Source organism: Agrobacterium albertimagni AOL15, assembly GCF_000300855.1.
Taxonomy (GTDB): Bacteria; Pseudomonadota; Alphaproteobacteria; order Rhizobiales; family Rhizobiaceae; genus Allorhizobium; species Allorhizobium albertimagni.
Genome location: NZ_ALJF01000003.1, coordinates 1 through 54768 on the forward strand (window position 1 = coordinate 1; position 54768 = coordinate 54768).

General features: G+C 61.2%; 64 protein-coding genes (1 of these 64 only partly in view). 33 read left to right on the plus strand and 31 right to left on the minus strand.

What is annotated here, in order from left to right; genetic code table 11:
* The 7 genes from QWE_RS03185 to QWE_RS03215 form a co-directional block, all read left to right on the plus strand.
* On the plus strand, positions 1-631 hold a 631-nt coding region (locus QWE_RS03185; RefSeq protein WP_006724631.1), incomplete at its 5' end, for an ABC transporter permease.
* The gene (locus QWE_RS03190; protein WP_006724632.1) at positions 624-1433 is read left to right on the plus strand and encodes an ABC transporter permease; all 810 of its coding nucleotides are present in this window, start codon (positions 624-626) and stop codon (positions 1431-1433) included. The genes QWE_RS03185 and QWE_RS03190, both read left to right, overlap by 8 nt.
* Before the next feature lie 31 nt (positions 1434-1464).
* Positions 1465-2499: an extracellular solute-binding protein gene (locus tag QWE_RS03195; protein WP_040299463.1), complete on the plus strand. Its 1035-nt coding sequence runs from the start codon at positions 1465-1467 to the stop codon at positions 2497-2499.
* Positions 2500-2568: 69 nt separating this feature from the next.
* Positions 2569-3750 (plus strand): serine hydrolase domain-containing protein, encoded by a 1182-nt coding sequence (locus QWE_RS03200; RefSeq protein ID WP_006724634.1) that lies wholly within the window; start codon positions 2569-2571, stop codon positions 3748-3750.
* A gap of 17 nt (positions 3751-3767) precedes the next feature.
* Entirely contained in the window at positions 3768-5438 is a 1671-nt protein-coding gene (locus tag QWE_RS03205; protein ID WP_006724635.1) for an amidohydrolase, read from the plus strand.
* A gap of 13 nt (positions 5439-5451) precedes the next feature.
* Complete coding sequence (locus tag QWE_RS03210; protein ID WP_006724636.1) at positions 5452-7128, plus strand: amidohydrolase; 1677 nt, start codon at positions 5452-5454, stop codon at positions 7126-7128.
* Positions 7125-7805, plus strand: a complete 681-nt coding sequence (locus QWE_RS03215; protein WP_006724637.1) for a TetR/AcrR family transcriptional regulator — start codon at positions 7125-7127, stop codon at positions 7803-7805. Before QWE_RS03210 ends, QWE_RS03215 begins: the two co-directional genes overlap by 4 nt.
* Here QWE_RS03215 and QWE_RS03220 read toward each other — a convergent pair.
* Positions 7802-8641, minus strand: coding sequence for an amidohydrolase family protein (locus tag QWE_RS03220; RefSeq protein ID WP_006724638.1), 840 nt, complete (start codon positions 8639-8641; stop codon positions 7802-7804). The genes QWE_RS03215 and QWE_RS03220 overlap by 4 nt on opposite strands.
* A gap of 27 nt (positions 8642-8668) precedes the next feature.
* Entirely contained in the window at positions 8669-9469 is an 801-nt protein-coding gene (locus tag QWE_RS03225) for an IclR family transcriptional regulator (RefSeq protein ID WP_006724639.1), read from the minus strand.
* Between the two features lie 135 nt (positions 9470-9604).
* Between QWE_RS03225 and QWE_RS03230 the strand changes: the two genes are divergently transcribed.
* Both QWE_RS03230 and QWE_RS03235 read left to right on the plus strand, forming a co-directional pair.
* Positions 9605-10339: an SDR family oxidoreductase gene (locus QWE_RS03230; protein ID WP_006724640.1), complete on the plus strand. Its 735-nt coding sequence runs from the start codon at positions 9605-9607 to the stop codon at positions 10337-10339.
* Positions 10340-10360: 21 nt separating this feature from the next.
* Positions 10361-11203 carry a fumarylacetoacetate hydrolase family protein gene (locus tag QWE_RS03235; RefSeq protein ID WP_006724641.1) on the plus strand — a complete coding sequence of 281 codons (843 nt, stop codon included), beginning with the start codon at positions 10361-10363 and terminating at the stop codon, positions 11201-11203.
* A gap of 100 nt (positions 11204-11303) precedes the next feature.
* Here the strand turns inward: QWE_RS03235 and QWE_RS03240 are convergent, their stop codons facing one another.
* The 4 genes from QWE_RS03240 to QWE_RS03255 all read right to left on the minus strand — a co-directional run bounded on the left by QWE_RS03240 (position 11304) and on the right by QWE_RS03255 (position 15090).
* Complete coding sequence (locus tag QWE_RS03240; RefSeq protein ID WP_006724642.1) at positions 11304-11585, minus strand: helix-turn-helix domain-containing protein; 282 nt, start codon at positions 11583-11585, stop codon at positions 11304-11306.
* Positions 11582-11905, minus strand: a complete 324-nt coding sequence (locus QWE_RS03245; protein ID WP_006724643.1) for a type II toxin-antitoxin system RelE/ParE family toxin — start codon at positions 11903-11905, stop codon at positions 11582-11584. Before QWE_RS03245 ends, QWE_RS03240 begins: the two co-directional genes overlap by 4 nt.
* 89 nt (positions 11906-11994) lie before the next feature.
* Entirely contained in the window at positions 11995-13497 is a 1503-nt protein-coding gene (locus tag QWE_RS03250) for an NAD(P)(+) transhydrogenase (Re/Si-specific) subunit beta (protein ID WP_006724644.1), read from the minus strand.
* Between the two features lie 21 nt (positions 13498-13518).
* Positions 13519-15090 carry a Re/Si-specific NAD(P)(+) transhydrogenase subunit alpha gene (locus QWE_RS03255; RefSeq protein ID WP_006724645.1) on the minus strand — a complete coding sequence of 524 codons (1572 nt, stop codon included), beginning with the start codon at positions 15088-15090 and terminating at the stop codon, positions 13519-13521.
* Positions 15091-15352: 262 nt separating this feature from the next.
* Here QWE_RS03255 and QWE_RS24615 point away from each other — a divergent pair, with 262 nt between their 5' ends.
* Entirely contained in the window at positions 15353-15517 is a 165-nt protein-coding gene (locus tag QWE_RS24615) for a DUF1328 domain-containing protein (RefSeq protein ID WP_006724646.1), read from the plus strand.
* Positions 15518-15584: 67 nt separating this feature from the next.
* Here the strand turns inward: QWE_RS24615 and QWE_RS03265 are convergent, their stop codons facing one another.
* Complete coding sequence (locus QWE_RS03265; RefSeq protein WP_006724648.1) at positions 15585-16340, minus strand: Crp/Fnr family transcriptional regulator; 756 nt, start codon at positions 16338-16340, stop codon at positions 15585-15587.
* 122 nt (positions 16341-16462) lie between these two features.
* Between QWE_RS03265 and QWE_RS03270 the strand changes: the two genes are divergently transcribed.
* Positions 16463-16861: a response regulator gene (locus tag QWE_RS03270; protein ID WP_006724649.1), complete on the plus strand. Its 399-nt coding sequence runs from the start codon at positions 16463-16465 to the stop codon at positions 16859-16861.
* Here QWE_RS03270 and QWE_RS03275 read toward each other — a convergent pair.
* Together QWE_RS03275 and QWE_RS03280 are read right to left on the minus strand one after the other, a co-directional pair.
* The gene (locus tag QWE_RS03275; RefSeq protein WP_006724650.1) at positions 16829-17395 is read right to left on the minus strand and encodes an RNA polymerase sigma factor; all 567 of its coding nucleotides are present in this window, start codon (positions 17393-17395) and stop codon (positions 16829-16831) included. The two genes, QWE_RS03270 and QWE_RS03275, sit on opposite strands and share 33 nt — an antisense overlap.
* Positions 17392-17667 (minus strand): NepR family anti-sigma factor, encoded by a 276-nt coding sequence (locus tag QWE_RS03280; protein WP_006724651.1) that lies wholly within the window; start codon positions 17665-17667, stop codon positions 17392-17394. The genes QWE_RS03275 and QWE_RS03280 overlap by 4 nt, the downstream gene beginning before the upstream one ends.
* A gap of 105 nt (positions 17668-17772) precedes the next feature.
* Here QWE_RS03280 and QWE_RS24620 point away from each other — a divergent pair, with 105 nt between their 5' ends.
* A complete protein-coding gene (locus tag QWE_RS24620) occupies positions 17773-17937 on the plus strand; it encodes a DUF1328 domain-containing protein (protein WP_006724652.1) in 165 nt (54 codons plus the stop codon).
* A gap of 75 nt (positions 17938-18012) precedes the next feature.
* Here QWE_RS24620 and QWE_RS03290 read toward each other — a convergent pair whose 3' ends face one another.
* The 5 genes from QWE_RS03290 to QWE_RS03310 form a co-directional block, all read right to left on the minus strand.
* Positions 18013-18204 (minus strand): hypothetical protein, encoded by a 192-nt coding sequence (locus tag QWE_RS03290; RefSeq protein WP_040299425.1) that lies wholly within the window; start codon positions 18202-18204, stop codon positions 18013-18015.
* A gap of 2 nt (positions 18205-18206) precedes the next feature.
* Positions 18207-18536 carry a hypothetical protein gene (locus tag QWE_RS03295; RefSeq protein ID WP_100220836.1) on the minus strand — a complete coding sequence of 110 codons (330 nt, stop codon included), beginning with the start codon at positions 18534-18536 and terminating at the stop codon, positions 18207-18209.
* A gap of 88 nt (positions 18537-18624) precedes the next feature.
* Positions 18625-19686: a zinc-binding metallopeptidase family protein gene (locus QWE_RS03300; RefSeq protein ID WP_006724655.1), complete on the minus strand. Its 1062-nt coding sequence runs from the start codon at positions 19684-19686 to the stop codon at positions 18625-18627.
* Between the two features lie 45 nt (positions 19687-19731).
* Positions 19732-20709, minus strand: coding sequence for a sensor histidine kinase (locus QWE_RS03305; RefSeq protein WP_006724656.1), 978 nt, complete (start codon positions 20707-20709; stop codon positions 19732-19734).
* Between the two features lie 99 nt (positions 20710-20808).
* The gene (locus QWE_RS03310; protein WP_006724657.1) at positions 20809-21603 is read right to left on the minus strand and encodes a response regulator; all 795 of its coding nucleotides are present in this window, start codon (positions 21601-21603) and stop codon (positions 20809-20811) included.
* Positions 21604-21755: 152 nt separating this feature from the next.
* Between QWE_RS03310 and QWE_RS03315 the strand changes: the two genes are divergently transcribed.
* Positions 21756-21953, plus strand: a complete 198-nt coding sequence (locus QWE_RS03315; RefSeq protein WP_006724658.1) for a NepR family anti-sigma factor — start codon at positions 21756-21758, stop codon at positions 21951-21953.
* Positions 21954-22004: 51 nt separating this feature from the next.
* Here QWE_RS03315 and QWE_RS03320 read toward each other — a convergent pair whose 3' ends face one another.
* Both QWE_RS03320 and QWE_RS03325 read right to left on the minus strand, forming a co-directional pair.
* Complete coding sequence (locus QWE_RS03320; protein WP_006724659.1) at positions 22005-22448, minus strand: hypothetical protein; 444 nt, start codon at positions 22446-22448, stop codon at positions 22005-22007.
* 2 nt (positions 22449-22450) lie between these two features.
* Positions 22451-22804, minus strand: coding sequence for an ElaB/YgaM/YqjD family protein (locus QWE_RS03325; protein WP_006724660.1), 354 nt, complete (start codon positions 22802-22804; stop codon positions 22451-22453).
* A 215-nt stretch (positions 22805-23019) separates the two neighbouring features.
* Between QWE_RS03325 and QWE_RS03330 the strand changes: the two genes are divergently transcribed.
* Positions 23020-23217, plus strand: coding sequence for a CsbD family protein (locus QWE_RS03330; protein WP_006724661.1), 198 nt, complete (start codon positions 23020-23022; stop codon positions 23215-23217).
* 63 nt (positions 23218-23280) lie between these two features.
* Here the strand turns inward: QWE_RS03330 and QWE_RS03335 are convergent, their stop codons facing one another.
* Positions 23281-24138, minus strand: a complete 858-nt coding sequence (locus QWE_RS03335; protein ID WP_006724662.1) for an aromatic ring-hydroxylating dioxygenase subunit alpha — start codon at positions 24136-24138, stop codon at positions 23281-23283.
* A gap of 138 nt (positions 24139-24276) precedes the next feature.
* Between QWE_RS03335 and QWE_RS03340 the strand changes: the two genes are divergently transcribed.
* The 6 genes from QWE_RS03340 to QWE_RS03365 all read left to right on the plus strand — a co-directional run bounded on the left by QWE_RS03340 (position 24277) and on the right by QWE_RS03365 (position 30672).
* Complete coding sequence (locus tag QWE_RS03340) at positions 24277-24537, plus strand: hypothetical protein (protein ID WP_052018063.1); 261 nt, start codon at positions 24277-24279, stop codon at positions 24535-24537.
* Positions 24534-25205, plus strand: coding sequence for a Rieske (2Fe-2S) protein (locus QWE_RS03345; RefSeq protein WP_006724664.1), 672 nt, complete (start codon positions 24534-24536; stop codon positions 25203-25205). The genes QWE_RS03340 and QWE_RS03345 overlap by 4 nt, the downstream gene beginning before the upstream one ends.
* Positions 25205-25831, plus strand: coding sequence for a glutathione S-transferase family protein (locus QWE_RS03350; RefSeq protein WP_006724665.1), 627 nt, complete (start codon positions 25205-25207; stop codon positions 25829-25831). The genes QWE_RS03345 and QWE_RS03350 overlap by 1 nt, the downstream gene beginning before the upstream one ends.
* Before the next feature lie 59 nt (positions 25832-25890).
* Positions 25891-26847, plus strand: coding sequence for a D-2-hydroxyacid dehydrogenase (locus QWE_RS03355; protein ID WP_006724666.1), 957 nt, complete (start codon positions 25891-25893; stop codon positions 26845-26847).
* A 277-nt stretch (positions 26848-27124) separates the two neighbouring features.
* A complete protein-coding gene (locus QWE_RS03360) occupies positions 27125-28198 on the plus strand; it encodes an enoyl-CoA hydratase/isomerase family protein (protein WP_006724667.1) in 1074 nt (357 codons plus the stop codon).
* A 188-nt stretch (positions 28199-28386) separates the two neighbouring features.
* On the plus strand, positions 28387-30672 hold the full coding sequence (locus QWE_RS03365; protein ID WP_006724668.1) for a KAP family P-loop NTPase fold protein: 2286 nt from the start codon (positions 28387-28389) through the stop codon (positions 30670-30672).
* Between the two features lie 75 nt (positions 30673-30747).
* On the opposite strand, the gene QWE_RS03370 is transcribed toward QWE_RS03365, so the two are convergent.
* Positions 30748-32157: a helix-turn-helix domain-containing protein gene (locus QWE_RS03370; RefSeq protein ID WP_006724669.1), complete on the minus strand. Its 1410-nt coding sequence runs from the start codon at positions 32155-32157 to the stop codon at positions 30748-30750.
* Positions 32158-32291: 134 nt separating this feature from the next.
* Between QWE_RS03370 and QWE_RS03375 the strand changes: the two genes are divergently transcribed.
* From QWE_RS03375 to QWE_RS03410, 8 genes are all read left to right on the plus strand, one after another.
* The gene (locus QWE_RS03375) at positions 32292-33824 is read left to right on the plus strand and encodes an acyl-CoA carboxylase subunit beta (RefSeq protein ID WP_006724670.1); all 1533 of its coding nucleotides are present in this window, start codon (positions 32292-32294) and stop codon (positions 33822-33824) included.
* A 10-nt stretch (positions 33825-33834) separates the two neighbouring features.
* Positions 33835-34068, plus strand: a complete 234-nt coding sequence (locus QWE_RS03380) for a DUF4160 domain-containing protein (protein ID WP_006724671.1) — start codon at positions 33835-33837, stop codon at positions 34066-34068.
* Positions 34043-34330 carry a DUF2442 domain-containing protein gene (locus QWE_RS03385; protein ID WP_006724672.1) on the plus strand — a complete coding sequence of 96 codons (288 nt, stop codon included), beginning with the start codon at positions 34043-34045 and terminating at the stop codon, positions 34328-34330. The genes QWE_RS03380 and QWE_RS03385 overlap by 26 nt, the downstream gene beginning before the upstream one ends.
* Before the next feature lie 109 nt (positions 34331-34439).
* Positions 34440-35354, plus strand: a complete 915-nt coding sequence (yghU, locus tag QWE_RS03390; RefSeq protein ID WP_006724673.1) for a glutathione-dependent disulfide-bond oxidoreductase — start codon at positions 34440-34442, stop codon at positions 35352-35354.
* A gap of 11 nt (positions 35355-35365) precedes the next feature.
* Positions 35366-35743 carry a hypothetical protein gene (locus QWE_RS03395; RefSeq protein WP_006724674.1) on the plus strand — a complete coding sequence of 126 codons (378 nt, stop codon included), beginning with the start codon at positions 35366-35368 and terminating at the stop codon, positions 35741-35743.
* Positions 35744-35747: 4 nt separating this feature from the next.
* Positions 35748-36161, plus strand: a complete 414-nt coding sequence (locus QWE_RS03400) for a hypothetical protein (protein ID WP_006724675.1) — start codon at positions 35748-35750, stop codon at positions 36159-36161.
* 36 nt (positions 36162-36197) lie between these two features.
* A complete protein-coding gene (locus QWE_RS03405) occupies positions 36198-36482 on the plus strand; it encodes a DUF2442 domain-containing protein (RefSeq protein WP_006724676.1) in 285 nt (94 codons plus the stop codon).
* A 5-nt stretch (positions 36483-36487) separates the two neighbouring features.
* Positions 36488-38497 (plus strand): acetyl-CoA carboxylase biotin carboxylase subunit, encoded by a 2010-nt coding sequence (locus tag QWE_RS03410; RefSeq protein WP_006724677.1) that lies wholly within the window; start codon positions 36488-36490, stop codon positions 38495-38497.
* 269 nt (positions 38498-38766) lie between these two features.
* On the opposite strand, the gene QWE_RS03415 is transcribed toward QWE_RS03410, so the two are convergent.
* Both QWE_RS03415 and QWE_RS03420 read right to left on the minus strand, forming a co-directional pair.
* On the minus strand, positions 38767-39108 hold the full coding sequence (locus tag QWE_RS03415) for a type II toxin-antitoxin system RelE/ParE family toxin (RefSeq protein WP_006724678.1): 342 nt from the start codon (positions 39106-39108) through the stop codon (positions 38767-38769).
* Positions 39098-39367 (minus strand): ribbon-helix-helix domain-containing protein, encoded by a 270-nt coding sequence (locus QWE_RS03420; protein WP_006724679.1) that lies wholly within the window; start codon positions 39365-39367, stop codon positions 39098-39100. The genes QWE_RS03415 and QWE_RS03420 overlap by 11 nt, the downstream gene beginning before the upstream one ends.
* Before the next feature lie 112 nt (positions 39368-39479).
* On the opposite strand from QWE_RS03420, the gene scpA reads away from it, so the two are divergent.
* Positions 39480-41615 carry a methylmalonyl-CoA mutase gene (gene scpA / locus QWE_RS03425; RefSeq protein ID WP_006724680.1) on the plus strand — a complete coding sequence of 712 codons (2136 nt, stop codon included), beginning with the start codon at positions 39480-39482 and terminating at the stop codon, positions 41613-41615.
* 23 nt (positions 41616-41638) lie between these two features.
* Positions 41639-43234, plus strand: a complete 1596-nt coding sequence (locus tag QWE_RS03430; RefSeq protein WP_006724681.1) for a GMC family oxidoreductase — start codon at positions 41639-41641, stop codon at positions 43232-43234.
* Between the two features lie 9 nt (positions 43235-43243).
* Here QWE_RS03430 and QWE_RS03435 read toward each other — a convergent pair whose 3' ends face one another.
* The 7 genes from QWE_RS03435 to speB all read right to left on the minus strand — a co-directional run bounded on the left by QWE_RS03435 (position 43244) and on the right by speB (position 49068).
* A complete protein-coding gene (locus QWE_RS03435; protein ID WP_006724682.1) occupies positions 43244-44044 on the minus strand; it encodes an ABC transporter permease in 801 nt (266 codons plus the stop codon).
* Positions 44041-44895 carry an ABC transporter permease gene (locus QWE_RS03440; protein ID WP_006724683.1) on the minus strand — a complete coding sequence of 285 codons (855 nt, stop codon included), beginning with the start codon at positions 44893-44895 and terminating at the stop codon, positions 44041-44043. Before QWE_RS03440 ends, QWE_RS03435 begins: the two co-directional genes overlap by 4 nt.
* Positions 44892-45926, minus strand: coding sequence for an ABC transporter ATP-binding protein (locus QWE_RS03445; RefSeq protein ID WP_006724684.1), 1035 nt, complete (start codon positions 45924-45926; stop codon positions 44892-44894). Before QWE_RS03445 ends, QWE_RS03440 begins: the two co-directional genes overlap by 4 nt.
* Before the next feature lie 25 nt (positions 45927-45951).
* Entirely contained in the window at positions 45952-46089 is a 138-nt protein-coding gene (locus QWE_RS25190; RefSeq protein ID WP_006724685.1) for a PIN domain-containing protein, read from the minus strand.
* 292 nt (positions 46090-46381) lie between these two features.
* Positions 46382-46627 (minus strand): type II toxin-antitoxin system Phd/YefM family antitoxin, encoded by a 246-nt coding sequence (locus QWE_RS03455; RefSeq protein ID WP_006724686.1) that lies wholly within the window; start codon positions 46625-46627, stop codon positions 46382-46384.
* A 206-nt stretch (positions 46628-46833) separates the two neighbouring features.
* Positions 46834-47844, minus strand: a complete 1011-nt coding sequence (locus tag QWE_RS03460) for an ABC transporter substrate-binding protein (RefSeq protein WP_240532504.1) — start codon at positions 47842-47844, stop codon at positions 46834-46836.
* Between the two features lie 168 nt (positions 47845-48012).
* Positions 48013-49068 carry an agmatinase gene (gene speB / locus QWE_RS03465; protein ID WP_006724688.1) on the minus strand — a complete coding sequence of 352 codons (1056 nt, stop codon included), beginning with the start codon at positions 49066-49068 and terminating at the stop codon, positions 48013-48015.
* A gap of 163 nt (positions 49069-49231) precedes the next feature.
* On the opposite strand from speB, the gene QWE_RS03470 reads away from it, so the two are divergent.
* From QWE_RS03470 to QWE_RS03480, 3 genes are read left to right on the plus strand one after another with little or no spacing between them, the layout of a single operon-like run.
* Positions 49232-50218, plus strand: a complete 987-nt coding sequence (locus QWE_RS03470; protein ID WP_006724689.1) for a LysR substrate-binding domain-containing protein — start codon at positions 49232-49234, stop codon at positions 50216-50218.
* A gap of 19 nt (positions 50219-50237) precedes the next feature.
* A complete protein-coding gene (locus QWE_RS03475; protein ID WP_006724690.1) occupies positions 50238-51413 on the plus strand; it encodes an aminotransferase in 1176 nt (391 codons plus the stop codon).
* Between the two features lie 6 nt (positions 51414-51419).
* Positions 51420-52634 (plus strand): TIGR03862 family flavoprotein, encoded by a 1215-nt coding sequence (locus QWE_RS03480; RefSeq protein ID WP_006724691.1) that lies wholly within the window; start codon positions 51420-51422, stop codon positions 52632-52634.
* A gap of 2 nt (positions 52635-52636) precedes the next feature.
* On the opposite strand, the gene QWE_RS03485 is transcribed toward QWE_RS03480, so the two are convergent.
* From QWE_RS03485 to iolE, 4 genes are all read right to left on the minus strand, one after another.
* Positions 52637-53167, minus strand: coding sequence for a DUF3833 family protein (locus QWE_RS03485; protein ID WP_006724692.1), 531 nt, complete (start codon positions 53165-53167; stop codon positions 52637-52639).
* 104 nt (positions 53168-53271) lie between these two features.
* Complete coding sequence (gene iolB / locus QWE_RS03490; protein WP_006724693.1) at positions 53272-54081, minus strand: 5-deoxy-glucuronate isomerase; 810 nt, start codon at positions 54079-54081, stop codon at positions 53272-53274.
* 24 nt (positions 54082-54105) lie between these two features.
* Entirely contained in the window at positions 54106-54372 is a 267-nt protein-coding gene (locus QWE_RS03495; protein WP_006724694.1) for a hypothetical protein, read from the minus strand.
* Between the two features lie 105 nt (positions 54373-54477).
* A protein-coding gene (iolE, locus tag QWE_RS03500; RefSeq protein WP_006724695.1) for a myo-inosose-2 dehydratase crosses the window boundary here: on the minus strand, positions 54478-54768 show its final stretch. It continues 603 nt past the right edge of the window; only the last 291 of its 894 coding nucleotides appear in the window; its start codon lies off the right edge, out of view — the gene reads right to left on this strand; the stop codon is at positions 54478-54480.

The window sequence follows — 54768 nt, forward strand, 5'->3', positions numbered from 1 at the left end:
CACGACGCTCTTCACCCTGATCTTGGGCTTCCCGACCGCCTATTTCATCGCGACACGGCCGGCCCGCACCCGAGAAATCTGGGTTTTCCTGATCACCATTCCCTTCTGGACCAACCTTCTGATCCGCACCTTCGCCATGCAGCAGGTCATCCGTAATGAAGGCATCCTCAACAATGTTCTGATCTGGCTCGGCATCATCGATACCCCCCTACAGATCATCTACACGGATACGGCCACCCTGCTCGGCATGACCTATGTCTATCTGCCGCTGATGGTGCTGCCGCTTTATGCCTCTATCGAGAAGCTCGACTTCCGGCTGGTCGAGGCCGGATACGACCTCTACGCCAACCGACTTCAGGTGCTCTGGCGCATCGTCATTCCGCTGGTGAAGCCCGGCCTGATCGCCGGCTCCATCCTCGTCTTCATCCCCTCGCTTGGCGCCTATGTCATTCCGCGCGTGCTCGGCGGCGGCAAGAACCTGATGCTCGGCAATCTGATCGAACTGCAATTCGGCGCCGGTCGCAACTGGCCGCTGGGCGCCGCAATGTCCATCACGCTGATGGCTCTCGTGATGATTGCCCTGCTCTTCTATGTCCGCAACGCCGCGAAATCGGGGGTGCGTCATGGCTGAACGTCGCTTCGACATCCGCTCGCAACCGGGCTTCGGCCTGATCGCACTCTTCACCTTCTTTGCCCTCTATCTGCCGATTGCGACACTGGTTGCCTATTCCTTCAACGCCAGCGACTCGCTTTCGGCATGGGGTGGTTTTTCCCTGCGCTGGTTCGCCTCGGCGCTGGAGAACAATGCCGTCCAGGCGGCCGCCATGCGTTCGATCATCATCGCGCTCTGGGCCGCCGGGCTGGCGACGATTGCCGCCACCATGGCGGCGCTGGCCACCACGCGCACCGAGCCCTATCGCGGATTGACCGCCAAATACGCCGTCATCAACCAGCCGCTGATGATCCCGGAAATCGTCACCGCCGTGGCGTTGCTGATTGTCTTCTCGCGCATCAAGGTCTGGACCGGCTATTCCGGCCTCGGCTACCTGATCCTGGCCCATACGGCCTTCTGCATTCCCTTCGCCTACCTGCCGATCCGCGCGCGACTGGAGAGCATGGACCTCACTTTGGAGCGGGCGGCTGCCGACCTCTACGCCACGCCCTGGCAGGCCTTCCGCTTCGTGACGCTGCCTTTGCTGCGACCCGCCATCATCGCCGGCTTCATGCTCGCCTTCGTCATCTCGCTCGATGACGTCGTCATCACAGAATTCGTCAAATCCGGCGGGCAGGACACGCTGCCCACCTACATGCTCGGCCAGATCCGCCGCGAAACGACACCGGAGATCAACGCAATCGCGACGATCTTCCTGGGCGCCTCGACGGTCCTGATCGTGATCTTCTTCTTCATCAACCGGCGCAAGCCGCAAGCATAAAAGCAACCAACAGAGAGGAACGGACATGACAATGAAATGGATGACGACCACGGCGATCGCCGCGATCTCGGTGCTGGGTCTCGCAGGCGCGGCCTCCGCCGCAGGCGAGCTCAACATCTACAACTGGGGCGACTATACGAGCCCGGAGCTGATCAAGAAGTTCAAGACGGAATTCGGCGTCAAGGTCACCGTAACCGACTATGATTCCAACGACACTGCACTCGCCAAGGTCCGCGCCGGCGGCCATGGCTTCGACATCGTCGTGCCCTCGGCCAACTACATGCCGATCTGGATCAACGAGGGCCTGCTGCTCGAGGCCCGCCCGGACCAGATGGAGAACTTCAAGAATGTCGACCCGCGCTGGGCCGATGTCGAATGGGATCCGGGCCGCCGCTATTCGGTTCCGTGGCAGTGGGGCGTGACCGGCATCGGCGTCAACACCAAGTTCTACAACGGCGACATCAACACCTCGGCGATCTTCCTCGACCCGCCGGAAGAGCTCGTGGGCAAGCTCAACGTCACGCCCGAGATGAACGACGTGCTCTTCGCGACGATCAAGTATTTCGGCGGCGACTGGTGCACGACCGACAGAGACGTGCTGATGAAGGTGCGCGACAAGCTGGTCGAGGCCAAGACCAAGTGGCTCGCGATGGACTACAGCGTCACCGACAAGCTGCCAACTGGCGATTATGCAGGCGTCTACTACTGGAACGGCGCGATCATGCGCTCGCGCCTGCAGAACCCGGACGTCAAGTTCGGCTATCCGAAGGAAGGCTATCCGGTCTTCATGGACAGCGTCGTCATCCTGAAAGATGCGAAGAACGTCGACAATGCCAAGGCCTTCATGAACTTCATCATGGCGCCTGAAAACGCCGCGATGCTCTCGAACTTCGCGAAATATGCCAATGGCATCACGGGTTCGGAGCAGTTCATGGACGAGGAGATGCAGGGCGCGCCCGAACTGGTGATCCCGGCTGAACTGGAAAGTGCGGGTGAGTTCCTGCTGAGCTGCGAACCCGACGTCCAGCAGCTCTACACCCGCATCTGGACCGAAGTGCAGAAGTAACGCCGAATTACAACGAAAAGACCGACACGGGAGGGCTTGATTGCCCTCCCGCAGGAGGAGCATACCCTGATGACGACGCAGTTTGCCAAGGCCTATGGTTTCGAGAGACGTGACGTGACGCTCGCCAACTGGCGCGCGGCCCCGTTCAGCCGCTTCAGCTTTGGCCACGCCGAAGAGCTTGTCCCGAGCGCCATTATCGCCGCTACCGCCGAAGTGAGCGAAGGCGAACCCGTCGCGTCCGATCTCCTGCCGCAGGCGCTGCCACTGGGACTGGCCGGGCAGCCCGACGTCCGCGCCTATCTCGACTATGCCCATACCGATGCCTTCGTTCTGATGAAGGCGGGCACCATCGTCGCCGAACACTATGCGCCGCATGCCGGCATCAACCAGCGCCATATCGTCTTTTCGATCAGCAAGTCGCTGACGGCCCTGGTGATTGCGACCCTGGAAGCCGACGGACTTATGAACCCGGATGCTCCCGTCACCAGCCTGCTGCCCGAAGCCGCCGGCTCCGCCTATGGCGACTGCACCATCCGCGACGTGCTCGACATGCGCGTCAGCCTCGCCTTCGACGAGGCCTATCTGAACACCGATGGCGCCTATGCCCGCTATCGCCGCGCCACACTCTGGAACCCGGCCGATCCGTCCCAGCCGGATGAGACCCTGCTGGCCTTCCTTCTGACCCTGAAGAAAGATGCCCATCCGCATGGCGGCGCGCACTTCTATGCGTCGCCCGATTCCGACCTGCTCGGCATCCTGATCGAGCGCGCGACCGGCGAAAGTTACGCCGATGTCTTGTCGACGCGCCTGTGGAGGCCGCTCGGCGCGAAGAACCACGCCAGCGTTACCGTCGATGCAGAAGGAACCGCGCGTGCCGCCGGCGGCATTTCGGTCACCGCCCGCGACCTCGCCCGTGTCGGCGAGATGTTGCGCAATGGCGGCATGGTCGACGGAAAACGCATCATCCCCGAAGCCTGGCTGACCGATATGCTGACGGCAGGTGACCACCAGGCCTGGGTGGACGGCAAATCCAACTTCTTCCCCAACGGGCGCTATCGCAGCCAGTGGTACCAGTCGGGTGAGCCTGACGGCGCCTTCTGCGCCATCGGCATCCATGGCCAATGGCTTTATGTCGACCCCTCCACCGAGACCGTGATCGTCAAGCTCTCCTCGCAGCCCAACCCGCTGGACGACGAGCTGAAACACGACAATTTCGCCTTCTTCCGCGCGCTCAGCGCCTGGACCGCATGAGATCAGAGGAGCCTGAAATGGCAACCACCGCAAACATCATCATCACCAATGGCCGGGTCCTCACCATGGACAACGCCGTCCCGCGCGCGGATGCCGTCGCCCTTGCCGGCAACCGCATTCTTGCTGTCGGCACGCGAGCCGAGATTGAGGCCCTGGCCGGACCGGAAACGAAGGTGATCGACGCCAACGGCGCGACCGTCATGCCGGGCTTCAACGAAGCCCATATGCACATCTTCCCCGGCTCGGTGTCGCTGCGCCAGCTGAACCTGCATGGCATCCAGGGCTTCGAAGCGCTGAAATCCGCAATCCTCGACTATGCGGAAAAGAACCCCGACGAGCCGCTGCTGATGGGCTTTTCCGCCGACTACTCGATCATCTCGCTGACCGAACCCTGCACCCGCCATCACCTGGATGCGATCCTGCCGGACCGCCCCTTCATGATGTTCGCACCCGACCATCACACCGCCTGGGCGAATACGGCAGCACTGACAAAGGCATGCATTCTGCAGGGCAAGGATGTCGGCATCGGCAACGAGATCGTCATGGGGCCGGATGGCCTCGCCAATGGCGAATTGCGCGAAGGCAATGCCTTTGGCCCGGTCTCGGCGCTCGCCTCCACCGGCGGTCGCGAGGAACTCGGCATGGGGACTGGCATGGACCCGGAAAACGTCACGCCGGAGCAGTTTGCCCTCGACCGCGCGATCCTGAAAGCCGGCCTCGACTACTGCGCCTCCTGGGGCGTCACATCGATCCAGAACTTCGACGGCAACCACTACCAGCTTCGCCTGATGCGCGACCTGGAGCTTTCAGGCGAACTCTCCTGCCGCATCCGTATTCCCTACCACATGAAGAATTTCATGGCGCTTGAGGATCTCGACAAGGCAGCCGCGTGGAAGAAGGAATTCGCCACCGACATGCTGCGCGGCGATTTCGTCAAGGTCTTCATGGATGGCGTGCTCGACAGCCAGACGGCCTATATGCTGGACGGTTATGGCGACCGGCCGGGCTATACCTATGAGCCGCTCTTCAGGCCCGAAGCGTTCAATGCGATTGCGACAAAAGCCGATGCGCTGGGCCTGCAGGTCGCAGTCCACGCCATCGGCAGTGCCGCGATCCGCCAGACGCTCGACGGTTACGAGGCTGCCGTGAAAGCCAATGGCAAGCGCGACAATCGCCACCGCATCGAGCATATCGAGATCATCCATCCCGATGACATCCCGCGCTTTGCGGAACTCGGCATCGTCGCCTCCATGCAGCCCGTGCATTACCCCGGCGGCACATGCTTCCCGGCAGAACCGACGACGGCCAAGATCGGCGAGGACCGCTGGGATTATGCCTATGCCTGGCGAACCATGAAGGAAGCCGGCGCGCCCGTTGTCTTCGCCTCCGACTGGCCCGTCTCGCCGGTTTCGCCCTTCCAGTGCATCCAAGATGCGCTCACCCGCAAGCCCTGGAAGGACGGGCTGAAGGACCAGCGCTTCTCGCTGATGGAAGCGCTCGAAGCCTATACGGCGATCGGCGCCTGGGTGGAGTTCATGGAAGATCGAAAGGGCATGCTGAAGCCCGGCTACCTCGCCGATGTCGTGATCCTGACCAAAGACATCGAAGCCGTCGCTCCAGAAGAGATCATGGACACCGTCCGCCCCGCCGTCACGATTTGCGACGGCCGCATCACCTTCCAGGCCTGAAGAAAGAACCGCCATGAGCGCCGAGATCGTCATCCATAACGCCCGCATCCTGACCATGGACCACGAGCATCCGCGTGCGGAAGCCATTGCACTCACCGGCAATCGTATCATGGCGGTGGGCGGTAATGCCGAGATCCTGACGCTTGCGGGACCGATGACACGCGTCGTCGATGCAGGCGGCGCCACGGTCCTTCCGGGTTTCAACGAAGCCCATATGCATATCTTCGGCGGTTCGGTCGCGCTGGGCGAACTCTCGCTTTTCGGCGTGAAGGGTTTTGACGCCCTGTCCAACGCGGTAAAGGACTATGCGGCTGCCAACCCGGATCTACCGCTGCTCGTCGCCCAGACGGCAGACTACACCATCCTCTCGGACACCGAGCGCGTCACGCGCAACCATCTCGACAGGATCATCGCCGACCGTCCTTTCATGATGGTCGCCCCGGACCGACACACGGCCTGGGCCAACACCATCGCGCTTGAGAAGGCCGGTATCCTGCAAGGGCGCGATGTCGGTGTCGGCAATGAGATCGTCATGGGTGAGGACGGTCTGGCGAATGGCGAATTGCGCGAGAGCAATGCCATCCGCCCCGCCGCGACCATGAGCGTGACTGGCGGCCGCGAAGGCCTCGGCGTCGGCACCGGCGGCGATCCCGAACACGTCACATCGGAAGAACGGGCGGCAGACATCGAAGTGCTGAAGAAGGGCCTCGCCTATTGCGCCTCGCTCGGCATCACCTCGTTCCAGAACATGGACGGAAATCTCTATCAGCTGGAAATGCTGGATGAGATCGAAAAGACCGGTGGTCTGCCAGTTCGGGTGCGCATGCCCTACCACATGAAGAATTTCATGCCCCTCTCCGACCTCGAAGAAAAGGCCGCTGCCTGGAAAGCCCGCTTCGACACGGACAAGCTGCGCTGCAACTTCGTCAAGCTGTTCATGGACGGCGTGACCGAGGGCGAAACCGCCGTCTTCGTCGATGACTACGCCCACAAGCCCGGCTGGAAGGGCGAGCCGCTGTTTTCTGGCAAAGCTTTTAACGCCGTGGCGACCGAGGCAAACCGCCTAGGGCTGCCGGTTGCAGTCCACGCAATCGGCGACGGCGCGGTGCGCATGGTGCTCGATGGCTACGAGGCCTCAATCAACGCCAATGGCCGAAAGGACATGCGGAACCGCATCGAACACATTGAGGTGGTCCATCCCGACGACATCCCCCGCTTTGCAGAAACGGGCACCATCGCGTCCATGCAACCGACGCATCCACCGGGTTCGGCGGGGCTGCCGCTTGAACCCTATCTCACCTATATCGGCCGCGAACGCTGGCCTTACGCCTTCGCCTGGAAGACCCTTGTCGATGCCGGAGCAAAGATCGTCTTCGCCACCGACTGGCCGGTTTCCCCGCTACCGCCACTCAGCTGCATCTGCGATGCTCTGACCCGAAAGCCGTGGGCCGACGACATGCCGGACCACCGCCTCAGCCTGCACGAAACGCTTGCGGCCTATACCCGCACCAGCGCCTGGGTCGAATACATGGAAGACCGAAAGGGCGTGTTGAAACCGGGATATCTGGCCGATGTTGTCGTCCTCTCCGGCGACATCGAAGCGACGTCACCGGACAACATCGCCTCGCTATCGCCTGTTCTCACCATCTGCGACGGGCGCGTCACCTTCGAAGGCGGAGGGGGCCGATGAGCGAAACGACGGAAGCGTCGAGCGAGACATCGAGCAGCACAGCGACACGCGGGCGACCGCCGGGCGCGACCCGCAAGGGTCTCGAAACCCGCGTCCGCATCATCAAGGGCGCCCGCGAGGCGCTCGAAGACGGCGGCATGGAGGCCTTGACCACACGCCGCATCGCAGCCTCCGCCGGCGTCAAGCTCGCGACGCTGCACTACTACTTCGACAGCAAGGAAAGCCTGCTGCTCGCCGTGCTCGAAGACCTGATCGCGGATATGGATGCGGCCTATCGCGCGGATGTCGACCTGCCACCGGCGCCCGAGGACCGGGTCGAAGCCCTGATCCGCGCCAGCTGGCGTTACATCCAGCGAACCCGAAACAAGCAGATCGCCCAAACCGAGCTGACCCTCTACGCGCTGCGGACCAAAGGCTCCGAATGGCTCGCGGCCAGACAGTACAACGCCTATATCGATTTCTACGGCCATCTCGTTTTCGAGGATGACAGCGACGAGGAACTGCGCCGCATCGGCCGAGCCGTCGGTCGCCAGATGCTGATCGGTATCGACGGTATCATCTTGCAGAGCTACGCCCTGCAGGATCTCACCGCCTCGAACGACGACATCGAAGCCCTCATCCTCGCCATGCGCGGCTATCTTCGCCGCCTCATGGTCGAGCGCGGCAAGGCGCGCTAGGCAAGATTCCAGATGCCTCTGGCATTGCCGGAGAAAAGCCTGTCCTTCTCTTCTCGCGTACAGCCATGCAGCAGCGCCTGCGTCGTCGCCACCCAGGTCGACAGCCCCCCGCCGAGTGTACAGACCGGCCAGTCCGAGCCCCAGATCGCGCGATCAAAACCGAACGCGCCGATCGTGTGGTCGAAATAGGGTTTGAGATCTTCCAGCGTCCAGGTCTCCAGATCGCCATAGGCGGGGATGCCGGAGATCTTGACGCGGACATTGTCGCGTTTGGCAATGTCAGTGATCCCCGCTTTCCAGGTCTCGTAGCCATGCCCCTTGATGTCGGGCACACCGCAATGGTCGAGGATGAAAGTGACATCGGGCGCGAGATCGACCAGCGCCTTTGCCTTGTCGATCTGACGCGGCAGCATGCAGAGATCGAAAGTGAGGCCCGTGCCTGAGAGCAGCTTCACGTTCTCCCGGAACAGCGCGCCCTCAGAGACATCGTCGGGCACGACATGCAGTACGCGGCGGAAGCCTTTGACGAAGGGGTTCGCTAACTGTCCATCGAGATAGTCGGCAAAGCCTGGATCTTCCGGGCGGCAGGAGGCGATCACACCCTGGATGAGGCTATCCGGCGCCTGCGACAACTCCTGGACCATGGCGGTTTCACCGAGGATGTCTTCGGGCGCAACATCCACTTCCATATGCAGCACCGAAGAGATACCGAGCCTCTTCGCCTCCCGCGCATACGTCTCCCAGCTGAAATCGGCATCGAGCGCCGAAACGTCCTTCAGCCAGGGGTAGCTGAGCCTGTCGCGATAGATGAGATGCAGATGGGTATCGATGATCATGAAAGGCCCTCCCAAGGCCGTTGAAGCTCAGTTCGTGTCGGTCAGGTCAGCACCGAGACCGGCACCCGCCAGCTCGGATATCCGTCGTGCCGTCTCCGTCAGCGCGTCGATCGTTCGAGTGATGTCGGGGGCCTCGGGCGCATTGATGATGGTGATGTAGGGAATGGTGAGAGCCCCGAGCGCCTCGCCATCGGCGCTGACGATCGGCGCCGACAGGTTGGTGACGCCGGCGGTCTGGGCACTCGGCATCATCTCGTAGCCGCGTGCCCGGATCTCATCGAGGTGGCGCGAGAAGGCCTCGGTCATCCGTCCCTCCGGCCCGCCACTCGCCACATGCTCCGCCACCATCATCGCGCGGACCTCCGGGCTGCGATAGGCAAGCAGCACATGGCCGGACCCGGTATCGAACAAGCCCATGCGGGAGCCGACCCGGATCGAGATGCCCCAATACCCCGGCGCCTCGAGCTGTGCGATGACGACGGGATGGCCGCGGTCGTAGACGACGATGTGGTTCTCCTGCCGGGTCACCTCCGCCAGTTCCCGCATCAGCGGCATGGCCAGGGAGGCGAGCCGCCGCGTTGGCGCATGCAGGTGCGCAAGACCGAACAGCTTCAGCGTCAGCACATAGCGATCGCCGTCGAGCCGCGCGACATAGCCGCGTTTCACCAGCCGATCGAGCATCCGGTAGAATTCGTTCGGACTGCGGTCGAGCTTCTTGGCGATCTCCGCCTGACTGAGCCCCCCGTCGACGCCGGCCAAGAGCTCGATGATATCAAGTCCCTTGTCGAGCGCCGGCGCCCGATAACGATCCTGGTCCAGGTCATTCACGCTTTTCTCTCCCTGAAGTTCGACGACTGACCTTGACGTTCATGAATAAATGTTTTGCATATGAATGATGCTCGCATCGACGGCCGGAATATGCAAGGGTCGTGTGACGAGGGATCGGTTGGAGGAGCCAAGAGCATGTATCTGCCCCTGAAGAACAAGCATGTTTTGGTGACGGCTGCCGGCCAGGGTATCGGCCGCGCGAGCGCCATCGCCTTTGCCCGCGCCGGCGCGACCGTCGTCGCGACCGACATCAACACCGAGGCTCTGGCGACACTGGACGGCGAGGCCGGCATCACGACGCGCCAGCTGGACGTCCTGAAGGACGACGCGGTCAAGGCCGTGGTCGGAGAGACAGGACCCTTCGATGTGCTGTTCAATTGCGCCGGTGTCGTGCACGGCGGCACCATCATGGACATGGCCGACAAGGATCTCGACTTTGCACTCGACCTCAATGTCCGCGCGATGATCCGCACCATTCGTGCCGTCCTGCCTGCCATGCTGGAGAAGGGCGACGGCTCCATCATCAACATGGCCTCGGTCGCAAGTTCGATCAAAGGCGTGCCGAACCGTTTCGCCTACACCGTCACCAAGGCTGCCGTCATCGGCCTCACCAAATCCGTCGCCGCCGACTATGTGACGCAAGGTATCCGCTGCAACGCGATCTGCCCAGGGACGGTTGAAAGCCCTTCCCTGCAGGACCGCATGCGTGCACAAGGCGACTACGATGCCGCCCGCGCCGCCTTCATCGCCCGCCAGCCCATGGGGCGTCTGGGCACGCCGGAAGAAATCGCCGACCTCGCCGTCTACATCGCCGGCGCCACCTACACCTCGGGCCAAGCCTTCGCCATCGACGGCGGCTGGACCATCTAATTCTGAAGAAGGAAGAAACCCATGAAACTCATGCGCGTCGGCCCACTCGGACAGGAAAAGCCTGCGATCCTCGACAAGGACGGAAAGGTCCGTGACCTTTCGGCCCATGTGACCGATATCGGCGGCGCTGCCATCTCGCCCGAGGGTCTGGCGAAGATCGCAGCCCTTGACCTCGCCTCCCTGCCGGAGATTGCCGTCGATCGCATCGGCGCCTGCGTTGCTGGTACTGGCAAGTTCATCTGCATCGGCCTCAATTATTCCGACCATGCCGCAGAAACCGGCGCTGCCGTACCGCCGGAGCCTGTCATCTTCATGAAGGCGACTTCCGCCATCTGCGGCCCCAACGACGACGTGCTCATCCCGCGCACCTCGGAGAAGACCGACTGGGAAGTCGAACTCGGCGTCGTCATCGGCAAGACCGCGAAATATGTCTCCGAAGCCGACGCCATGGATTACGTCGCCGGCTACTGCGTCTCCCACGACGTCTCCGAACGCGCGTTTCAGACGGAACGCGCGGGTCAGTGGACCAAGGGCAAGTCCTGCGACACCTTCGGCCCGATCGGCCCCTGGCTCGTCACCAAGGACGAAGTATCGGATCCGCAGAACCTCAAGATGTGGCTCTCGGTCAATGGCAAGATGATGCAGGACGGCTCGTCGAAGACCATGGTCTACGGCGTTGCCCACCTCGTCTCCTATCTCAGCCAGTTCATGAGCCTGCATCCCGGCGACGTCATCTCCACCGGCACACCTCCGGGCGTCGGCCTGGGCATGAAGCCGCCGCAGTTTTTGAAGGCCGGTGATGTGGTGGAGTTGGGTATTGAGGGGCTCGGCACGCAGAAGCAGACGTTCAAGGCGGATGTTTGAGGTAAGCAGATAAGACAGTTTTTGACCCCGCCCATGTGGCGGGGTTTTACGTTCTGGCACGCAGAAGCGTTCCAAAATTCAGCCAGCCTTTATGACCGCCCTACGCTGCATCCTTCACACGAATCTCGATTTCAAGCCGTGCCGCTGCAGCGATATTGACCAGAGCATCAAGGGAAAACTTCGCGAGCTTCCCTCGCAGCAGATCATTGGTCCGCGGTCGCGTGAGTCCGAGCCGCTTGGCAGCCCCCTCCTGCGAGAGCCCCCATCCCTGAACAGCCTTGCGGATCTCGAAGAGCAGGGCTGAGCGCGCCTTGAGATTGGCCGCTTCCTGCTCGGTGTCAGCCAGAGCGTCCCAGACGCTGCCATAAATCTCATCGCTCATATTTCCCGTCTCCATCGTTTCAGCCTCTGACTGGCGAGTTCGATATCTTTTTTAGGCGTCACCTGCGTCTTTTTCTGGAAGGCGTGCAGAACAAGGACGCGATCCTCGAACGTGGCGAGATAGATGATGCGAAAGGCACCAGACGCTTCCCGAATCCTTATTTCTCGAACACCGGGGTCAATCGTCGGCATCGGCTTCCAGTCATCAGGATCTTCGCCGCGTTGAACCAATTCCAACTGCCAACCCGCATCAATCCGGGCGTCTTCAGGGAACGCACGAACATCGGTCCTGCTACTTCCAAGCCACTGGATCAGCTTCATCTTGACAATGTATCAAAACGAATACAGATCTGCCAACAAAAAAGCCGGGCGTTTCCACCCGGCTTTGATTTCGACCAGCAATGAGACCGCTACTTGATCAACGGCAAAATGCTGTCGATCGACTTCTTCGCGTCGCCGTAGAACATCCGCGTATTCTCCTTGTAGAACAGCGGGTTCTCGATGCCGGAATAGCCCGTGCCCTGGCCACGCTTGGAGACGAAGACCTGTTTCGCCTTCCAGACTTCCAGGACAGGCATGCCGGCGATCGGCGAGTTCGGGTCTTCCTGAGCGGCCGGGTTGACGATGTCGTTCGAGCCGATGACGATGGCGACGTCCGTTTCGGGGAAGTCCTCGTTGATCTCGTCCATTTCCAGAACGATGTCGTAGGGCACCTTGGCCTCGGCGAGCAGCACGTTCATGTGGCCCGGCAGGCGCCCGGCAACCGGATGGATGGCGAAGCGCACTGTCTTGCCGGCGGCCCGCAGCTTGCGGGTGAGTTCCGAGACCGACTGCTGCGCCTGGGCGACCGCCATGCCGTAGCCCGGAACGATGATGACGCTGTCGGCATCATTGAGCGCATTGGCCACGCCGTCGCCGTCGATGGCGATCTGCTCGCCCACGACTTCCATCTGCGGGCCTGTTGCCCCACCAAAGCCACCGAGAATGACCGAGATGAAGCTGCGGTTCATCGCCTTGCACATGATGTAGGAGAGGATCGCACCGGAGGAGCCGACCAGCGCGCCGACGACGATCAGGAGATCGTTGGACAGCGAGAAGCCGATGGCTGCTGCCGCCCAGCCTGAATAGCTGTTGAGCATGGAGACGACGACCGGCATGTCGGCGCCGCCGATGCCCATGATCAGGTGATAGCCGATGAAGAGCGCCAGAAGCGTCATCAGGATCAGCGTCCAGCTGCCGGCGCCGTTGAAGTAGAGCACCAGCAGGATCAGCGAGCCGAGAGCCGCACCGGCGTTCAACATGTGCCCGCCTGGCAGCTTCTTGGCCGTCGTATCGACCTTGCCCGCCAGCTTGCCATAGGCGACCACGGAACCCGTGAAGGTGATGGCACCGATGAACACGCCGAGGAAGACCTCGATCTTTAGAACCGCGATCTCGGCGCTGGTCTTCTCGGCAATCTTCAGGGCAAAGCCGGTAAAGTCATTGAAGAGGTCCGTGTGACCGTTCTGACCAGCACAGACGACCGCATTGAGCGCGGGATCGCAAAACGCGATATTGGCACTGGCGAGCGAGCTTGCAATCCGCCACATCTCAATTTCGGCATTGAAGCCGATAAAGACAGCGGCGAGGCCGACCAGCGAGTGCATGGCGGCAACAAGCTGCGGCATTTCGGTCATCTGCACGCGCTGGGCAACGACCCAGCCGATGCCGCCGCCGATGGCGATCATCACGACCGAGACCAACCAGTTGCCGGCGCCAGGACCGTAGATCGTCGCGAGAACTGCAAGCGCCATGCCTGATATGCCGTACCAAACGGCGCGCTTGGCGCTTTCCTGGCCTGAGAGGCCGCCGAGCGAAAGGATGAAGAGAACAGCCGCGACGACATAGGCCGCTGTGGTGAAACCGTATTCCATGAGTTTTCCCCTCCCCGCTCTTTAAGACTTCTGGAACATGGCGAGCATGCGCCGTGTCACCATGAAGCCACCGAAGATATTGATGCCGGCCATCAGAACCGACAGCGCAGCGAGGATGATCACCAGGAAGTTGCCCGACCCTATCTGCATCAGGGCACCCAGAATGATGATCGAGGAAATGGCATTGGTGATCGCCATCAGCGGCGTGTGCAGCGAATGGCTGACGTTCCAGATGACTTGGAAACCGACGAAGCAGGCGAGCACGAAGACAATGAAATGGCTCATGAAGCTGGCCGGCGCATAAAGACCGGCGAGCAGGATCAGCGCACCGCCACCGGCGAGCATCGCCACCTGGTTGCGGGTCTGCGTCTTGAAGGCGGCGATTTCCTGGGCCCGCTTCTCCTCGGGCGTCAGCTCCTTCACCTTTTCCTTCGGCTTGGCAGCGGCGATCGCCTGGATCTTCGGCGGCGGCGGCGGGAAGGTTATCTCGCCACCCTTGGTGACCGTCGCCCCACGGATGACGTCGTCTTCCATGTTGTGAACGACCACACCATCCTTGGCCGGCGTCAGGTCCGTCATCATGTGGCGGATGTTGGTCGCGTAGAGGGTCGACGACTGCGCAGCCATCCGGCTCGGGAAATCGGTGTAACCGACGATGGTCACGCCGTTCTCGGAGACGATCTTCTGGTCGGCAACAGTGAGGTCGCAGTTGCCGCCGCGTTCGGCCGCGAGGTCGATGACAACGGAGCCGGGTTTCATGGCAGCGACCATGTCGGCCAGCCAGAGCTTCGGCGCGTCACGACCGGGGATCAGCGCCGTGGTGATGACGATGTCGATCTCGGGCGCCAGTTCGCGGAACTTGGCAAGCTGCTTTTCTCGGAACTCCGGCGACGAAGGGGCTGCATAGCCACCCGTCGCTGCGCCATCCTGTGTGGCTTCGAATTCGAGATAGACGAACTGCGCGCCCATGCTTTCGATCTGCTCGGCGACTTCAGGCCGCACGTCGAAGGCATAAGTAATGGCGCCGAGCGAAGTCGCAGTGCCGATCGCGGCCAGACCGGCGACGCCTGCACCGATCACCAGAACCTTGGCCGGCGGCACCTTGCCGGCCGCCGTCACCTGACCGGTAAAGAAGCGGCCGAAATTGTTACCCGCCTCGATCACGGCGCGATAGCCGGCGATGTTGGCCATCGAGGACAGCGCGTCCATCTTTTGGGCGCGGCTGATGCGCGGCACCATGTCCATGGCAACGACCGTCGCGCCCTTGTCTTTCGCCTGCTCGAGAAGGGCAGTGTTCTGGGCCGGATAGAAGAAGGAGATCAGTGTCTTGCCGGGGCCCAGCCGATCGACTTCGGCGGTTTCCGGCGGACGCACCTTGGCGATGATGTCGGCCGTTTCATAGAGCGCGGCAGCCGTCTCGACCACTGTCACGCCGGCGGCGCGATAGGCATCGTCCGACAACCCCGCGGCCTTGCCGGCACCGCTTTCGATGACGCATTCATAGCCGAGCTTCTGCAACTGCGTGGCGCTATCAGGCGTCATCGCGACGCGGGCCTCGCCGGCATAAATCTCCCTTGGCGATCCGATCTTCAATCCCATCTCCCAAACTCCGTTCGAACGGGTTCCACCTACTGTCCTTCGCCCAAAGTCGAAGGACTCTCCGATCGCGGACACGACCAGAAGTGAGGCCCCCTGTCTAGTCCAGCTCAGAGAACAAATGACGGTTTTGTCTTAGGGCTTATCCGCTTAAACCGATTTTTGTTGCAGCGCACACATGCAGCTCCCGCTGATGCCCGATGGAACAATTGAGCCTTGCCCCTGTTTCCCAAGGGAACAACGCACCAAGGAGACCCACATGCTGCAATGGATCCTCATCCTTCTTCTGATCGCCGCCGTCGCAAGCCTGCTCGGTTTTCGTGGCGTGGCCGGCGCCTCGGCAGGCGTCGCCAAGATCCTGATTTTCATCGTCTTGGTCGTTATGATCATCGCGCTCTTTACAGGCGTCGTCATCGTCGCCTGACGAAAGTTTACCCAGACGGAAAAGACCCGCACGCTATTAGCGATGCGGGCCTTTTTCTATGCAGCGATCAGATGAAAGGCCTGACCCTTTGCTCGGCCGGCGTCCAGCCGGAAATCTCCTGGAGGCCAACCGGGTCAACGATATCGCAGCCCCGTTCGCGCCAGCGAATGAGCCCGCGATCGGCGAGTTTCTTCAGGGTCTTGTTCGTGTGCACGATCGACAGCCCGAGCGTATCGGCGAAATGCATCTGCGTGACCGGAATATGCCGGTGATTGTCGCCGAGGATGCCGGCATTCATGCCACGGTCGAACAGGAAGGCCAGAAGGTAGGAGGCTCTCTCCAGCGCAGACCGGCGCCCGATGCTGAGCAGATGTTCGTCAAGAATGCACTCTTCGCGGGCGGCAAGCCAGGTGAGATCGAAGCTCAGCCCCGGATGCAGCTCGAACAGGGAAAACAGCCGACTTCTTTCGAAAACACAGAGCGTCATGGGTGTAAGGGCTTCAACCGAATGCTGCATCTCGGCCATGACAGCGCCCTGCAGGCCGATCATGTCGCCAGGCACGATGTAGTTCAGGATCTGTCGTCGGCCGTCTTCGAGGATCTTGTAGCGGAAGCCCCAGCCCGACAGCACCGTGTAAAGATGGGCGCTGCGTGCGCCTTCGACGAGCACGGTCGTTCCCGGATCGGCGACGAGTTCGCCACGTTTGAAGGTGGAGACGAATTCCAGTTCTGACTCAGTGAAAGGGCGGAACCGTTTCATATGCCGCAAGGGGCATTCGAAACAACTGACACGAATGGGGGAATGACGCGGTTCGATTGCCACGGGATAACCTCGTTTGTCCGTCATGCTGTTCCGGATTGGAACAATGCAGGCTGCACATGTCTTTTTTAAATGACGCTGGTCGGGGCACGTCCCATAACGCGCGCCTGACAAAAGGAAATTCCATGATGACCGCGCCGCTCCGCGTTCTCGTTGCCGAGAACCAGTATCTGATTGCCATGGAGGTGGAGCGCATTCTTCTTGACGATCTGCCTTGCGATGTAACCATCGCCCCGCTGGCCAGACTGGCAGAAGCCGTCCAGACGACCGCATTCGATGTGGTGATCATCGATGCGGCCTTGAACGAGGCCTTGAATGTCGAACGCACAGATCTGATCATGAAAGCCGGCGCGAAGCCCGTCTTTCTGTCGTCCTACGGACATTTTACCGACATCCCAAGCATCGTGACTGAGCATCCGCTGGTCACAAAGCCGCCGCAAGCCCACGAACTGGCTGCGGCGGTTTTGAAAGCGGCGCATGGTCGCGGGCCCTCAGACGGCAAAAGCCTTCTTGATGACCGCTGAGCTGTGGGCATCGGGGCCGTAATCGCCCTCGCCGCTCACACCCAGGATCTCCTGAAGCTTGTTGCGTGCTCGGTTGATGCGGCTCTTGATAGTGCCGACGGCACAACCGCAGATCTCCGCAGCTTCTTCGTAGGCGAAGCCTGAAGCGCCCACGAGAATGATCGCCTCGCGCTGGTCGCTCGGCAACTGATCAAGCGCACGCTTGAAGTCCTGCAGATCGAGAGAACCATACTGCTGCGGGTGAGTGGAGAGCTGGGACGTGAAGATACCGTCGGTATCAGAGACTTCGCGGCCACGCTTGCGCATCTGCGAGTAGAATTCGTTGCGCAGGATGGTGAAGAGCCAGGCTTTCATGTTGGTACCAGGCTCGAAATGGTCCTGCTTGGCCCAGGCTTTCATGATCGTGTCCTGCACGAGATCGTCGGCGACGTGATGTCGGCCGGTTAGCGATACGGCGAAGGCACGAAGGTTTGGCAGCGCTGCCAAGAGGTCGCGCTTGAAGGAGTGGTCGGTCGACTTATCGCCAACAGTCATCGAGCATTGTCCTTGATGCGAGTGGACTCACTGGCCTGGCGCTCGGCCACATCCAGTTGCTCCAGAAGCTGGAGGAACCGATCCGGGATCCCCTCTTCCTGTACCGATTGATAGTACTCGCGCAGTTGCGCCGACACGCCGGGATGAAAGGCGGCCATTCCAGGCAGCCCGTTCGTAGCCGGCGCTTTCTTCGAATGTTCTGTCATTGGGTCCAACGGGTTTGAAACAGTGTCGCCTGACAACGCAAAAGGGCGCACAAGGTTCCCGAACATGCAATTATTTTATTTCAACGCTGCGTAGCTCTCGAAACCGTGATCCGGATGGAACAAAGCCCACCAGCCGACGTTCATCCGGCATCGAAACACGGAGAACCCAACATGCTTTACTACGCACTCGTATTTCTGGTCGTCGCCTTGATCGCTGGCGTTCTCGGCTTCGGCGGCATTGCTGGCGCATCGGCTGGTATCGCCAAGATCCTCTTTGGCATCTTCATCATTCTCTTCCTCGTTTCGCTCGCCATGCGGCTCTTCCGCCAGGCGTAACCGGGAAAGTCAGCTGATAGAAAAAGGCCGCTTCAACGAAGCGGCCTTTTTCATGCGAAAATTTCGGAGCGAGGTTCAGATCAGGATCCAGACAACAACGGTCATCAACAGGACCAGGATGACGCCGAGCGTCGTAACCGTGAACGGACCATAGCGGGGCGGAACCTGAGATTCGAGGTCCTGATCGAGACCGGCCTGTTGCGCGACATGGCGGTTCTGGGCGTCGATATTGACGGAATTCGGATCGGCCGAGACTTCGGGCTTCATCATCATTCTCCATAACGTTCGGCAGGAACAGGCGGCACCAAGGCCTGCGCTTCGGCAGGGCCGGCGGTTGAAACAGGCGCCTCGAGCACAGCCAGTTTGTTGGGGTCGATCGTCTGGCGGATGTTTCGGCCAGCCACGAGATCGGCGTTCACGGGGAAACAATCACCGTAGATGATCTCGGCCATAGCCCGCGCGCGCTTAAGTTCTTTCGGCAGCGCGCCATAGCAAGCCTCATCTGTATCATAGGAAATAACAGCGACCGGGTCCTGCAGACACGTGGTGTCTTGCGGATGGCAGGCCACAATGACCATCAGGGCAGCCATACTGTTCATGATCGTTCTCCGTGTTACCTGAAGGTTAACGCGAAGACTGCACGACAGTTCCGGGAACAAGGGCGTGAAACGCCCGATGCTGCAGGGTTTACGAGCGGATCAGGCCGTGAATGTAGTGCAGTTTGCCAATCACCGGCTCTGACAGCACAAAGGGATAGAGATCAGGCTGCCCCATGCTGCGATTGATGCTGTTGATCGCAAGCGTCAGCGGCACCCAGGCGCGGATCAGGGCGCCTGCACTGCCGATGCCATAGCTGTCGAAGGTGCGCTTCAGCTCGATCGCCGGCACATCGGCCTCGACATCGGGATTGGTTCTGAGACCGAAGGCATCCGCGGTATCGAGCGCATCGACGATGTGGAAATAGTGGGCGAAGGTCTCGGCGAAATCCTCCCAAGGGTGGCTCGCTGCATAGGCGGAGATGAAGCTGTTCTCCCAGCCCTGCGGAGGGCCCTCGGCATAATGGCGTTTGAGCGCCTCACCATAGTCTTCACGCTCGTCGCCGAACACAAACCGGAAAGCGTCGAAGGCGTTCCTGTCACGCACGAGGACATTCCAGTAGTAATGGGCGACCTCATGCCGGAAATGACCAAGCAGGGTGCGGAAGGGCTCCCCGAGCGCCACACGCCGTGCCTCACGTTCCGCGTCGGAACCCTCGGCAATGTTGAGCGTGATCAGGCCGTCGGCATGACCGGTCAGCACTGGCCCGTCACCGCTGTCGGTCGGATCATCCGCAAGAAATTCGAAACCCAGACCTTGATCGGGATCAGCTGTGCGTGTGACCAGCGGCAGCCTGAACCTGAGAATTGAGTAGAAGAGCCCGCGTTTTGCGAGCTCGATCCTCTGCCAGTTCTGCAGGTTTTCCGGCACCGACAGGTCCGGGATCGTCACGTTGTGCCGGCAGGCGACACAAAAGCCGCTGTCGTCCTCATCTTCGACAAGCCAGTTGCATCCGCCGAGCGCCGCATTGGCGCAAGTCCGCACACCCGCAGGTTCCGTTGTGCCATGGTCGAGGACATGCGTCCCGGAGGCTTCCAGCGCCACCATGTCGAGACTGGTCGAACGAAAGGCCAGACGTGCCCCGCATGTGACACAGCCGTCATTTTCGAAATGCACGACGTTCGAACAGTTGCTGCAACTGAACAGGCGCATGACCGTGTCTTTCTGTGAAAGGACACCCGCAGGGGCGCCAAAGGATCAGTCGAAAATCTCGAGCGGAAAGCGCAGTTCGTACCGCACCTGTCCGTTCGTCAACTCGTGATGCGCCTCGCCGTTGACTGAAGACGGAACGACCCGTTCCAGCACGGTGCTGCCGAAGCGCGCCGCCTTGATTTCTTCGTTTTCGCGAGCGGTGAATGGTTCGGACCAGACGATCACGACCACCGGACCCGTGGGCGTCTCAAGCTTCCGGCACGACACCTCGATCTGCTGACGACGCTGCAGGAAATCGCCATGGCTGACGGCATTGACCACCAGCTCATGCAAGGCAAGCCCAATATGCAGCGACGCATTGGGTGTGAGAAGCACGTCGTCGCCGGAGACATGAACCAGATCGGCGTTTTCCTGAACGTAGCGATCGACCTGCTGTTTCAGCAGATCGCGGAAATAGGCCCCGCGCCAGCTGGAATCGGTGATCAGGTCTTGCGACTGGGACAGGGCATGCAGCCGGCCCCGGAATTTGCCGAGGAACATGTCCAGCGTCCCCGAATACCGGGCAGTCTGGGAGGCGATGCTCTGAATGATCGCAAGCAGGTTCTTCGACCGGTGGCTGACTTCGCGCAGGAGTGCACGCAACAGCCTTTCACGACGCCGGTCTTCAGTGCGATCGATGACCACGGTGATCAGATGCACGTCGTGATCGGCCATCTCGACCATACGGCAGCGGAATTCGAAGAAGGTATCGTCACCCGCCTCGATCTCCAGTTCCGCACGATCCCCCGCCTTCAGAAGGCCCGACTTGAGCTCAGTCAGTTTCTGCCCGATGTCTGATCCGAAGATCGTGTCATCGGATGGGATCGCCCCCGCCGGCAGCCGCCAACGGGCCGGCAGCGAGGTGATGCAGACATAGGTACCATCTTTATCCTGAAGGGTCAGGCTTGCGCCCATGTCGATGAGCGCGGTTATGAAGAACTCCCGCAGCTGTTCGTCGCCGCGCTGAGGTTCAAACCATGTCAACCGATGTACCAATTGCCTGCTCCGCCATGATCGGCATTAGGGACCGGCTCCGTTTGCCGGCCCATTCCTCGCTCTAACCTATGCCCCCAAAAGGCTATATCAAGCCTGCTCGGTCACGCGCTCGTTGAAGAAAAGCGCCTGACTGATCAAAGCCTTGACCATGTCGGGGTTGAACGGCTTGGTAACCAGGAAGGCCGGCTCAGGACGCTCGCCGGTCAGCAGGCGTTCCGGGAACGCCGTGATGAAGATGACCGGGATCGTATCGACCTTGAGGATGTCGTTGACGGCATCGATGCCCGAGCTTCCATCCGCAAGCTGGATGTCGGCGAGGACCATTTTCGGGCTGGTGCGCTTGTAGAGATCGACAGCTTCGGCGTGGGTACGGGCAATGCCGGTGACGCGATGACCGAGATCTTCAACCATCTGCTCGATGTCGAGCGCGATCAGAGGCTCGTCTTCGATGATCATGATGTCGGTCGCGACCTGACGGGAGATCTCCATCGAGGCCTCGTTGAAGAGCGCGTTGAATTCGGCTTCGCCGACGCCAAGCACGCTGGCCGCTTCCGAGGTGGTGAACCCCTCGACAGTGATGAGCAGGAAGGCGTGGCGCGCACGCGTCGGCACGGATGCAAGATTGGCGGCGGCCCGCTTCTCCCAGGCAAAGGGCGAGGTGATCTGCGGAAGCTCGACCTTGGTCGAATCGTAGATCGTCACGAACAGCTTGTAGAGAGCGACACGGTCATCACCCGTGTCAGGGAAAATAGAGATGTCGGCGATCAGCGCTTCCAGGACCGCTGCGACATAGGCATCTCCGGAGGTCTGCGAACCGGTGACGGCGCGTGCATAACGCCGCAGGTAAGGAAGATGGACAGCGACGCGGGCAGTAAGGGACATGCAGTTCTCCAATCGAAATGGATAAAGGTGCGGACTCGGCAGAAAACGCGCCTCGGAAAAAAATGTTCCATCGACTTGGGAACTTTTTTGCCACTTCGGGCTTATCACGTTAATTGTCGTCTCGCTTGGCAAACTGACGGAATTGGACAAACATGGCTGAAGGCCCTCCGGATGGAAATAAATCGAAGAAGCCGTCCGAGGCAAAGCGGCAAAATGCGAACGCATTGATCGCGTCAAAGCTTCGTGGCTACTATGACAGCATCGTCGACGAAGGCACCCCCTCACAATTCCTCGACCTCCTTGAGAAGCTTCACGATGCGGAAGCAGAAGCCAAGTCCAAGAAAACCTGACATGTAAACGGCCGGGCTTCGAAAAGCCCAGCCGGTTCTCAAAAGCGCATATCAATCGCGATCGTTGCCGACACCTTGCGACTTGGCGACGCCATAGGCGACTGCTGCGATCGCCGCGGCCGTTAGCAGGGACCGCCCCTTCATCAGCGCCGGAACACCTGCCAATAGCTGCAGGGTCATCGGATCAGGCAGCCGGGCCTTGGCGGCCCTCTGACGAGCTTCCATGCGCAGCTCGGCGCGACGGTTGATCGACTGCACGACGACGATGACGATGATGGCGCAGAGCGCCGTAACGCCCGCAATCACCAAAGCAGCATAGACCGGACCGATGACGCCGGTCAGATAGAAGCCGAGCGCCAGAAGCAGGGCGACATAGGTCGTCAGACCCAGCACACCGGCGATCGCGCCCGCCATGACCGAGCGCCCGACCTTATTGGCGGTCGGCCGCACCTTGCCGAAGGCGACGATGCCCAGATGTCTGAACAATGGCAGCATGATCAGCGCCGGCTGAGAAGCGCAAGAACGTAGCCGACGCCGGCGGCCATGGCGAGCGACTGCAGCGGCTTTGCGCGCACATAGGCTTCGATATCTTCTTCAGCGTTCATGAAGCGCTCACGTGCGCTGTCGATATATTCCTGCGAGGTTTCACCCGCCTGACGAATCTTGCCGCTACCGAAGGAAGCGACGGTCTGCGTCAGAGAAGCGATATCGCGGCGCAGGGCTTCGAGGTCCGCCTGGACGTCACCGCTGGTCGCGGTACCCGCCGTATTCACCTTGTCTTCGATACGGTCCGCGAGATCGTTTGCCTTGACTTCGATCTTGCTCTTGGAGGCGCTCGGTACCTGGGCCATGGAATTCTCCTTGGATTGTTCATGAAAGGCAGTTCGCAACAAGAACGCCGTGACCGGGCGAGTGTTCCATCATCACCTCGGCCTTTTCTTCTGCACGAGGCTGCTGGCCCGATCTGAACGGCTTTGATCCAGACGATGGAACTTCCCGCATTAGCCGACGTTTTCAGCCCCGAGGACATCACGCCTCGACCATTCACCAACACGGGAGTTATCCGATGAATTGGAATCAGATCGAAGGCAATTGGGAACAGTTCAAGGGCAAGGCCCAGACCCAGTGGGGCAAGCTCACGGGTGACGATCTCGACGTGATCGCCGGCAAGCGCAAGGAACTGTCGGGCAAGATCCAGGCTGCCTATGGCAAGACCCAGGAAGAAGCCGATCGCGAGATCGACGACTGGATGAGCCGCGGCTAAGACCTGCAGAATAAGGAATGCCCGAAACCCGGAAGCACCCGCTTCCGGGTTTTTTGTTGCGCCTCAGGCGGCCACCGTGCTGGCGCCGTAGGTCACGCCCTTTTCCTTCAGCCACCGGCGATAGGCGATGGACGAGGCATCTGCCCGCGTCGGGATTTCCTTGCGCGGCTCCAGCGGCAGGAGCACCGGCCGCTGGTTTTCGAGGATGATGCGGTCCTGCAGGAAGATCATCTGCTGGAAATGGATGAGCTCCGTCGTCGTCGAGACATCGTCGATCAGGTACATGATCGGATGCGCCCGGCATCGGCCCGGATCGAGCGGCTGGACGAAGAGGCCGATGACATCCCAGCGATTGGTAGCGTTGGGACATGTCTTGTAGAGGATCGTGGTGAACGGCGTCATCACCCGGTACATGTATTGCGTGGTGATACCGTCGGACGCTGAGAGAGCGGCCTGCGGCTGGAAGAAGGTACAGTTCGTCGCCCAAACTTCGTCTTCCTCGCGACGGATTTCGACATCGTAGCTCTGCACTTCCGTATGCGGCTCGGCGCCCAGAACATCCGTATGCACGAAGGGGAAATGCGCCATGTCGAGAAAGTTCTCGACAATCCGAAGCCCGGAGGCTTTCACGGTGACAACACCGCAGGGCACATAGCGCCGATCCGGCTCGTCGGCCTCCGGCAGGGAGAAGATCTCGCGCTCGGGCTCGCCCAGCGTTGCCCAGAGAAAGCCGAAGCGATGGCGAAGCGGCAGCGGCTCGGCCCGCCCCTCGGCAAAGACCTCAATCGCCCCATCCGCTTGTCTGACGACCGTCAGATCTGTTCCGAGCAACCGGTTGTGCGACCTTCCAACCGGGATGACAGCCTCGGTATCGAGCACATACCACTGATCGAGCGACGCCTTGTCGATACCGTTCTGCATTCTCTTGTCTTTCCTCTGGAGCACGGGAGAAACCACTTGAACCCCCATCTCGTCGCCAGCTAGATTGCCCAAAAATTAGAGCGCGCACAATTGCAAGGCAACACTGATCCCCATCCGATGACGGCAAAAGCCGACCAAATGACCGTCGGCTTCACCTTTTCCGGAAGGCTGGAGCCGCAGGGTTTTGTCGCATTTGCGGAACATCGCGCGGCCCGCCTGTCACTCGGCCTGACGATTGCCTCCTGTGACAGGGATCGCTGTCGCCTGACCCTGTCAGGCCCGGAGGCCCTGATCGACGCCTTCGAAATGGCGGTCAGCCTCGGCCCCTATGACAGCATCGTGCTTGACGTATCAAGATTTCAAACCGACGAAGACCTGCCCGCAAAGGCCGCATCATGACATCAGCATCCCCTTGGATCCCCGTTGCCCTCTCCGCCGATATCGAAGCTGGGACCTCCGCCGGAACGCTCGTCAATGGCGAGGAGCGCGTCGTCTGGCGTGACGACAAGGGCGCGATCCATGTCTGGGAAGACCGCTGTCCGCATCGCGGCATGCGCATGAGCTTCGGCTTCGTGCGCGGCGACCACATCGCCTGCCTCTACCACGGCTGGCGCTACGACACGGGCGGCCAGTGTCGCTACATCCCGGCACACCCCGATCTGGAAGTGCCCCAGACGATCAAGGTCCCGACCTTTGCCGCAACCGAACGGGCCGGCATCGTCTGGATGGCACCGGAAGGCACCGATCCGGCTGAGCTCTCGACGCTTCCCGAAACGGCTGAGGTCGTCCGCAGCCTCTTTCTCGATCTGTCGACGAACGCGGCTCTGCTGGCGGTGACGGCAGCCCCACCCGAGGGCTATCGTCCGGTCGAGAGTGGGACTGGCTTGGTTACCTTCCAAGGTAACGACGTGACCGTCCTGATCGCAGCCCAACCCCGCGACGCCGGCCGGACGGCCTTGCACATCACGGTGACCGGAAACACCTCCGCAGCCATCCGCCGCGACCTCGCGCTCTGGGCAATCGACCTGCGCAACCGGCTCGAAGCCCAGACGACGGAGGCGGCGTGATGATCAGGCTCTACGACTACCACCTCGACGAAAACGGCTTTCGCGTCCGCCTTCTCCTCTCCATGCTCGGCCTCTCCTTCGAGACCGTCGCCGTCGACAAGGTACCGGGCCGCGAGCAGGAAAAGCCGCATATGCTGGCACTCAACCCGACCGGCACGCTGCCGATCCTCGAAGACGGCGATGTCAGGCTCTTCGGCACCGCTGCCATCCTCGCCTACCTCGTCCGCGCCCATGCGCCGGACAGTGATTGGCTACCCGCCGATGCCGCAGACTTCGGACGCGTCCAGCAATGGCTCGGCTTCTCCGGTCGCGAACTCAAGCCCGCCGTCGACGCCCGTGAGGCCGCTCTCTTTACCTCAGAGGGCGCCAGCGACGGCGACCTCAGCGCCGCCCGCAAAGCCTTCCGCATCATGGAAGACCACATGACGCTGCGGCAGATCGATGGTTCGGACTGGTTCGTCGGCGCTGGCCCGACGCTGGCCGATCTCGCCCTCCTGCCAAGCTTTGCGCTCTCGCGCGACTGCGGCATCGACCATGACGAATACCCGGCCCTTCGCCGCTGGCTGCGCCGTTTCCGGGCACTTCCGGGCTTCATCACCATGCCCGGCGTACCGGATTACCACTGACCTGCCTTGCTGGCCGAAAGCCGCTCGGCTAGGTCGATGACAATGCAGGGAGGTCCGCCATGATCCGCATCGTCTTTCTCGACCGGGACACGCTGTCGCCGGAAACCGTGGTCCGTGCGCCCTCCGTGCCGCATGAAATGGTGGTCCATGCCCGCACCGCCCCGCACGAAGTGGCCGAGCGCATCCGTGACGCAGACGTTGTCATCACCAACAAGGCCCCGGTCCGTGCCGAAGCAGTCGCCGGCGCCGCGAAGCTGAAGCTGATCGCCGTCTCCGCCACCGGCACCGATATCGTCGATCTCGCGGAAGCCAAGGCGCGAGGCATCGCCGTCTGCAATATCAGGAACTACGCCAAGAACACGGTGCCCGAACACACCTTCGCCCTGATGCTCGCGCTGCGCCGCTCGATCCTGCCCTATCGCCAGTCGGTGATCGAGGGACGCTGGCAGCAGGCCGCGCAATTCTGCTATTTCGACTATCCCATCGCCGATCTCGGCGGCTCGACGCTCGGCATCATCGGCCACGGCACGCTTGGCCAGTCGGTCGGAAAGATCGCGGAGGCCTTCGGCATGAGGGTGCTCGCCGCCGGTCGTCGCGACGCAACCGACATCAAACCCGGCCAGACCGCTTTCGATGAGGTCCTGAAACGGGCCGACGTGATCACCCTCCACTGCCCGCTGACACCGGAAACGCGCGGCGTGATCGGTATCAGAGAATTCGCCTTGATGGAGAGAAAGCCGCTTCTGATCAATACCGGCCGCGGCGGCCTCGTCGACGAACACGCACTTGAGCAGGCCCTCGACGCCGGCCAGATCTCAGGCGCCGGTTTCGACGTGACCGATGGCGAACCACCCGCCGCCGACAGCCCGATGATGCGGATTGCGTCACGCGAAAACGTTATCCTCACCCCACATGTCGCCTGGGCGAGCCGCGAGGCAATCCAGGCGCTGGCCGACCAGTTGATCGAGAATATCGAGCTGTTTTTCGCCGGCACGCCGCGCAATCTTGTTGGCTGATCCTGGCAAGTCTGGCAATGGCTATCGCGTAGGGATACCCCCCTCTGTCACTGCGTGACATCTCCCCCACAAGGGGGGAGAGCGGAGCGCCGCGGTTGCCGATCCCTTTGCGACGCCAACGGAATGCGAACGGGCCGGCGGTTCAGCCAGTCTCCCCCCGTGTGGGGGAGATGCCCGGCAGGGCAGAGGGGGGTGAGTTCCCTATGCAACAACCCACCCCTTGCCCTTTCGCCGCGACGCATATCTAACTCTCTCAAAAGACACATGGGAGGACGGCATGCGGTATCTGGAGGCGGACTATCAGGGCGAGGAAATCCTGACGGCAAAAAAGGGCGCACTCGGCCTGATTGCCCTCAACCGGCCACGTGTCCTGAACAGCCTCAGCCACGCCATGGTACTCGACTTCGGCAAGGCACTCGACATGTTCGAGGCAGACCCGCAAGTCGCCGCAGTCCTCGTCACCGGCGAGGGCGAACGCGGTCTCTGCGCCGGCGGCGACATCAGGATGTTCTATGAAAGTGGCAAGGCCGGCGACGGCAAGGCTTCCGAATTCCTCAAGGCCGAATACCGCCTGAACGCCCGCATCGCCCGTTTCAAGAAGCCCTATGTCGTCGTGATGGACGGCATCACCATGGGCGGCGGCGTCGGCGTCTCCAGCCACGGCAGCCACCGCATCGTCACCGAAACCACGAAACTCGCAATGCCCGAAACCGGCATCGGCTTCTTCCCCGATATCGGCGCGACCTGGCTCCTTTCCCGCGCCTCCGGCGAACTCGGCACCTGGATGGGGCTATCAGGCAAAGCTATCAACGGCGCCGACGCCATCACCGCAGGCTTTGCCGACTGGTATGTGCCGCAGGACCGGGTGGCCGAACTCTTGGAACGAATCGCCGCCCTGCCCGCCCTGGCGCTCGGCCAGTCGATCGCCTCGACGATCCGCGACTACACGGTAGACGGCCCGAAAGGCATTTTCTCCGAAGGCCGCGAGATGATCGACCGCTGCTTTGCCTTCGACACGGTGGAGGAGATCATCGCCGCTCTCGAAAAGGAACAGTCCGACCTCGCCGCCAGAACGCTCATCGCCATCAGCGCGAAATCGCCGACCAGCCTCAAGGTGACGCTCAAGATGCTGCGCGAGGCCCGCCGCTCCAAGGTTCTTGAAACCTGCCTCGAACGCGAATTCGCCGGCACCTTGCAGGTGTTGAAAGTCCCCGACTTCTATGAAGGCATCCGCGCGGCGATCATCGACAAGGACAGGAACCCGAAATGGTCCCCGGCGACGCTGGAGGGCGTGAAGCCTGAGAGTGTCGAGGCGTTTTTTGTGGCACGGGATGAGCGGTTGTTTGGGTAGGGTGGGAGATGCCTAGAATTAGCGACTGGCCGCAACCAAAAGTGCCAATCGCGTACTGCTATGAGCCGTCCTGGATATACCACTTTGCGGCAGTAGAGACTTTGCGGACGCTGCAAAACTATGGTGATCTGCCACGGGATCCAATAGAGAAGACCTTGAATCTCCCAATCAAACTTGGATGGCATCATATGGTGTTCTCTGCCTTCTTTCGCTTTCTGACGCAAAAAAGGGCACCACCAAAACAAATTGCTCCCACCGAAATTGGAGCTGATGTACCGATCAAGGCGTCAGATCAAGACTTACTTCGCCGTGTCAGTTTCGCGGAACGCATCGCGACTATTCTGTCTGAACTGACTTTGGAGGAAGGCCGCGTTTTTGCGGTTCGAGGTCAATGGGGCGCCGGGAAAACGTCACTCAAAAACCTCGTCATAGAGCAACTCGCTATCCGCAAAGGCTCGGCTGATTGGATGGATTTCAATCCATGGCAGTGGGGTGACGGAGAGGCTATTGCCAAAGCTCTGTTTCAGCAAATCGCGGATAAAATTGGTGGAGCACTTTCATCGAAAGCGGGAAAGCGCGCCGCAATGTTCCGACGTTACGGCTCAACGCTCACTGGTAGCGCAGGTTCGGTGAAGAAGCTCGGCGCGAACGCGCCTCTCATCACTCTCGTGCTGGCGAATGCATCGGTTGTGACGTTGGCGACGTCTATTGGATGGTCATTGCCCGAGGCAGCAACGGTCGCTAGATGGCTAACCGGTGCAAGTATTGCGCTTCCGGTCGTCGGATGGTTGCTGTTTTACTTTGGAAAAGATCGATGGGCCGAGCCCCTCGACAAGATCCGGGCTGATCTTGAGGCCAGTTTGCGAAGTTCGGAAAAGCCGCTCGTGATCTTCGTTGATGACATCGATAGGCTTGAACCAGAGCAAATTCGATCGCTCATCCGACAGATAAAGGTGAACGCGAATCTTCCGAACATCGTGTTCGTGCTACTATTTCAACCGAGCATCGTCGAACGTGCGCTCGATCCTATTGCAAATGGGCAAGGGCGCGAATTTCTCAAAAAGATCGTTCAGGCTAATTTCGACTTGCCGGCTGTTTCAAAGTCGGTGGTCCATTCAATAATGACAAAGGACCTAGACCGGCTGATGGGGACCTACGCGGTCGCCGAAAACGGATTTGAGGTCGTCCGGTGGGGGAACGCGTTAGTTGGCGCGATCCAACCCTATGTAGAAAACTTACGCGACGCGCGACGGTACATCTCGTCTGTTGCCATTCACCTTCCACTTCATGCGGGTCGACAGGTGATGGAAGTCAATGTTGTCGACTTTCTTGTTCTCGAAGCATTGAGGGTCTTCGAACCGGATCTGCATTCCGCCATTTTCCGAAACCGGGATCTTTTTCTCCAAAGCGGGCGCTTCCGAAATGATCGTGCGGATGATGACAACCGTAGCCGAATTAATGAACAAATAGCATTGCTTGATCCTCAACGACAGTCGCATGCCGAAGCAGCAATAAAGCAGCTATTTCCAAAAACCGAGTGGGCCTTTGGTGGGGCGCACTACGGGAATGACTGGCTAACTTCTTGGAACTCGGCCAAGCGCGTTTGCACGACCAGATATTTTCCCCGCTACTTCGAACTGCAAACCCCACAAGGTGAAATATCGGAAAACGAGTTTTCGGACCTTCTTAATGTCTCAGGAGACGTACAACTTTTGAGCGAGGCGATCAAAGATATCGAAAATCGAGAATTGCTAGGTTCTCTTGCATCGAGGTTTGATGATTGCGTCGCAACACTTCCGACCGCAACGGCGTCCACACTTTTACCAGCAATGTTTGAAGTCGCTCAGAAGCTTGTCGACCATAGTGCGACCCCGTTTGGGTCGCCGTGGACCTCCGCTTGGCGAGCTATAAGCTGGTACATTGATAGGCTCCCCAGAGACGAGCGAGGAGCGCTTACACTCGCGGCGTTCCGATCGACCAAAGCATTGTCTGTCGCCGCAACGATCATCCATCTCAATGACCCAGAGTCGCAAGAGGAAGGTTCACGTATCGAACCTAAGCTTGAGAAGGAGACAGTTGAGGAGATGAAAGCTGAATGGGTTCGGCAAATCCGAGAGCGCGCAGCGATGCCAGACAATCTCCTCGAAGACTCAGACCTCGGCTCATTGCTTTATCGCTGGAGAGACTACACCAACAATTTGGAAGAACCACGAAACTGGGTTCAAGACGCCGTCAAAACGGATGAGGCCTTTGTCACCATATTGAAACGGCTAATGACCACGGGAACCAGTCACACGATGGGCGACTTCGTTTCACGAAGAGTGGATTCCATACGGCTAGACACAATCGAGGATTTCTTAGGAATAGATACAGCACAGAGACGGCTGGCAGCGTTGAAACGCCCTAGCGATGAGCTCGGGAGAAGAGCTGTCGATGCGCTTGCAAATGCCTTGTCCGGCGCAGAACAGAATTAAAAAGCTCGGCGGCCAGTGTCCGCTAAGGTCGAATGCAGCCGCCGGTGTGCCTGGATCCCAAGTGTCGAGATCCCCTCACTCGATCTCATACGGCATCGGGTTCCGCACCCGATGATCCACCACCAGCTTGCGTTTCAGCGGTGGCACGGCGCGGCTGGTGCATTTGACGCGCTCGCAGATGCGGCAGGAGATGCCGATGGGGTCGAAGGCGCCGCGGTTGGAGAGGTCGAGGTCGTCGGCATAGACGAAGGCGCCGGCATAGGAGATCTCGCAGCCGAGCGCCAAGGCATAACGCGGATTGGCGGCGCGGAAGCCGGCGGAGCCTTTTGACACTTGCGTCGCGATGCAGAGATAGCGCACGCCATCAGGCGTTTCCGCCGTCTGGCGGATGATCCGGCCCGGCGTCTCGAAGGCCTGATGGGCGTTCCACAGCGGACAGGCCGCCCCGAAGCGGGCAAATTGCAGGCGGGCGGCGCTATGCCGCTTGGTGATATTGCCGGCCCGGTCGATGCGGGCAAAGAAGATCGGTACGCCCTTGAGGCCCGGCCTCTGCAAGGTCGAGAGACGGTGACAGACCTGTTCGAGCGAAGCCTCGAAACGGGCGGCGAGCAGTTCGATGTCGTGGCGGAGGTCGCGGGCGGCGGTGAGGAAGCTGCGATAGGGCAGGATCAGCGCGCCGGCAAAATAGTTGTAGAGGCCCATGCGACAGATCTCGACCGCCTCTTCGCTGCGGAAATTCGCATGTTTCAGCACCTGGTCGATCTTCTTGGGCGCTGCCAGCTGGGCGATCTGGATGGCAATCTGGAAATCACGGGTGGGGGCAGAGGCATAGCGGCTGACGGTCAGGATGCGTCCGACAGGATCGAAGCGGCGGATCGCCTCGTCGCCCGCCTCGCCGCGCACCACGCGCACGCCGTGTTTCGCTTCGAGATGGCCTGAAAGTGCCGCGTAATTCTCCCCCTCCCCGAGTTTCAGCTCTGTCGCCAGTTGCTCGGCGGCGAGGTCGAGATCGTGGATGTAATTGTCGACGAAATGGAAGAAGTCGCGCACCTCGTCATAGGGCGTCACCTCCTGGCTGGGCGCCGCCCCCAGCCGGTCGTCGAGGCTTGCCAGCTGTTCGTTGCCGCGCCGGTAGGCCTGATGCGCGGCGATCAGCGCATGGGCAAAACCCGGCGCGTTCTGGGTGACGAGCTTCAGCTCCTGCAGGCTCGGCGAATAGGTCTCGAACAGCGGATCGGAGAGCGCTTCCGTCAACGCCGACATCAGCCGGTCATTCTGGCCGGAGGACAGCTCGGTGATGTCAATGCCGAATTTTTCCGCCAGCGACAAAAGCACCGAGGCCGAGACCGGGCGCTGGTTGTTTTCGATCTGGTTGAGATAGCTGGTGGAAATGCCGACCATATCGGCAAACTGCGCCTGGGTTGCCCCATTCGCCTGGCGGATGTCGCGGACCTTGCGGCCGATGAAGAGTTTCCCGATGGCCATTTCGCAAATTCGCAATTTTCACTTTGCAAATTCATAAATCCACAGATGCACCTGTTCAACCGTTTTCTTCTGCGGCACAGTGGAATAGGTGTCACATCAAGGCTCTGAAGCCAAAAGACCATTCGGGAGGACATATGCTGACGATCCTGGACCAGCTCGAAGCCCGTCGCGACGAGGCCCGCCTCGGCGGCGGCGAAAAGCGCATTGCCGCCCAGCACGGCAAGGGCAAGCTGACCGCCCGAGAGCGCATCGAGGTCCTGCTCGACGAAGGCTCGTTTGAAGAATACGACATGTATGTCACCCACCGCTGCGTGGATTTCGGCATGGCCGAACAAAAGGTGCCGGGCGATGGCGTCGTCACCGGCTGGGGCACGATCAACGGCCGCCAGGTCTATGTCTTCTCCCAGGATTTCACCGTGCTCGGCGGCTCGCTGTCGGAAACCCATGCCCAGAAGATCTGCAAGATCATGGACATGGCGATCAAGGTCGGCGCCCCCGTGATCGGCCTCAACGACTCCGGCGGCGCCCGCATCCAGGAAGGTGTCGCCTCGCTTGCCGGTTACGCCGATGTCTTCAAGCGCAATGTCGATGCATCAGGCGTCATCCCGCAGATCTCCGTGATCATGGGCCCCTGCGCCGGCGGCGCAGTCTATTCGCCCGCCATGACCGATTTCATCTTCATGGTGCGCGATTCATCCTACATGTTCGTCACCGGCCCCGACGTGGTGAAGACCGTGACCAACGAGATCGTCACGGCGGAAGAGCTCGGCGGCGCCTCGACCCATACGAAGAAGTCCTCCGTCGCCGACGGCGCCTATGAGAACGACGTGGAAGCGCTGGAACAGGTCCGGCTGCTCTTCGATTTCCTGCCCTTGAACAATCGCGAAAAGCCACCCGTCCGTCCCTTCCACGACGATCCCTCGCGCATCGAGATGCGGCTGGACACGCTGATCCCGGACAGCTCCAACAAGCCCTATGACATGAAGGAGCTGATCTACGCGCTGGCCGACGAAGGCGATTTCTTCGAGATCCAGGAAGCTTTTGCCAAGAACATCATCACCGGCTTTATCCGCATGGAAGGCCAGACCGTCGGCGTCGTCGCCAACCAGCCCATGGTGCTCGCCGGCTGCCTGGATATCGATTCATCGCGCAAGGCCGCCCGCTTCGTCCGCTTCTGCGATGCCTTCTCGATCCCAATCCTGACGCTCGTCGACGTGCCCGGCTTCCTTCCCGGCACCGCCCAGGAATATGGCGGCGTCATCAAGCATGGCGCAAAACTCCTCTTCGCCTACAGCCAGGCAACCGTGCCGATGGTCACGCTGATCACCCGCAAGGCCTATGGCGGCGCCTATGATGTGATGGCCTCCAAGCATATCGGCGCCGACATCAACTATGCCTGGCCGACCGCCGAAATCGCCGTCATGGGCGCCAAGGGTGCCACCGAGATCCTCTACCGCTCGGAACTCGGCGATGCCGAGAAGATCGCGGCCCGGACCAGGGAATACGAAGTCAACTTCGCCAACCCCTTCAAGGCGGCCGAACGGGGCTTCATTGATGAGGTGATCATGCCGCATTCCTCGCGCCGCCGGATTGCCAAGGCTTTTGCGAGCCTCAGGAACAAGCAGGTGGGAACGCATTGGAAGAAGCACGACACGATCCCGTTGTAAGGAAGGCGAGATGCCGACGATCTTTGAATGGAAGGGCTGGAAATTTCTGTTTTTTAGCCTCGATCGGGGCGAACCGCCACACGTCCATGTCCGCAAGGATCGCAAGGAACTGAAACTGTGGCTCGATCCCGTGCGCGTGGCGTATAATAGACGGGTACCGGATCACGAGGTCAACGCCATCGTCGATGTCGTGAATGAACATCAGAAGGAGTTCGTTGATGCCTGGAACCGTTATTTCGGATGAGAACTGGGAAGAGTTCGAGCCGGTCGAGGCCAAGTGCAGCGACAGCGAACTGATTGTCGTGCTCGCGAATGGACTGAAGCTGTCGACGCCGCTTTGGTGGTATCCGCCACTGCTCGAGGCAAGCTCGGATGCGCGAAACCAGATCGAGCTGTCGCCCTCGGGCCTGCATTGGCCAGATCTCGATGAAGATCTTAGCATCGACGGGATGCTCCAAGGCAGAAAATATCCGGGTGCCAAGCCGCCGGCAGAAGCTGCGGAGTAAAGTGGAAGACTGACGAACGACAGAAAAAGGGGCTGAGGCGAAGCACCATCATCGCCTATATAGAACCTGACCGCGCCGTTCGCGCGCCCACTGACAAGGACCCGATTTCATGACCGAGACAAAATTCCCGCCCGAGAAGAACCTGCCCGCCGGCTATCAGCCGCCGAAGGTCTGGACCTGGGAGCCCGGCAATGGCGGCGCCTTTGCCAATATCAACCGTCCGATCGCGGGCGCGACGCATGAGAAGGAACGCCCGGTCGGCAAGCATCCGCTGCAGCTTTATTCGCTCGGCACGCCGAACGGCCAGAAAGTGACGATCCTTCTCGAGGAGCTGCTCGCAGCTGGCCACGAAGGCGCGGAATACGATGCCTGGCTGATCAATATCGGCAAGGGCGACCAGTTCTCCTCCGGTTTCGTTGAGGTCAATCCGAATTCCAAGATCCCGGCCTTGATGGACCATCAGCCGAAGGACGGCGGCGCGCCGATCCGGCTGTTCGAGAGTGCCTCGATCATGACCTATTTGGCGGAGAAGTTCGGCGCCTTCCTGCCGACGGAAACCCGCGCCCGCGCCGAGACGCTGAACTGGCTGTTCTGGCAGATGGGCTCCGCCCCCTTCCTCGGCGGCGGTTTTGGCCACTTCTACACTTACGCGCCGATGAAGATCCAATATGCCATCGACCGCTACGCCATGGAGGTGAAGCGCCAGATGGATGTGCTGAACCGTCACCTCGCCAACAACGAGTTCATGGCCGGCAGCGAATACACGATTGCCGACATGGCGATCTGGCCCTGGTATGGTCGTCTCGCCCTGCACGGCGCCTATGACGATGCCGGCACCTTCCTCTCGGTCGACGAATACGAACACGTCCAGCGTTGGACGAAGCAGCTCGCAGCCCGCCCGGGTGTGCAGCGTGGCGCGATCGTCAACAAGACCAATGGCCCGCTTTCCGAACAGCTGCATGAACGCCACGATGCCTCCGACTTCTTGACGAAGACGCAGGATAAACTGGCCGATCAGGCGTGAGGGAGAGCGGTATGTCCAAAGCGCCCGACATGATCAAACATCGTGGTTTTCCCTCCGGCATGCCGGGGACCGGTGTGCAGTTCACCATCCGCCGCGCCAATGACAAGGGCGTTACCCCGATCAAGACCCTGCCGCGAAAAGCGCGGCCAGGCACGAAAGAGCACCGGATCGACGCCGCCTTTCTGCATGCGCTCTGGCACCAGTTCGGGGCAGAACCATTCGTGCGCGGCAATCTCGATGCAGCCCGCCTCAGCCTCTTGTTCGGCCGCGAGGTCGTGGCCGTGAACAAGGACTTCGACCCTCAGTCCTATGACGAAATGCTTGTCATAAACGAGCGCGTCGCCCGCAAGAGCTTCCCCGAATCCTTCGAAGACGTGTTTGAGGTGTAACGTCATGGCAAAAGATCCGCTCATGCCGAAACATCAGGGCTTCCCCTTGGGACTGCCCGGAACGCAATGGCAATACACGATCCGTCGGCCGAACCCGAAGGTGACGCCGCTCACCAACTGGCCGCGCCACCGCACAATGGACCAGACGGTGGCACTCGCCGACCTCGGCTTCATGCAGGCGCTCTGGCAGTTCTTCGGCACGGAACCCTTCGAGCGCGGCAATCTCGACGGCGAACGCCTCTGCCGCCTGTTCGGCCGCGAAGTGATCGCTGCCGAACGCGGCTTCGATCCGCAATCCTACTTCGCCAAGCTGAAGATCAACGAGCCGCTGGCGCGGAAGAACTTTCCGGAAGCCTTCGGCGAGGTGACGAGCGAGCAGAGCGTGGCCAAGGGCTTGAAGAAGAAGGTCAGGGAATAGCGGGCAGCGGAATTTGGGGCCGGGAGGAGGCGTGGAATGACCACTTTGGACATTGATGAGGGGCAACTGCAAGTCCGCTCCGTGGATGTCACGGACGACAGCATCATCTTCGACATGATGGATGGGCGCAGGATCGTGGCGCCGCTCTGGTGGTATCCGCGCCTCGCCAAGGCCTCTCCCGAGCAGCGTGCCAAGGGTGAAATCCTCCCCTTCGGTGACGCCGTCGGCTGGGAAGACATCGACGAATATATCAGCGCCAAGGCGCTCATCATCGGAGGTGCCGCTCCCGGCGCCATCCTGCCCGCTCAAGCTGCCGAGTAAACGCCATGATCAAGAAAATCCTCATCGCCAACCGGGGCGAAATTGCCTGCCGGGTCATCAAGACCGCCAAGAAGCTCGGCATCAAGACGGTCGCCGTCTATTCCGATGCCGATCGCAACGCGCTGCATGTGGAGATGGCCGATGAGGCCGTGCATATCGGCCCGGCCCCGTCGAACCAGTCCTATATCGTCATCGACAAGATCCTCGATGCCATCAGGCAGACAGGCGCCGATGCAGTCCATCCCGGCTATGGCTTCCTCTCGGAAAACGCTGCCTTTGCCGAAGCGCTGGAAAAGGCGGACGTGACCTTCATCGGCCCGCCGGTGAATGCGATCCAGGCCATGGGCGACAAGATCACCTCGAAGAAGTTGGCGGCTGAAGCCGGTGTTTCGACCGTGCCCGGCCATATGGGCCTGATCGCCGATGCCGACGAGGCGGTGAAAATCTCCGATCAGATCGGTTATCCCGTGATGATCAAGGCTTCCGCCGGCGGCGGCGGCAAGGGCATGCGCATTGCCTGGAATGCGGAAGAGGCCCGCGAAGGCTTCCAGTCCTCGAAGAACGAGGCGAAGAATTCCTTCGGCGACGATCGCATCTTCATCGAGAAATTCGTCACCGAACCGCGTCATATCGAAATCCAGGTGCTCGGCGACAAGCATGGCAACACGCTCTATCTCGGCGAGCGCGAATGCTCGATCCAGCGGCGAAACCAGAAGGTCATCGAAGAGGCCCCCTCGCCCTTCCTAGACGCCGCCACCCGCAAGGCCATGGGCGAACAGGCCGTGGCACTCGCCAAGGCCGTCGGCTATCACTCGGCCGGCACCGTCGAATTCATCGTCGATGGCAAGCAAAACAAGTTCTACTTCCTCGAGATGAACACCCGCCTGCAGGTCGAGCATCCCGTCACCGAGCTGGTGACCGGCCTTGATCTCGTCGAGCAGATGATCCGTGTCGCTGCCGGCGAGAAACTCAGCTTCGGCCAGGACGATGTGAAGCTCAACGGCTGGGCGATCGAAAGCCGGCTTTATGCCGAAGACCCCTATCGCAACTTCCTGCCCTCGATCGGCCGCCTCACCCGTTACCGCCCGCCGGCTGAGGGAACGACGGCAGACGGCACCGTTATTCGGAACGACACCGGCGTCTTCGAGGGCGGTGAGATCTCGATGTATTACGACCCGATGATTGCCAAGCTCTGCACATGGGCACCTGAGCGCCTCACCGCCATCGACGCGATGTCGGAGGCGCTCGACAGCTTCGAAGTCGAAGGCATCGGCCACAACCTGCCCTTCCTCTCGGCTGTCATGAACCAGGAGCGTTTCCGCTCCGGCAAGATCACCACGGCCTATATCGCCGAGGAGTTCAAGGACGGTTTCACCGGTGTCATCCCGGATGCCGTATCCGCCGAAATGCTCGCCGCCATCGCCGCCGTCATCAACCACCGCCTACAGGCACGCGCGATCCAGATCTCCGGCACCATCGGCAACCATGCGCGAAAACTCGGCAAGGACTGGGTCGTCAATCTCGCCGGTAGCGACCACGGGCTGACCGTCACCGAAGGCACCGGCAACACGCGTGTCGCCTTCGAGGCCGGCAACGAGCTTGTTGTTGCCACCGACTGGCAGCCAGGTCAGACACTCGCTCATGTCGACATCGGCGGCGACACAATCGCGCTCAAAGTCGACCTCAAAGGTCCCGCCATCCGCCTCCGCTGGCGCGGTATGGACATCACCGCCCGCGTCCGCTCTCCGCGTGTCGCGGCGCTTGCCAAACTGATGCCGGAAAAACTGCCGCCGGATACGTCGAAAATGCTGCTCTGCCCCATGCCGGGCGTGATCACTGGGGTAGCCGTGAAGGAAGGCGAGACCGTCGAAGCCGGCCAGGCACTGGCCACTGTCGAGGCGATGAAGATGGAGAACATCCTCAAGGCCGAACGCCGCGGCACCGTGAAGAAGATCGTCGTCAAGCCGAGCCAGAGCCTCGCGGTGGATGAGCTGATCATGGAGTTTGAGGGGTGACGTCCGTGGCGGCAATAACCCCCTCTATCGGCTACGCCGACATCTCCCCCACAAGGGGGGAGAGTGGCCGCTGGCGTTGTGCCCACCCCACGAACTCGACCGTAAATGCCTGGCGGAAGTTCGGCCCCACTCCGCTCTCCCCCCTTGGGGGGGGTGAAGCATGGTCGGCGAAGCCGGGCAATCGATCCAGCAAATCGATTACAATGCCGAACGCCAGCAGATCAGAGGGGGGTATCCGCGCGGTACGCCGGCACACGATGCAAAACCGCCTAAGACAGCCGCTTCAGCATATGCCTCTGATGGTCCTGCCCGCCGAAGAAGACGGCAAGGACGTGAACAACTTTGGCAGTTTCGTCGATGCGAAAATAGATGACCGCGTTGTTCTTCGTGAAGTGTCGAAGACCGAAGCCAAGGCCGGCATGCAGCGTGCCCTGATGTGGATACGCGGCCAGCGCAAACATGTCTGCCGTTATTCCGCGAACCCGCTTCCCCGCCCGCTCATAGGCAACCTGCAATTCGTCGCCGAAACCAAGGTAGGTGCTTACAAGGTGGTCGCAGATGGCATCGAGATCCTGGATGCTGTCTTTGGTACGCCTGATCTCATAGGCCATACTCGGCCTTCTTGCGTGCAATCATCTCTTCAATCTGCACCCGGCTTTCTTCTTCCGAGAGAAACGGCCCTTCCATGCGACGCAGAAGCAGCGCCCGCAACGCCTCCTGATCCTCTTCCCGCATCTCAGTCTCTTCTCGCACCAGATCCAGCCCACGCTCGACGACAGCCGCGAGGCTTGGGAAATGGCCATCCTCGACCAGCTTGCGGGCGAATTCTTCCTGCTGCGGCGAGAGCGAGACAGAGGCTTTCACGGTCATGGCAAGGCGCTCCGGTTGAGCTTCAAAGAATAGCCCGGACCCCAAATTCCGTCAAACAGACCTCCCTCGGCGCACAGCCGAACCGCGCAGCCTTCGCGAAAGGACCGCATCGATGACCAAGAAAACCATCGCCGACTGGCAGGCGCTTGCCGAGAAGGAATTGAAGCGTCCGGCTGACAGCCTCGTCTGGAACACGCCGGAGGGGATTCCGGTGAAGCCTCTCTATACAGCGGACGACATCGCAGGGATCGACCATCTCGACAGCCTGCCGGGTTTTGCGCCGTTTACCCGTGGTCCCCGCGCCACCATGTATGCCGGACGGCCCTGGACGATCAGGCAATATGCCGGCTTCTCGACGGCGGAGGAGAGCAATGCCTTTTACCGCAAGGCGCTTGCCGCCGGCCAGCAGGGCGTCTCCGTCGCCTTCGATCTCGCCACCCACCGCGGCTACGATTCCGATCATCCGCGCGTTGAGGGCGATGTCGGCAAGGCGGGTGTGGCGATCGACAGTGTCGAGGACATGAAGATCCTGTTCGACGGCATTCCGCTTGAGGATATCTCCGTCTCGATGACCATGAATGGCGCCGTCATCCCGATTCTGGCCAATTTCATCGTCACCGGCGAAGAACAGGGTGTCTCGCGCGACAAGCTGTCGGGCACCATCCAGAACGACATCCTCAAGGAGTTCATGGTCCGCAACACCTATATTTACCCGCCCGAACCCTCGATGCGGATCATCGCCGATATCATCGAATACACCGCGAAGGAGATGCCGAAGTTCAACTCGATCTCGATCTCCGGCTACCACATGCAGGAGGCCGGTGCGACGCTTGTGCAAGAGCTCGCCTTCACGCTGGCCGACGGGCGCGAATATGTCCGCGCGGCAATCGCCAAGGGCCTTGATGTCGACGCCTTCGCTGGCCGCCTGTCCTTCTTCTTCGCCATCGGCATGAACTTCTTCATGGAGGCGGCAAAGTTGCGCGCCGCCCGCCTGCTCTGGACCCGCATCATGCAGGAATTCGAGCCGAAGAAGGCGTCCTCCCTGATGCTGCGCACCCATTGCCAGACTTCGGGCGTGTCGCTGGCCGAACAGGACCCCTATAACAACATCGTCCGCACCGCGTTTGAAGCCATGTCCGCCGTGCTCGGCGGCACGCAGTCGCTGCACACAAATTCCTTCGACGAGGCAATTGCGCTGCCGACGGAGTTCTCCGCCCGCATTGCCCGCAACACCCAGCTGATCCTGCAGCACGAGACGGGCGTGACCAAGGTCGTCGATCCGCTGGCCGGCTCCTACTATGTCGAGAGCCTGACCAACGAGATGGCGGAAAAAGCCTGGGCCCTGATCGAGGAGATCGAGCAGCTGGGCGGTATGACCAAGGCCGTCGACGACGGCCTGCCGAAGCGCCTGATCGAGGAAGCTGCCACCCGCCGCCAGGCCGCCGTCGACCGCGCCGAGGAGGTCATCGTCGGCGTCAACAAGTACCGCCTCGAAAACGAAGAGCCGATCGACATTTTGCAGATCGACAACACCGCTGTACGCCTTTCGCAGATCAAGCGCATCGAGCAGACGCGCCGCCAGCGCGACCCGAAGCGGGTGAGCGAAACGCTCGCCCGGCTGACCGAGGTCGCCGAGAGCGGTCAAGGCAACATCTTGGAAGCCGCCGTCGAGGCCGCCCGCGCCCGCGCCACGGTCGGCGAGATCTCGGATGCCATGCGCTCCGTTTTCGGCGACCATGCAGCGACGCCAGAAGTGGTGCACGACATCTACGGCAAGGCCTATGAGGGCGATCCGGAAATGGAGACCCTGTCGACACGCTTGAAGGATTACGGCAAGGCCGCCTCCAAGCCGCGCATCCTGATCGCCAAGCTCGGCCAGGATGGCCATGATCGCGGCGCCAAGGTCATTGCGTCGGCCTTCGGCGATATTGGCTTCGATGTCGTGGCAGGGCCCCTCTTCCAGACGCCGGATGAAGCGGCCGATCTCGCCGTCGCCAACAAGGTCCATGTCGTCGGTTTGTCGTCGCTTGCCGCCGGCCACAAGACGCTGGCCCCACAGCTGGTCGAGGCGCTGAAGGCGAAGGCCGCAAACGACGTGATCGTGGTCGTCGGCGGGGTCATTCCGCGCCAGGATTATGACTTTCTGCTTGAGCATGGCGTCTCCGCCGTCTTCGGCCCCGGCACGAATGTCATGGATGCCGCCCGCTCCGTGCTTGACCTCCTGGAAGGTCGCCTGCGAAACAGTTGAGAGGCGGCCGCTCGGGGAGGAGCATGGAGACCTACGATTACATCGTCATTGGCGCCGGCACCGCCGGCTGCCTGCTGGCCAACCGGCTCTCTGCCGATCCCACGCGCCGTGTGCTGCTACTGGAGGCCGGCGGCAGCGACAATTATCACTGGATCCATATCCCGGTCGGCTATCTCTATTGCATCAACAATCCGCGCACCGACTGGTGCTTCAAGACGGAGGCCGAGCCGGGCCTGAATGGCCGAGCGATCGGCTATCCCCGCGGCAAGGTGCTCGGTGGCTGCTCCTCGATCAACGGCATGATCTACATGCGCGGCCAGGCCCGCGACTACGACCAGTGGCGCCAGATGGGCTGCGAAGGCTGGGGCTGGGACGATGTCCTGCCTCTGTTCAAAAAAACGGAGGACTTCCACAAGGGCGCTGACGACAACCATGGTGCCGGTGGCGAATGGCGCGTGGAAAAGGCGCGGCTGCGCTGGGACGTGCTGGAAGCCTTTCGCGAAGCGGCCAAACAGGCGGGCATTCCCGAAACCGACGACTTCAACCGTGGCGACAACGAAGGCTCCGGTTTCTTCGAGGTGAACCAGAAGTCAGGTATACGCTGGAACACGGCAAAGGCCTTCCTCAAACCGATACGGCATCGGAAGAACCTGACGATCCTCACCCGAGCCCATGTCAAGCGGCTGACGATCGAGGGCGACCGCGTGACCGGCGCAGAAGTCCATCACGACGGCGCGCTGAAGCGCTTTTCAGCCCGCCGCGAGGTGGTGCTGTCAGCCGGTGCCATCGGCTCACCGCAGATCCTTGAGCTCTCCGGCATTGGTCGCGGCGATGTCTTGCAGACTGCAGGGATCGACACCTTGCGCGAAGTGCAAGCCGTCGGCGAAAACCTGCAGGACCATCTGCAGCTCCGCCTCGTCTTCAAGGTGACCGGCGTACCGACCTTGAACGAGAGGGCATCCAGCCTCTACGGCAAGGCGATGATCGGGCTCGAATATGCTTTGCGGCGCTCGGGGCCTATGTCCATGGCGCCGAGCCAGCTTGGCATCTTCACCCGCTCCGGCCCGGACAAGGAGACGGCTGATCTCGAATACCATGTCCAGCCGGTGTCGCTCGACAAGTTTGGCGATCCGGTTCACCCCTTCCCGGCGATGACGGCGAGTGTCTGCAACCTGAGGCCGGAAAGCCGTGGATCCGTTCATGTATCGAGCCCGGATTTTGCCACCCAACCAAAGATCGCGCCAAACTACCTCTCAACGCCTGCTGACCGGGATGTCGCAGTCCGCTCGATCCGCCTCACCCGTCGCATCGCTGCGCAACCCGCCTTCGCGCGCTATCACCCGGAGGAATACCGCCCCGGATCCGCGCTCGAAAGCGATGCGGAGCTGCAGAAAGCCGCAAGCGATATCGGCACGACGATCTTCCACCCCGTCGGCACCTGCCGCATGGGGGCGGATCCGGACAGCGTCGTCGATCCGCGACTGCGGCTGCGGGCTCTAAAGGGCCTGCGTATTGCCGATGCCTCGGTCATGCCGACGATCAGCTCGGGCAACACCAGTTCCCCGACCCTGATGATCGCCGAAAAGGCGGCAGCGATGATCCTCGAGGATCACCGCTGACCGTCGGCATCAACTGCGGTCGTCAGCATTCGCCCCGAGCAGTTTCGGCAGGTCGCCGAACCGGGCGACGAGACCGAACACGGTGGCGGCCACCGCCACGAACAGGATCGTCACCGAAGCCATGACCGGCGTGTAGCCGTAGCGCAGCGCGTTGAAAATCTTGATCGGCAGCGTCTCCATCACAAAGCCGACCGTCATGTAGGCGACGATGTACTCGTTGAGCGAGAGTACGAAGGCGAAGGCATAGCCGGAGACGAGGTAGGGCGCGATCAGCGGCAGCACGACGGTGCGAAAAATCGTCCGGTCGTCGGCGCCCATCGTGGCGGCCGCCTCGACCAGCGAGCGGTCGATGGCCGAGAAGCCGAGCGAGAGCGTCACCAGAGGCAGCGTCACGAAGAAGATCGCGTGGCTGATGACGGCCGTCCAGGGATGGCCATAGAAACCTGTTGCCGCCCAGAAGGTGAGAAGTCCGAGCGCCGTGATAACAGGCGGCAGCGTGAAAGGCGCGATCCCGAGCAACTGGAACACTTGCGCCCAGGGGGCGAAACGCCGCCACAAGAACCAGGCGAGCGGCAGCGCGATGGCAACAGCGAGAGCCGCCGCGCAAAGCGCCAGGATGACCGAGGCGAATAGGGCAGCACGCCAGCCGGGATCGGTGAAGATCGCGCCGTACCACGAGAGCGAAAAGCCCTGCGGCGGGAAGTTGAGGCTCTGCTTGGCATTCACCGAGACACCCGCGACGACGACGATGGGCGCCGCTAGGAAAATGCCGATGAGGGTGAAGTAGAGACGCGTGAGGACCGTGTTCATGCTGCCTCTCCCTTGCGACCGATCAGCAGCGTCAGCGCCACCATGCCAAGCGTGACCAGCACGAGGAAGACAGCCATGGCGGCAGCAAACGGCATGTTCGACTGGTAGATCGCCTGATCGGTGATCAGCACCGACAGCGTCCAGTGCGAGGGCCGGCCAAGGATCTGCGGCAGGAGATAGGAGCCAAGCGCGAAGATGAAGACCATGATCAGCGTGGCAATCAGCGTATTGCGGAGCGCCGGCACGACGACCGTGAAGAAAGCCCTGAGCGGCGAGGCGCCGAGGGTGCGAGCCGCTTCCGTCAACGTCGGATCGAGCCGGACGAGAGCGGGATAGAGAACGAGCACGGTATAGGGCAGCGCCTGATAGGTCATGCCCGTCAGCACGGCGCCGAAATTCGGCATCAATGCCACGGGGCTTTCCATCAAGCCGATCATCACAAGCAGATTGGTAATGCCGGCGGTGCGCGAAAACAGCGTCGACCAGGCAAAGCCGATGATGACTTCCGAGAGCGACAGCACGGAGAGCAGCGCCACCAGCCACAGCACCTGCGCTTTGCGCGACATGCGCGCAAGCAGATAGGTGAATGGCAAGGCGAGCACGACGCAGACCACGGCGACGGCAATCGCAAGCCCCAGCGAGAAGCTGAGCACGCCCCCGAAGAAGAACGACAGGAAGCGGGCGTAGTTGTCGAAGACGAAATCCGGCGAATAGAAGCCGGTCGGATCCCGCTTGAAGAAGGAAACTGCGATCATCGTCGCGAAGGGCACGACGAAGAACAGGATCAGCATGCCCGCCGGAAAAGCGAGTGGCGCATAGTCGAGCGCGGTTTTCGGGGGCTCGCGTCTCATGCTGAGAGCACCACGGCAGTTTCGGGGTCGATGACGATGCCGACATCCTGGCCGACAGTGACGACCGGCCGCTCGCGCGGAGTCGAGACGGCGACGACCTCGGTGCCGGCGACATCCAGGAAAGTTTCGATCGTGCCGCCGAGATCGCGGATGAAAGTGACCTTGCCGGTGATGCGGCCTTCGCCGGGCGCCGCGAGCTTCACGTCCTCGGGGCGAACCGAGAGGCTGGCCTGCCCCTGCCCCGACGGCGCCGATATGCCGGCGACGGCATGACCGAGCACCAGCGCTGTATTACCCTGTACCGTCAGCGGAAGGAGATTGGTCGAGCCGATAAAATCGGCGACGAAGCGGTCGGCGGGTTTGCGATAGATCTCGATCGGACTCGCTGCCTGGCGAATCTTGCCGCCATTCATGACGACGACGGTATCCGCCATGGTCATCGCCTCGCGCTGGTCATGGGTGACGACAATGGTGGTGATGCCGAGCTGCTGCTGCAGCTTGCGCAACTCCACCTGCATCGCCTCGCGCAGCTTGGCGTCCAGCGCCGAAAGCGGCTCATCGAGCAGGAAGAGTTTCGGCGAGATCGCAAGCGCCCGGGCAATCGCCACACGCTGACGCTGGCCGCCGGAGAGCTTGTGCACGGGCCGGTCCGCATAGCCGGTCAAGTGGATCATCGCCAGCAACTCGTCGACGCGCTTTACCTGCTCCTCGCGGCCAATGCCTCGGATGCGCAGGGGATAGGCAATGTTCTCGCCGACAGTCAGATGCGGAAAGAGCGCCAGCGACTGGAAGACCATGCCGAGATCCCGCTTATGCGTCGGCACCTGCGTGATGTCCTTGCCATCGAGCACGATCGCGCCATTGGTCGGGCTGTCGAGACCCGCAATCATTCGGAGCAATGTGGTCTTGCCACAGCCGGAGGGACCAAGCAGGCAGACGAAGGTGCCGTGCGGCACCGAAAGCTCGACATGGTCGACCGCCGTGAACGGGCCGAACTGCTTGGTGACGGAATTGAGGGCGAGGCCGGACATGGACTTCCAATCAGACGAATGTTGTTCAAAACGGTGCGAGACAGTCGACGCCCAAGGGCTTGAAGTCTCGGGTGTTGGCGGTAACGACGGTGAGGCCGTGGGTTTGCGCCGTTGCGGCGATGAGGATGTCGGCGAGCTGGCCGTTGTGACCGCGTGCACGCATTGCCCCATCAAGGGTTCCGGCGGCAGCGCTGTTTCAGTATCAACGACCAGAATGCTGTCCGCATACTGCGCGATGAGCCTTTGCAGCCAGAGGTGCAATTGCCGCGCCCGAGTGGGGTTACCATTCTTGACCAGTTCGAGCTTCGTTGCGCCCTTTAGTATCTCAAGGACAGTGATCGTTGATAGATAAAGAGATTCTTCCGCAAAGCGCTGCCGCAACCAGTCTTCAAACGCTTCCGAGGCTCTTCCGTCGTAAAGCAGCGAGACTGCATTTGTGTCGAGCAGATATCCTTTCAAAGATCCACGTCCCGGCTCGGCGAAGGATTTCGCTCAAAGACCATTCCGGGTTCAGGGAAAGTTTTGAGGAAATCGACCAGATTGGGTCTGCCCGATTGGTCACGCGTTTCGTCGCTTTCAACTGCCATCAGCGTCGCCACCGGCTTGCCGTCGCGCGTGATTGTCACGCTGCCGCCCTTGATCACCTCATCCACCAGTTCGGAAAGATCGGTATTCACATCGCGCACGCTGACCGTTGCCATGAGATTGTCTCCGCTGAGATGCCTTAAGTGAGCCTATCACGGGCTTGGAGATGCCGCAAAATCATACCGTAAAAGCCCCTCACCCTACCCTCTCCCCGCAAGCGGGGAGAGGGGAAACAGGTGCCGAGCGAGCTGCGCCTCTCCTTCTCCCCGCCTGCGGGGAGAAGGAGACGGCAGGCGGATGAGGGGCAGCCCGCCCAGCAAAATCAACCGACGATCAGCTCTGTCCACTTCTGGTTCAGCCAGTCCGACTTGGTCTGGTACAGATCATAACGCGGTGTGATCGGCTCGATATCGGACGATACGGACGCGAATTCGGCATCGGTGAGGTCGAGCAGTTCGCGCTTGACCGTTGGCGCCGTGCCGACCTTGCGCGACAGGGTCGCCTGGATGGACGGCTGGCACATGTAGTCGATGAAGACATGTGCTTCCTCGGTCTTGGCCGAAGCGCGCGACAGGGCCCAGCAGCCCGAGTCCTGAATGCCGCCTTCCTTCGGGAAGGTCGAGCGAACCGGCTGGCCGTCGGCGGCGGCAAGGCCTGTGACGTCGTGGTAATACTGCCCCATCGGGATTTCGCCCGACTTCAGCGACTGCTCGAACTGGGCTTCGTCACGATACCAGAGGCGCACGTTCGGCTTCACTTCCGCAAGCTTCTCCAGCGCCTTGAGAATGCCCTCTTCGGTGTCGAGCGCATTGGTACCGCCGAGATAAGTCTTGGCCGTCACTTCCAGTAGGAAGGAGTTGGAGACGAGCGCGAGCAGGCCGAGCTTGTCGGCATTTGTCGGATCCCACAGCGCTTCCCAGGAAGTCGGAGCCTCCTTGAAGACATCCGTGTTGGTGACGAGCGTGATGTACCAGGCAACGGCACCGACGCCCGCAACGCGACCATCCGGATACTTGTTGACGAAGCGGTCAATCAGGCCCGAGGCATTGCTGATCTTCGCCATGTCGATCGGCGCCCAGAGCTCGGTCGCCTGGCCCTTGAGCATGGCAACCTGCGACATCATCGAAAGGTCAGCCGGTGCCTGGCCGGCCTTGGCGGCCTGTTCGAGCTGCACGAGCCAGGCTTCACCGGTCGGCTCGGCGATGGATTCGACGGCGATGCCGGTTGCCTTGGTGAATTCCGGGAAGATGTTCGCGTCGAACGAGTCCTTGAAGTAGCCGCCATAGACGCCGATCTTGATCGACCTGTCCTGGGCGCGCAGGATCGACGGCATGGCGAGCGTGCCAACAATGGCGGCAGAACCCGCGAGCACGCCGCGGCGGCTGACGGAAGTGGAGAGAATGTCTTTCATGGTCCTGTTCCCTTTTTGTAGTTGAGGCGTTTTCGCCCGTTCATCTGTATGGTTTGACCGGACGGCAGAAGCTGTCCGGGATAAGCGCTATCAGCGCGGTTTGATGGCCGGACTGTAGACCATCAGGCTGAGGATTTCGAAGAGGATTTGTGCGCCGACATGCGCCGTATTGTGGTTCGCGTCATACTGCGGCGCAACTTCGACCACATCGCCGCCGATCAGATTGATGCCCTTGAAGCCGCGGATCAGTTCCAGCGCCTCGCGCGACGTCAGACCACCCACTTCGGGCGTACCGGTGCCTGGCGCCACGCTCGGATCGAGGCTGTCGATATCGAAGGAAAGATAAGTCGGGCCATCGCCGATCACGGCCTTCGCCTTTTCGATGATTGCGGCAATGCCGAGGCCGTTGATTTCCTCGGCGTGAATGACGGTCATTCCGGACTCGTAGGAGAACTCCCAGAGATATTCCGCCGGTCCCCGAATACCGATCTGGATCGTCCGGACAGGATCGAGCACGCCGTCGAGCACGGCATTACGGAACGGGCCACCATGGTGAAACTTCGTCTGATCGAAGGCGCCGCCAGTGTCGCAATGGGCGTCGATATGGATCATGCCGACAGGGCCATGCTTCTTGGCAATCGCCTTTATGATCGGATGAGTGATCGAATGGTCACCGCCGACGGAAAGCGGCAGAACGCCTTGGGCCACCAGCTTCGAGTGATAGGCCTCGATATCGTCGTGGCTCATTTCCAGCCGATAACGGCTTGAGAACGGCACGTCGCCGATATCGGCCACCTTGAGATCGAAGACCGGCGCGCATTCGAGAACGTGGTTGTAGGGACCGATGCGATCGATCGCCCGCAAGGCGCGGGGCCCGAAGCGCGAGCCCGGCCGGTTGGTGACGCCGAGATCCATGGGAACGCCGACGATCGCGACATCGAGGTCGCTGACCTCAGGGTTGCGCTGATCGACCTGGCGATAGGGCGCAGACACGAAAGTCGGCACGCCGGCGTATGGGGCAGCGCGCGTGCCGTTCGAGAAGATCTTCTCGCCCACCTTGGCAAACTTCGGATCGAAGATCTCGCCGGCCTTGTCGTTTCCGTATTTCTCGCGCAGCGCGGCCAAGCGCTTTTCGTCGAAAGTCATGTCTCGTTCCCTGTTTGTGAACGATGGAGAGACCATCGTCCATTTTTGCGGCACGATCCGCGCCTGCCTTTATTGTGAGCATTAACCCGCAACAGACTTGGAAAATCAATTCACGATGTTATAGCATTCGATGTGAGAAAAATTCACGGATCCTGAATCATCAATGGCAAGTCGCCTGCCCCCGCTCAACCCCCTACGTGCCTTCGAGGCGGCTGCCCGCCGTGGCTCGATTTCGGCGGCAGCACGGGAACTGAGCGTGACCCATGGCGCCATCTCGCATCAGATCCGGAGCCTGGAAGAAACGCTGAAGACGGCGCTTTTCGAGCGCGGCGGCAAGCGGCTCAAGCTGACGCCCCAGGGCGCACTTCTCCTGCCGGCTGTCACCCAGGCCTTCGATGGCATTGCGGCGGCAACCGCCCTGATGAACCGCCCTTCGACCAGCGGCAGCCTGCGCATCTCCTGTGTGCCGGCGCTACTATCGCTTTGGCTCGTGCCCCGCCTCGGTTCCTTCACCGATCGCTATCCCGAAATCAGCCTGACGTTGACCTCTAGCAATGATTCCAGCCTGATCTATTCCCCCGACATCGATATCGCGATCCTCTACGGCCCGGGCGGCTGGAAGGATTGCTGGACGCGGCTGTGGAGCACGTTTGATCTCTTTCCGGTGGTCAGCCCAACTTTGCTCAACACGCGGCCGCTGCGCTCGACCCGCGATCTGCGTGACCATGTCCTGCTGCATGGCGACGACGGACGCGAATGGCGAAGCTGGCTCGCGGCCGCCGACGAACTCGACATGCCAAAAGCGCGGGAACACTTCATGGGCGATGCGAGGCTCTCGACCGAGGCTGCCCGTTTCGGCCAGGGCGTGGCGCTCGGAGACAGCATCACGGCATCAAGCCTGATTGCCGCCGGCGAACTCGTGATCCCCTTCGATCTCGCAGTGCCAGCACCGGATGCCTTCTATGTCGCTGCCCGCAACGACGTGCGCGCGGCTCCGATCGCCAAGGTCTTCATCGACTGGATCTTCGACATGATCGAAACCGAGCGCACCGCCCAGCCGCGCCCGGCAAGCCGAACCAGTGGGCGAAGCCTGCCATCCACCCGAAAACGCAACGCCAATACCACTGCCGTGCTCTCGGAAGAGAGCTGAAAACACCGAGGACAGAGACATGCCCGCCGCCCCTTTCAATCCGCTCGTTGCAGATCTCTCGGCTCCGCCGGTGCCTTCGGTTTTTGCCTGGGCACGCGCCTATGATGGCGCGAGCGGCCCCATGATCGATTTGAGCCAGGCCGTGCCCGGCTATCCGCCACATCCCGATCTCTTCGCCTGGCTGGCCGAGGCCGCTTCCGCCCGGGCGAATGCCGGCTACGGTCCGATCGAGGGTGAGACGCCGCTGCGCGAGGCCTATGCGGCAGAAGTTGCCTCCGTTTACGGCGCACCGGTCACCGCCGACAACATCCACATCACCGCGGGCTGTAACCAGGCCTTCATGGCAACGGTCTCCGCGATTGCGGGGAGCGGCGATGCGGTGGCGCTCACAGATCCCTTCTACTTCAACCAGGAAACCACGCTGGCGATGATGGGTATTCGCCGCGAGCTGATCCCTCTCGATCCGGCCACCGGCTTCGTACCCACCATCGAAGGCATCGAGGCCGTCCTGGCGAAGGGCGTCAAGGCCGTGGCGCTGGTCTCGCCCAACAACCCGACGGGCGCCATCTATCCTGCGGATCTCCTGCGCCAGGCTTTCGACGCCTGCCGCAAGGCCGGCGCCTTCCTCATTCTCGACGAGACCTATCGCGACTTCCTGCCCGGCGAAGGCCGCCCGCATGATCTGCTCTCGATCCCCGGCTGGGAAGAGAACCTCATCCTGCTCTACTCCTTCTCCAAATCCTTCTGCATCCCAGGCCATCGCCTCGGCGCGATCACCGCCGGCCCCCGCGCCGTCTCGGAAATCGCCAAGGTCATGGACAATCTGCAGATCTGCGCACCTCGTGCACCCCAGGCGGCCATTGCAAAGGCAATTCCGGCGCTTAAAGCCTGGCGCGACGAGAACCGTCTCGAAATCCTCAAGCGCGCCGAGACGCTTAAAGGCGTGATGGCCAAGCTTCCCACATGGAAGATGGACTCGCTCGGCGCCTATTTCGCCTTCATCCGCCATCCTTTCCCAGGTCGCGGCTCGGCAGAGGTGGCCGAACGACTGGCGAAGAAGGCGGGCGTGCTCTGCATCCCCGGCGCCTATTTCGGCGACGACTGCCAGGATTACCTGCGCTTCGCCTTCGCCAATGCCGACAGCGCAACAATCGAAGGTCTGGTCGCCCGTCTTTCGACCTTCAAGCTGGACTGATCACTGATGAAGAAGAGCGTGGTGATCATCGGCGGCGGCCCGGCGGGCCTGATGGCGGCGGAGCATCTCGCCGGCAAGGGCTATACCGTCACCATCCATGATGCCATGCCGACGGTCGGACGCAAGTTCCTGCTCGCCGGCAAGTCCGGTCTCAACATCACTCATGCCGAGGACTATGCGCGCTTCGTCACCCGCTATGGCGCGGCAAACGACCGGCTGCACCCCGTGCTCGACCTGATGACGCCGGAGGCCATTCGGGTCTGGGCAGCCGACCTCGGCACGGAAACTTTCGTCGGCTCCTCCGGTCGTGTCTTCCCGAAGGTGATGAAGGCGTCCCCGCTGTTGCGCGCCTGGCTGAAGCGGCTCGAAGGACTGGGCGTGACCATCCTCACCCGCCACCGCTGGACGGGTTTCGACGGAGAGGCCCTGCTCTTCGAAACGCCGGATGGCCAGAAGCGCGTGACCGCCGACGCGACGCTTCTTGCACTCGGTGGTGCGAGCTGGCCGAAGCTCGGTTCGGATGCGGCCTGGGTGCCGCTACTGGAAGAAGAAGGGGTCGACATCACGCCGCTCCGCCCGGCCAATTGCGGCTTCGACTGTGATTTTTCCGAACACTTCGACACCCGTTTCTCCGGCCAACCGTTGAAATCGGTGAGGGCCACCTCGGCAGCCGGCACCATCCAGGGTGAATTCGTGATCAGCAAGGGTGGCATCGAGGGTAGCCTGATCTATGCCCATTCGGCGGCACTGAGAGACACGCTCGACCGGGATGGCCATGCGGAGCTCGTCCTCGACCTCACGCCGGGGCGAACGACAGAGAAGCTTTCAGTTGACCTCGCGCGTCAGGACCGCAAGGCCAGCTTTTCCACGCGGCTCAAGAAGGCCGCTAATCTCGATGGCGTGAAGATAGCACTGCTGCGTGAGGTGACACCGGATGCGAACCAGCTGGATGCGGAGGCGCTGGCACACCTCATCAAAGCCCTGCCGCTCCCTGTCAAACGCCCTCGCCCCATCGCCGAAGCCATCTCGACGGCCGGGGGCGTCGCCTTCGATGCGCTCGACAACCACTTCATGCTGAAGGCGCGCCCGGGAACCTTTGTGTCAGGCGAAATGCTGGATTGGGAGGCGCCGACGGGCGGCTATCTGCTCACGGCCTGTTTCGCGACCGGCATTGCCGCGGCCGAAGGGATCGGCCGCTGGCTCGATGCGCAAATCGGCTGACCTCAGCGGCTGGCGGCTTTGTGCGAGGCGCCAGGCTTACGGAACTCGACGGTCGTCTTGGCGACCGGAATACCGAACTTGGTGACGAGCGCCGTATTCAGAACCGTCCCATCCTCACGCAGCACCATCTTGTCCCAGAAACGCACCTTGTTGCCCTGTGTTTCCGGGCTCAGATAGACGAGATAGTTGAAGCGGGCGACCGCCCCGTTGAGCGTCACCTTGGTCTCGCCGATCACATCCTCGCGGGTACCGCTATAGGTAGTCGGGCTGGTCTTGGTGAAGCGCCAAGTCTTGCGATCCTTGGTGCCGTCGTCGAAAACGAAGTCCTCGCGCAGCGTCAGCGTCTTGCCGTCCCATTTGCCGGTGAGATCGACGGTGAAGGTCCGCTTCACGCCGTTGATGGCGCTGAACGATCCGACCGCTTCGGTGCGGCCGACGAAATAGTCCTCGAAGGTGAACTTGTCTGCCGCCTGGCCGGCGGACGGCAGCAGGCTCATGGCGAGCCCGACAAGGGCGAAGGTGAGCTTCGGCATGATAGGTCTCCATCGTTGGCGCGTTGTGCACCTAATACGGAGAGGATTGGCCGCCGGATTTGGGCATAATCCGGGAAACGTTTTCGTGAACCGGCCTACCCGCCTTACTGGCTGTCGCGCTGGTAGATCCAGTCATGATCCGGATGGTTCTGGAAGCGCCATTTGCGCAAGGGGCCGGCCATGACGTTGAGGTAATACATCTCGTAGCCATGCGGCACACCGCAGGGATGGTGCCCCCTGGGCACCAGCACGACATCACCGTCCGATACCGCCATGGTCTCGTCCAGCGAGCCATCCTCGGTGAAGACGCGCTGGAAACCGAAACCCTGGGCCGGGTTGAGGCGATGGTAATAGGTCTCCTCAAGATAGGTCATCTCGGGGAAATTGTCCTCGTCATGCCGATGCGGCGGATAGGACGACCAGTTGCCCGAGGGCGTGAAGACCTCCGTCACCAGCAGGCTGTCGGCGACATCACGGTCTTCCATGGCGATCGGATAGATATGCCGGGTATTGGCACCCTTGCCGCGCTCGATAAGCGAAATACCATCAGGCCCGATCTGCTGTGCTTCGCGACCCGGCATGGCGGGAGCCGTGCAGACCGCAAGCACGCAGTCTGTCGTCGCCTTGGCGGACCAATCGGCGCCAGCCGGAACGTAGACGCAATGCGGCGGCGTCTTCTCGAAGACCGACATGCGCTGGCCGAGTTCGCCGAAATCCTTGCCGCCACCGGAGACCGTGGCCTTGCCCTCGACGAGAACGAGAATGACTTCCGTCTCACCCGTGGGCTCTGCGGCGCTCTCGCACGCCTTCAAGCGATAAAGCCCGAAGCCGACATAACCCCAGCCAGCGCTCACAGGCGTGATGTCATGCACTTTTCCGGATATGCCCTTAGGCTTGCGCAACAGATCGGCCATTCCTCGTCTCCCGTGTTTTTATGCTCAGTCGGCGTCGGAACGTTCGGCCTCTGCCGCGATCCTCGCCCGCTCGGCCTCCGCCTTGGCTTCGGCCTTTTTAATCGTGTGGTCGTACATGAACAGCAGCTCGTACCCCGCATAGAGCCCGGCCACGACGAAGATCATCGCCCAGCCGGTGGCAGCGTTCGAATACTCCACCCCGGCCCAGGCGAGCGGCAGCACCGTGCAGAGAATGCGGATCCACAGCGGCTTGAAGAAGGGATGGGTCGGATCGAGGATCTGGAACTTCAAGGCTTTGCTCCCGGCAGTCTTGTGAATGGGTCGCCTGCAATAGAGCCCAAATCCGTGTGCTGTCAAAACACGGGGCGGAGATAAGTCCCCGCCCCGGCTTCACTGTCAGATCAGGCCAGCATCCCTGGCGAAGCCCTTGAGCGACTTCAGGCCGAGGCTCTGATACTCGAAGGGATTGCGCACATCCGGATCCTGCTCGGCCTCGATGACGATCCAGCCTTGGTATCCATGCTCGGCGGCGATCTTCAGAACCGGCGTGAAATCGACGCCGCCTTCGCTGTCGCCGGGAACGGTGAAGACGCCGCGACGCACGCCTTCCAGGAAGGAGAGCTTTTGCGTGCGCACCTCATCGGCGATCACGGGGCGGACATTCTTTGCATGGATATGGCCGACGCG

Coding starts and splice junctions, on each gene's coding strand:
- QWE_RS03190 (WP_006724632.1), top strand. CDS start 624: ATGGCTGAACGTCGCTTCGACATCCGCTCGCAACCGGGCTTCGGCCTG.
- QWE_RS03195 (WP_040299463.1), top strand. CDS start 1,465: ATGAAATGGATGACGACCACGGCGATCGCCGCGATCTCGGTGCTGGGT.
- QWE_RS03200 (WP_006724634.1), top strand. CDS start 2,569: ATGACGACGCAGTTTGCCAAGGCCTATGGTTTCGAGAGACGTGACGTG.
- QWE_RS03205 (WP_006724635.1), top strand. CDS start 3,768: ATGGCAACCACCGCAAACATCATCATCACCAATGGCCGGGTCCTCACC.
- QWE_RS03210 (WP_006724636.1), top strand. CDS start 5,452: ATGAGCGCCGAGATCGTCATCCATAACGCCCGCATCCTGACCATGGAC.
- QWE_RS03215 (WP_006724637.1), top strand. CDS start 7,125: ATGAGCGAAACGACGGAAGCGTCGAGCGAGACATCGAGCAGCACAGCG.
- QWE_RS03220 (WP_006724638.1), bottom strand. CDS start 8,641: ATGATCATCGATACCCATCTGCATCTCATCTATCGCGACAGGCTCAGC.
- QWE_RS03230 (WP_006724640.1), top strand. CDS start 9,605: ATGTATCTGCCCCTGAAGAACAAGCATGTTTTGGTGACGGCTGCCGGC.
- QWE_RS03235 (WP_006724641.1), top strand. CDS start 10,361: ATGAAACTCATGCGCGTCGGCCCACTCGGACAGGAAAAGCCTGCGATC.
- QWE_RS03240 (WP_006724642.1), bottom strand. CDS start 11,585: ATGAGCGATGAGATTTATGGCAGCGTCTGGGACGCTCTGGCTGACACC.
- QWE_RS03245 (WP_006724643.1), bottom strand. CDS start 11,905: ATGAAGCTGATCCAGTGGCTTGGAAGTAGCAGGACCGATGTTCGTGCG.
- QWE_RS03250 (WP_006724644.1), bottom strand. CDS start 13,497: ATGGAATACGGTTTCACCACAGCGGCCTATGTCGTCGCGGCTGTTCTC.
- QWE_RS24615 (WP_006724646.1), top strand. CDS start 15,353: ATGCTGCAATGGATCCTCATCCTTCTTCTGATCGCCGCCGTCGCAAGC.
- QWE_RS03270 (WP_006724649.1), top strand. CDS start 16,463: ATGATGACCGCGCCGCTCCGCGTTCTCGTTGCCGAGAACCAGTATCTG.
- QWE_RS03275 (WP_006724650.1), bottom strand. CDS start 17,395: ATGACTGTTGGCGATAAGTCGACCGACCACTCCTTCAAGCGCGACCTC.
- QWE_RS03280 (WP_006724651.1), bottom strand. CDS start 17,667: ATGTTCGGGAACCTTGTGCGCCCTTTTGCGTTGTCAGGCGACACTGTT.
- QWE_RS24620 (WP_006724652.1), top strand. CDS start 17,773: ATGCTTTACTACGCACTCGTATTTCTGGTCGTCGCCTTGATCGCTGGC.
- QWE_RS03290 (WP_040299425.1), bottom strand. CDS start 18,204: ATGAAGCCCGAAGTCTCGGCCGATCCGAATTCCGTCAATATCGACGCC.
- QWE_RS03295 (WP_100220836.1), bottom strand. CDS start 18,536: ATGAACAGTATGGCTGCCCTGATGGTCATTGTGGCCTGCCATCCGCAA.
- QWE_RS03300 (WP_006724655.1), bottom strand. CDS start 19,686: ATGCGCCTGTTCAGTTGCAGCAACTGTTCGAACGTCGTGCATTTCGAA.
- QWE_RS03310 (WP_006724657.1), bottom strand. CDS start 21,603: ATGTCCCTTACTGCCCGCGTCGCTGTCCATCTTCCTTACCTGCGGCGT.
- QWE_RS03315 (WP_006724658.1), top strand. CDS start 21,756: ATGGCTGAAGGCCCTCCGGATGGAAATAAATCGAAGAAGCCGTCCGAG.
- QWE_RS03320 (WP_006724659.1), bottom strand. CDS start 22,448: ATGCTGCCATTGTTCAGACATCTGGGCATCGTCGCCTTCGGCAAGGTG.
- QWE_RS03325 (WP_006724660.1), bottom strand. CDS start 22,804: ATGGCCCAGGTACCGAGCGCCTCCAAGAGCAAGATCGAAGTCAAGGCA.
- QWE_RS03330 (WP_006724661.1), top strand. CDS start 23,020: ATGAATTGGAATCAGATCGAAGGCAATTGGGAACAGTTCAAGGGCAAG.
- QWE_RS03335 (WP_006724662.1), bottom strand. CDS start 24,138: ATGCAGAACGGTATCGACAAGGCGTCGCTCGATCAGTGGTATGTGCTC.
- QWE_RS03340 (WP_052018063.1), top strand. CDS start 24,277: ATGACCGTCGGCTTCACCTTTTCCGGAAGGCTGGAGCCGCAGGGTTTT.
- QWE_RS03345 (WP_006724664.1), top strand. CDS start 24,534: ATGACATCAGCATCCCCTTGGATCCCCGTTGCCCTCTCCGCCGATATC.
- QWE_RS03350 (WP_006724665.1), top strand. CDS start 25,205: ATGATCAGGCTCTACGACTACCACCTCGACGAAAACGGCTTTCGCGTC.
- QWE_RS03355 (WP_006724666.1), top strand. CDS start 25,891: ATGATCCGCATCGTCTTTCTCGACCGGGACACGCTGTCGCCGGAAACC.
- QWE_RS03360 (WP_006724667.1), top strand. CDS start 27,125: ATGCGGTATCTGGAGGCGGACTATCAGGGCGAGGAAATCCTGACGGCA.
- QWE_RS03365 (WP_006724668.1), top strand. CDS start 28,387: ATGGTGTTCTCTGCCTTCTTTCGCTTTCTGACGCAAAAAAGGGCACCA.
- QWE_RS03370 (WP_006724669.1), bottom strand. CDS start 32,157: ATGGCCATCGGGAAACTCTTCATCGGCCGCAAGGTCCGCGACATCCGC.
- QWE_RS03375 (WP_006724670.1), top strand. CDS start 32,292: ATGCTGACGATCCTGGACCAGCTCGAAGCCCGTCGCGACGAGGCCCGC.
- QWE_RS03380 (WP_006724671.1), top strand. CDS start 33,835: ATGCCGACGATCTTTGAATGGAAGGGCTGGAAATTTCTGTTTTTTAGC.
- QWE_RS03385 (WP_006724672.1), top strand. CDS start 34,043: ATGCCTGGAACCGTTATTTCGGATGAGAACTGGGAAGAGTTCGAGCCG.
- yghU (WP_006724673.1), top strand. CDS start 34,440: ATGACCGAGACAAAATTCCCGCCCGAGAAGAACCTGCCCGCCGGCTAT.
- QWE_RS03395 (WP_006724674.1), top strand. CDS start 35,366: ATGTCCAAAGCGCCCGACATGATCAAACATCGTGGTTTTCCCTCCGGC.
- QWE_RS03400 (WP_006724675.1), top strand. CDS start 35,748: ATGGCAAAAGATCCGCTCATGCCGAAACATCAGGGCTTCCCCTTGGGA.
- QWE_RS03405 (WP_006724676.1), top strand. CDS start 36,198: ATGACCACTTTGGACATTGATGAGGGGCAACTGCAAGTCCGCTCCGTG.
- QWE_RS03410 (WP_006724677.1), top strand. CDS start 36,488: ATGATCAAGAAAATCCTCATCGCCAACCGGGGCGAAATTGCCTGCCGG.
- QWE_RS03415 (WP_006724678.1), bottom strand. CDS start 39,108: ATGGCCTATGAGATCAGGCGTACCAAAGACAGCATCCAGGATCTCGAT.
- QWE_RS03420 (WP_006724679.1), bottom strand. CDS start 39,367: ATGACCGTGAAAGCCTCTGTCTCGCTCTCGCCGCAGCAGGAAGAATTC.
- scpA (WP_006724680.1), top strand. CDS start 39,480: ATGACCAAGAAAACCATCGCCGACTGGCAGGCGCTTGCCGAGAAGGAA.
- QWE_RS03430 (WP_006724681.1), top strand. CDS start 41,639: ATGGAGACCTACGATTACATCGTCATTGGCGCCGGCACCGCCGGCTGC.
- QWE_RS03435 (WP_006724682.1), bottom strand. CDS start 44,044: ATGAACACGGTCCTCACGCGTCTCTACTTCACCCTCATCGGCATTTTC.
- QWE_RS03440 (WP_006724683.1), bottom strand. CDS start 44,895: ATGAGACGCGAGCCCCCGAAAACCGCGCTCGACTATGCGCCACTCGCT.
- QWE_RS03445 (WP_006724684.1), bottom strand. CDS start 45,926: ATGTCCGGCCTCGCCCTCAATTCCGTCACCAAGCAGTTCGGCCCGTTC.
- QWE_RS25190 (WP_006724685.1), bottom strand. CDS start 46,089: ATGCGTGCACGCGGTCACAACGGCCAGCTCGCCGACATCCTCATCGCC.
- QWE_RS03455 (WP_006724686.1), bottom strand. CDS start 46,627: ATGGCAACGGTCAGCGTGCGCGATGTGAATACCGATCTTTCCGAACTG.
- QWE_RS03460 (WP_240532504.1), bottom strand. CDS start 47,844: ATGCCGTCGATCCTGCGCGCCCAGGACAGGTCGATCAAGATCGGCGTC.
- speB (WP_006724688.1), bottom strand. CDS start 49,068: ATGACTTTCGACGAAAAGCGCTTGGCCGCGCTGCGCGAGAAATACGGA.
- QWE_RS03470 (WP_006724689.1), top strand. CDS start 49,232: ATGGCAAGTCGCCTGCCCCCGCTCAACCCCCTACGTGCCTTCGAGGCG.
- QWE_RS03475 (WP_006724690.1), top strand. CDS start 50,238: ATGCCCGCCGCCCCTTTCAATCCGCTCGTTGCAGATCTCTCGGCTCCG.
- QWE_RS03480 (WP_006724691.1), top strand. CDS start 51,420: ATGAAGAAGAGCGTGGTGATCATCGGCGGCGGCCCGGCGGGCCTGATG.
- QWE_RS03485 (WP_006724692.1), bottom strand. CDS start 53,167: ATGCCGAAGCTCACCTTCGCCCTTGTCGGGCTCGCCATGAGCCTGCTG.
- iolB (WP_006724693.1), bottom strand. CDS start 54,081: ATGGCCGATCTGTTGCGCAAGCCTAAGGGCATATCCGGAAAAGTGCAT.